The organism is Acidimicrobiales bacterium (assembly GCA_035546775.1).
Taxonomy (GTDB): Bacteria; Actinomycetota; Acidimicrobiia; order Acidimicrobiales; family JACCXE01; genus JACCXE01.
On sequence record DASZWD010000030.1, the window covers coordinates 227087 to 284757 of the forward strand.

At 68.9% G+C, this 57671-nt stretch carries 55 protein-coding genes and 1 tRNA gene (2 of these 56 running past the window's edge); 15 read left to right on the plus strand and 41 right to left on the minus strand.

The features are described from left to right. The 3 genes in view from VHC63_06970 to eno are tightly spaced (at most 51 nt apart) and all read right to left on the minus strand, a layout consistent with a single transcriptional unit that may run on beyond the window. A protein-coding gene (locus VHC63_06970) for an adenylate/guanylate cyclase domain-containing protein (GenBank protein ID HVV36330.1) crosses the window boundary here: on the minus strand, positions 1-1165 show its 5' portion. 272 nt of this gene lie to the left of the window's left edge; the window shows 1165 of its 1437 coding nt (coding positions 1-1165); its start codon is at positions 1163-1165; its stop codon lies off the left edge, out of view. 51 nt (positions 1166-1216) lie between these two features. Beyond that, positions 1217-1591 carry a septum formation initiator family protein gene (locus VHC63_06975; GenBank protein HVV36331.1) on the minus strand — a complete coding sequence of 125 codons (375 nt, stop codon included), beginning with the start codon at positions 1589-1591 and terminating at the stop codon, positions 1217-1219. Next, a complete protein-coding gene (gene eno, locus VHC63_06980; GenBank protein HVV36332.1) occupies positions 1588-2874 on the minus strand; it encodes a phosphopyruvate hydratase in 1287 nt (428 codons plus the stop codon). Before eno ends, VHC63_06975 begins: the two co-directional genes overlap by 4 nt. 58 nt (positions 2875-2932) lie before the next feature. On the opposite strand from eno, the gene VHC63_06985 reads away from it, so the two are divergent. Further along, positions 2933-3445, plus strand: a complete 513-nt coding sequence (locus VHC63_06985; GenBank protein ID HVV36333.1) for a GNAT family N-acetyltransferase — start codon at positions 2933-2935, stop codon at positions 3443-3445. 91 nt (positions 3446-3536) lie between these two features. Here VHC63_06985 and mazG read toward each other — a convergent pair whose 3' ends face one another. The 8 genes from mazG to VHC63_07025 form a co-directional block, all read right to left on the minus strand. Further along, positions 3537-4919, minus strand: a complete 1383-nt coding sequence (gene mazG / locus VHC63_06990; protein HVV36334.1) for a nucleoside triphosphate pyrophosphohydrolase — start codon at positions 4917-4919, stop codon at positions 3537-3539. Positions 4920-4923: 4 nt separating this feature from the next. Then, complete coding sequence (locus tag VHC63_06995; GenBank protein ID HVV36335.1) at positions 4924-5940, minus strand: peptidylprolyl isomerase; 1017 nt, start codon at positions 5938-5940, stop codon at positions 4924-4926. Beyond that, a complete protein-coding gene (gene mfd / locus VHC63_07000; GenBank protein HVV36336.1) occupies positions 5937-9350 on the minus strand; it encodes a transcription-repair coupling factor in 3414 nt (1137 codons plus the stop codon). The genes VHC63_06995 and mfd overlap by 4 nt, the downstream gene beginning before the upstream one ends. After that, positions 9343-9924, minus strand: a complete 582-nt coding sequence (gene pth / locus VHC63_07005; protein ID HVV36337.1) for an aminoacyl-tRNA hydrolase — start codon at positions 9922-9924, stop codon at positions 9343-9345. Before pth ends, mfd begins: the two co-directional genes overlap by 8 nt. 3 nt (positions 9925-9927) lie before the next feature. After that, positions 9928-10608, minus strand: coding sequence for a 50S ribosomal protein L25 (locus VHC63_07010; GenBank protein HVV36338.1), 681 nt, complete (start codon positions 10606-10608; stop codon positions 9928-9930). A gap of 22 nt (positions 10609-10630) precedes the next feature. After that, complete coding sequence (locus VHC63_07015; protein ID HVV36339.1) at positions 10631-11602, minus strand: ribose-phosphate diphosphokinase; 972 nt, start codon at positions 11600-11602, stop codon at positions 10631-10633. Positions 11603-11665: 63 nt separating this feature from the next. Next, a complete protein-coding gene (locus VHC63_07020) occupies positions 11666-13681 on the minus strand; it encodes a S8 family serine peptidase (GenBank protein HVV36340.1) in 2016 nt (671 codons plus the stop codon). A gap of 69 nt (positions 13682-13750) precedes the next feature. After that, on the minus strand, positions 13751-14848 hold the full coding sequence (locus VHC63_07025; protein ID HVV36341.1) for a sugar phosphate nucleotidyltransferase: 1098 nt from the start codon (positions 14846-14848) through the stop codon (positions 13751-13753). Between the two features lie 66 nt (positions 14849-14914). Here VHC63_07025 and VHC63_07030 point away from each other — a divergent pair, with 66 nt between their 5' ends. After that, entirely contained in the window at positions 14915-15466 is a 552-nt protein-coding gene (locus tag VHC63_07030; GenBank protein HVV36342.1) for a hypothetical protein, read from the plus strand. On the opposite strand, the gene VHC63_07035 is transcribed toward VHC63_07030, so the two are convergent. From VHC63_07035 to nudC, 17 genes are all read right to left on the minus strand, one after another. Further along, complete coding sequence (locus tag VHC63_07035) at positions 15467-15937, minus strand: hypothetical protein (protein ID HVV36343.1); 471 nt, start codon at positions 15935-15937, stop codon at positions 15467-15469. A 79-nt stretch (positions 15938-16016) separates the two neighbouring features. Then, positions 16017-16088, minus strand: a tRNA-Gln gene (locus VHC63_07040). Beyond that, complete coding sequence (locus VHC63_07045; GenBank protein ID HVV36344.1) at positions 16074-16925, minus strand: helix-turn-helix domain-containing protein; 852 nt, start codon at positions 16923-16925, stop codon at positions 16074-16076. Before VHC63_07045 ends, VHC63_07040 begins: the two co-directional genes overlap by 15 nt. A gap of 66 nt (positions 16926-16991) precedes the next feature. Further along, the gene (locus VHC63_07050; protein ID HVV36345.1) at positions 16992-17093 is read right to left on the minus strand and encodes an AURKAIP1/COX24 domain-containing protein; all 102 of its coding nucleotides are present in this window, start codon (positions 17091-17093) and stop codon (positions 16992-16994) included. Between the two features lie 46 nt (positions 17094-17139). Continuing rightward, positions 17140-18354: a VCBS repeat-containing protein gene (locus VHC63_07055; GenBank protein HVV36346.1), complete on the minus strand. Its 1215-nt coding sequence runs from the start codon at positions 18352-18354 to the stop codon at positions 17140-17142. Between the two features lie 28 nt (positions 18355-18382). After that, positions 18383-19069: a 4-(cytidine 5'-diphospho)-2-C-methyl-D-erythritol kinase gene (locus VHC63_07060; protein HVV36347.1), complete on the minus strand. Its 687-nt coding sequence runs from the start codon at positions 19067-19069 to the stop codon at positions 18383-18385. Beyond that, entirely contained in the window at positions 19048-19860 is an 813-nt protein-coding gene (gene rsmA, locus VHC63_07065) for a 16S rRNA (adenine(1518)-N(6)/adenine(1519)-N(6))-dimethyltransferase RsmA (GenBank protein ID HVV36348.1), read from the minus strand. Before rsmA ends, VHC63_07060 begins: the two co-directional genes overlap by 22 nt. After that, on the minus strand, positions 19857-20447 hold the full coding sequence (locus VHC63_07070) for a septal ring lytic transglycosylase RlpA family protein (protein ID HVV36349.1): 591 nt from the start codon (positions 20445-20447) through the stop codon (positions 19857-19859). Before VHC63_07070 ends, rsmA begins: the two co-directional genes overlap by 4 nt. Before the next feature lie 174 nt (positions 20448-20621). Next, entirely contained in the window at positions 20622-21389 is a 768-nt protein-coding gene (locus tag VHC63_07075; protein ID HVV36350.1) for a TatD family hydrolase, read from the minus strand. A gap of 2 nt (positions 21390-21391) precedes the next feature. Beyond that, complete coding sequence (gene metG, locus VHC63_07080; protein HVV36351.1) at positions 21392-22912, minus strand: methionine--tRNA ligase; 1521 nt, start codon at positions 22910-22912, stop codon at positions 21392-21394. A 12-nt stretch (positions 22913-22924) separates the two neighbouring features. Then, positions 22925-23755, minus strand: coding sequence for a 16S rRNA (cytidine(1402)-2'-O)-methyltransferase (rsmI, locus tag VHC63_07085; protein ID HVV36352.1), 831 nt, complete (start codon positions 23753-23755; stop codon positions 22925-22927). Beyond that, entirely contained in the window at positions 23752-24081 is a 330-nt protein-coding gene (locus tag VHC63_07090) for a DUF192 domain-containing protein (protein ID HVV36353.1), read from the minus strand. The genes rsmI and VHC63_07090 overlap by 4 nt, the downstream gene beginning before the upstream one ends. 36 nt (positions 24082-24117) lie before the next feature. Next, on the minus strand, positions 24118-25194 hold the full coding sequence (gene ychF, locus VHC63_07095) for a redox-regulated ATPase YchF (GenBank protein HVV36354.1): 1077 nt from the start codon (positions 25192-25194) through the stop codon (positions 24118-24120). Positions 25195-25237: 43 nt separating this feature from the next. After that, positions 25238-26260 (minus strand): GNAT family N-acetyltransferase, encoded by a 1023-nt coding sequence (locus tag VHC63_07100; protein ID HVV36355.1) that lies wholly within the window; start codon positions 26258-26260, stop codon positions 25238-25240. Beyond that, entirely contained in the window at positions 26257-27258 is a 1002-nt protein-coding gene (locus VHC63_07105; protein HVV36356.1) for a GNAT family N-acetyltransferase, read from the minus strand. Before VHC63_07105 ends, VHC63_07100 begins: the two co-directional genes overlap by 4 nt. A gap of 1 nt (position 27259) precedes the next feature. Continuing rightward, positions 27260-28312, minus strand: coding sequence for a GNAT family N-acetyltransferase (locus VHC63_07110; GenBank protein HVV36357.1), 1053 nt, complete (start codon positions 28310-28312; stop codon positions 27260-27262). 63 nt (positions 28313-28375) lie between these two features. Then, positions 28376-29158, minus strand: coding sequence for an NAD(+) diphosphatase (gene nudC, locus VHC63_07115; GenBank protein HVV36358.1), 783 nt, complete (start codon positions 29156-29158; stop codon positions 28376-28378). A 26-nt stretch (positions 29159-29184) separates the two neighbouring features. On the opposite strand from nudC, the gene VHC63_07120 reads away from it, so the two are divergent. After that, positions 29185-29811 (plus strand): hypothetical protein, encoded by a 627-nt coding sequence (locus tag VHC63_07120; GenBank protein ID HVV36359.1) that lies wholly within the window; start codon positions 29185-29187, stop codon positions 29809-29811. Further along, on the plus strand, positions 29804-30586 hold the full coding sequence (locus tag VHC63_07125) for an enoyl-CoA hydratase (GenBank protein ID HVV36360.1): 783 nt from the start codon (positions 29804-29806) through the stop codon (positions 30584-30586). Before VHC63_07120 ends, VHC63_07125 begins: the two co-directional genes overlap by 8 nt. Before the next feature lie 43 nt (positions 30587-30629). Here VHC63_07125 and VHC63_07130 read toward each other — a convergent pair whose 3' ends face one another. After that, positions 30630-31598: an adenosine kinase gene (locus VHC63_07130; GenBank protein HVV36361.1), complete on the minus strand. Its 969-nt coding sequence runs from the start codon at positions 31596-31598 to the stop codon at positions 30630-30632. Next, positions 31595-32371: a hypothetical protein gene (locus VHC63_07135; protein HVV36362.1), complete on the minus strand. Its 777-nt coding sequence runs from the start codon at positions 32369-32371 to the stop codon at positions 31595-31597. The genes VHC63_07130 and VHC63_07135 overlap by 4 nt, the downstream gene beginning before the upstream one ends. A gap of 35 nt (positions 32372-32406) precedes the next feature. Here VHC63_07135 and VHC63_07140 point away from each other — a divergent pair, with 35 nt between their 5' ends. From VHC63_07140 to VHC63_07150, 3 genes are read left to right on the plus strand one after another with little or no spacing between them, the layout of a single operon-like run. After that, complete coding sequence (locus VHC63_07140; GenBank protein ID HVV36363.1) at positions 32407-34908, plus strand: M1 family metallopeptidase; 2502 nt, start codon at positions 32407-32409, stop codon at positions 34906-34908. Between the two features lie 29 nt (positions 34909-34937). After that, positions 34938-36287 carry a hypothetical protein gene (locus tag VHC63_07145; GenBank protein HVV36364.1) on the plus strand — a complete coding sequence of 450 codons (1350 nt, stop codon included), beginning with the start codon at positions 34938-34940 and terminating at the stop codon, positions 36285-36287. Positions 36288-36304: 17 nt separating this feature from the next. After that, positions 36305-37210 (plus strand): metallophosphoesterase, encoded by a 906-nt coding sequence (locus tag VHC63_07150; GenBank protein HVV36365.1) that lies wholly within the window; start codon positions 36305-36307, stop codon positions 37208-37210. Here the strand turns inward: VHC63_07150 and xseB are convergent. The 3 genes from xseB to VHC63_07165 form a co-directional block, all read right to left on the minus strand. Next, positions 37194-37391: an exodeoxyribonuclease VII small subunit gene (gene xseB / locus VHC63_07155; GenBank protein HVV36366.1), complete on the minus strand. Its 198-nt coding sequence runs from the start codon at positions 37389-37391 to the stop codon at positions 37194-37196. The genes VHC63_07150 and xseB overlap by 17 nt on opposite strands. Further along, positions 37388-38599: an exodeoxyribonuclease VII large subunit gene (gene xseA / locus VHC63_07160; protein HVV36367.1), complete on the minus strand. Its 1212-nt coding sequence runs from the start codon at positions 38597-38599 to the stop codon at positions 37388-37390. Before xseA ends, xseB begins: the two co-directional genes overlap by 4 nt. A gap of 86 nt (positions 38600-38685) precedes the next feature. After that, positions 38686-39642: a fatty acid desaturase family protein gene (locus VHC63_07165; protein ID HVV36368.1), complete on the minus strand. Its 957-nt coding sequence runs from the start codon at positions 39640-39642 to the stop codon at positions 38686-38688. 29 nt (positions 39643-39671) lie between these two features. Here VHC63_07165 and VHC63_07170 point away from each other — a divergent pair, with 29 nt between their 5' ends. Continuing rightward, positions 39672-40430: a PaaX family transcriptional regulator C-terminal domain-containing protein gene (locus VHC63_07170; GenBank protein ID HVV36369.1), complete on the plus strand. Its 759-nt coding sequence runs from the start codon at positions 39672-39674 to the stop codon at positions 40428-40430. Here VHC63_07170 and VHC63_07175 read toward each other — a convergent pair. Both VHC63_07175 and VHC63_07180 read right to left on the minus strand, forming a co-directional pair. Further along, complete coding sequence (locus tag VHC63_07175; protein HVV36370.1) at positions 40427-40900, minus strand: pyridoxamine 5'-phosphate oxidase family protein; 474 nt, start codon at positions 40898-40900, stop codon at positions 40427-40429. The genes VHC63_07170 and VHC63_07175 overlap by 4 nt on opposite strands. Continuing rightward, positions 40897-42012: an NAD(P)/FAD-dependent oxidoreductase gene (locus VHC63_07180; protein HVV36371.1), complete on the minus strand. Its 1116-nt coding sequence runs from the start codon at positions 42010-42012 to the stop codon at positions 40897-40899. The genes VHC63_07175 and VHC63_07180 overlap by 4 nt, the downstream gene beginning before the upstream one ends. Before the next feature lie 133 nt (positions 42013-42145). Here VHC63_07180 and VHC63_07185 point away from each other — a divergent pair, with 133 nt between their 5' ends. Then, entirely contained in the window at positions 42146-44263 is a 2118-nt protein-coding gene (locus VHC63_07185; protein ID HVV36372.1) for an acyltransferase family protein, read from the plus strand. Here VHC63_07185 and VHC63_07190 read toward each other — a convergent pair whose 3' ends face one another. Together VHC63_07190 and VHC63_07195 are read right to left on the minus strand one after the other, a co-directional pair. Further along, on the minus strand, positions 44264-46051 hold the full coding sequence (locus VHC63_07190; protein HVV36373.1) for an ABC transporter ATP-binding protein: 1788 nt from the start codon (positions 46049-46051) through the stop codon (positions 44264-44266). Continuing rightward, positions 46048-46611 carry a hypothetical protein gene (locus VHC63_07195; protein HVV36374.1) on the minus strand — a complete coding sequence of 188 codons (564 nt, stop codon included), beginning with the start codon at positions 46609-46611 and terminating at the stop codon, positions 46048-46050. The genes VHC63_07190 and VHC63_07195 overlap by 4 nt, the downstream gene beginning before the upstream one ends. 42 nt (positions 46612-46653) lie before the next feature. On the opposite strand from VHC63_07195, the gene VHC63_07200 reads away from it, so the two are divergent. Further along, complete coding sequence (locus VHC63_07200) at positions 46654-47580, plus strand: acyl-ACP desaturase (protein ID HVV36375.1); 927 nt, start codon at positions 46654-46656, stop codon at positions 47578-47580. On the opposite strand, the gene VHC63_07205 is transcribed toward VHC63_07200, so the two are convergent. From VHC63_07205 to VHC63_07220, 4 genes are all read right to left on the minus strand, one after another. Further along, positions 47577-49076 carry an alpha-amylase family glycosyl hydrolase gene (locus tag VHC63_07205; protein HVV36376.1) on the minus strand — a complete coding sequence of 500 codons (1500 nt, stop codon included), beginning with the start codon at positions 49074-49076 and terminating at the stop codon, positions 47577-47579. The two genes, VHC63_07200 and VHC63_07205, sit on opposite strands and share 4 nt — an antisense overlap. Positions 49077-49508: 432 nt before the next feature. Beyond that, positions 49509-50183: a YceI family protein gene (locus tag VHC63_07210; GenBank protein ID HVV36377.1), complete on the minus strand. Its 675-nt coding sequence runs from the start codon at positions 50181-50183 to the stop codon at positions 49509-49511. After that, complete coding sequence (locus VHC63_07215) at positions 50180-51562, minus strand: HAMP domain-containing sensor histidine kinase (protein HVV36378.1); 1383 nt, start codon at positions 51560-51562, stop codon at positions 50180-50182. The genes VHC63_07210 and VHC63_07215 overlap by 4 nt, the downstream gene beginning before the upstream one ends. A gap of 4 nt (positions 51563-51566) precedes the next feature. After that, entirely contained in the window at positions 51567-52256 is a 690-nt protein-coding gene (locus VHC63_07220) for a response regulator transcription factor (protein ID HVV36379.1), read from the minus strand. Positions 52257-52701: 445 nt separating this feature from the next. Here VHC63_07220 and VHC63_07225 point away from each other — a divergent pair, with 445 nt between their 5' ends. The 5 genes in view from VHC63_07225 to VHC63_07245 are tightly spaced (at most 11 nt apart) and all read left to right on the plus strand, a layout consistent with a single transcriptional unit that may run on beyond the window. Then, a complete protein-coding gene (locus VHC63_07225) occupies positions 52702-53526 on the plus strand; it encodes a dienelactone hydrolase family protein (GenBank protein HVV36380.1) in 825 nt (274 codons plus the stop codon). Between the two features lie 5 nt (positions 53527-53531). Then, complete coding sequence (locus VHC63_07230; GenBank protein HVV36381.1) at positions 53532-54353, plus strand: hypothetical protein; 822 nt, start codon at positions 53532-53534, stop codon at positions 54351-54353. Beyond that, positions 54323-55318: a hypothetical protein gene (locus VHC63_07235; GenBank protein ID HVV36382.1), complete on the plus strand. Its 996-nt coding sequence runs from the start codon at positions 54323-54325 to the stop codon at positions 55316-55318. Before VHC63_07230 ends, VHC63_07235 begins: the two co-directional genes overlap by 31 nt. Positions 55319-55329: 11 nt before the next feature. Next, entirely contained in the window at positions 55330-56622 is a 1293-nt protein-coding gene (locus VHC63_07240) for an MFS transporter (protein HVV36383.1), read from the plus strand. Beyond that, a protein-coding gene (locus VHC63_07245) for a hypothetical protein (protein HVV36384.1) crosses the window boundary here: on the plus strand, positions 56619-57671 show its 5' portion. It continues 69 nt past the right edge of the window; only the first 1053 of its 1122 coding nucleotides appear in the window; the start codon lies at positions 56619-56621; its stop codon lies off the right edge, out of view. Before VHC63_07240 ends, VHC63_07245 begins: the two co-directional genes overlap by 4 nt.

Consider the following 57671-nt stretch of genomic DNA (forward strand, 5'->3'; position numbering starts at 1 on the left):
TCATCGCCTCTTGGATCGCCAACGCGCAGCGCACGCCCTTTGCGGCAGAAGTGAAGGCGAGCATGAACCCGTCGCCGCGGAACTTGACCTCGTAGCCGCCGCACTCCGCCACTTGGGCGCGCACGATGTCGTTGTGCTCCTTCACCAGTACCGAGGCGTCGCCGTCACCCAAGCGCTCGATCATCTCGGTCGAGCTTTCGATGTCGGTGAACACGATCGTGACGGTGCCTTCGGGGCGCCCGTTGCGCTTGAGGCGGCGCCGCACCGCGCCGGCGTCGTCCTCGTTCGTGACGAAGCGATCGGGTCGCGCCGGCCGGGTTGGGCGCGCCGGACGGCCCGGTGGCGTCCCCATGGACTCCATGCTGTCCTGGATCGTCGTACGGATGATGTCGTGTACTTCGCGGCGCACCTGTTGGCCGACGCTGCGCGCCTCTCGGCTGCGATCGAGACGTCGGCGCTCGCGGTCGAGTTGGCGCTCGCGTGACTCGAGACGGCGCTGATCGCGGCGTTCCTTTTCCAGTGCCCGTTTGGCGGCGCGGGCGGCGCGCAACACTGCCGCGGGCTTCTTCGACTTCACGTCGACGCCGCCCATCAGGCAGAAGGCGGTGACGCGCACGCGCGGCGCGCCCGGAATGAGGGGCACGGGCGCGAGGCGGGCGTCCTTTCCACCCATGATGGCGAGGCCGCCGAGGTCGACGTCGATGCCCTCGGGCACGATGATGCTGATACCGCCCATGATCGCCACCGCGGTGATGTGCAGCTCGGGCGAGTCGAATTCGGCTTCGCGCAGGTCGATGTCGACGCCACCCATGATGGCGATGGCGTTCAGCTGATCACCGACGCGCCAGCGGCCCTCCTTGTGCGAGCCACTCATGATCGCCGGCATCCAGCGACGGATCTTGCGCCGTGTGGCCTGGCCGACGATCTGCGGCTCCGTCGTCGGCGACGCCAGGTCCGGCAGGTCGGCGACGATGGCGTCGAGCTCCATCGACGTCGACGCCGCCCACACGTCGCCGGCGCGCTTGGCGAAGTCGTCGAGGGTCAGCGCGCCCGCGCCGCAGTGCTTGCGCAGTTCGTCGATGACCTTCTCGCGCTGATCGTCGCTGACCGCCGGGAGCGGCCGCGACGGCTTGCGCTGCGCCGGGAGATTCGGTTCGTCGCTCATCCCAGCGCTCAGTCTGCCTCAGTCAGCGCCGGCGCGGGTGATGAACATTCATCAGTCCCAGAACGACAGGCGGTCCCGCAGGCGCACCAGGAAACTGCGCTTCGTGTCGTGGGTGGCGGGTGCGAGCGCCGGCCGGGGCGCCTTCGGCGCGTCGCCCGCCGGCGGCAGCACGGCGTAGGCATCCTCACCCGGTTTCACCAGGTTGTGCTGCTCGCGGGCGAGGCGCTCGATGGCGGCGTCGCTGTCGAGTTCGTTGACACGTTTCTTGAGCGCGGCGTTGGTCTGGTCGAGCACGCGCACCTGGTGCTGGGCGTTCGCGATGTCCTTGCGCTGCCCAAGCCACAGGCGCGTCGGGAACACCGCCACCGCCAGGAAGGCGACGACGAGGGTGCTGCCGACGAACGCGATCGCGAGACGGGTTCTCACGCCGAGGCGCCACCCCGGAACGCGGCGCGGCCGAGGTACCGCGCCGCGTCGCCCAGGTCGTCTTCGATACGCAGCAACTGGTTGTACTTGGCGACGCGGTCCGATCGCGCCGGTGCGCCCGTCTTGATCTGGCCGCAGTTGGTGGCCACGGCGAGGTCGGCGATCGTGGTGTCTTCGGTCTCGCCCGAGCGGTGGCTCATGACCGATGCGTAGGCGTTGCTCGTCGCGAGGCCGACGGCGTCGAGCGTCTCGGTCAGCGTGCCGATTTGGTTGACCTTCACGAGGATGGCGTTGGCGACTCCCTCGGTAATGCCCTGCTGCAGGCGGCGCGGGTTGGTGACGAACAGGTCGTCGCCCACGAGCTGGATGCGCGAGCCCAGCGCCTTGGTGAGCGTGGCCCAGCCCGACCAGTCGTCCTCGGCCATGCCGTCCTCGATCGAGATGATCGGGTACTTGTCGCACAGGCCGACGAAGTAGTTGGCGAGGTCGTCGCTCGTGAGCGTGCGGTTCTCCGACGCGAACGTGTAGGTGCCCTCCGCGTACAGCTCGGTGGTGGCGGGGTCGAGCGTGATGGCGATGTCGTCGCCGGGCGTGCGACCCGCCTGTTCGATCGCCTCGACGAGCAGCTTGAGCGCGTCTTCGTTCGACGCCAGGTCGGGGGCGAAGCCGCCTTCGTCGCCGACAGCCGTCGACAGGCCCCGGCTGTGCAGAATCGCCTTCAGCGCGTGATACGTCTCGGCGCCCCACTGCAGCGCTTCGGCGAAGCTCGCCGCGCCGACGGGGGCGATCATGAACTCCTGGAGGTCAACGCTGTTGTCGGCGTGGGCCCCACCGTTGAGCACGTTCATCATCGGCACCGGCAGCACGTGGGCGTTGGTGCCGCCCACGTAGCGGTACAGCGGCAGTTCGAGTTCCATGGCGCTCGCCTTGGCGACGGCCAGCGACACGCCGAGCGCGGCGTTGGCGCCGATGCGGCCGAGGTTGTCGGTGCCGTCGAGGTCGAGCAGGGCGCGGTCGACGCCGCGCTGGTCGAGCGACTCCATCCCGACGATTGCGTCGCGGATCTCGGTCTTCACCGAGTCGACGGCGCCGAGCACACCCTTGCCGCCGTAGCGCGCTCCCCCGTCGCGACGTTCGACCGCCTCGTGGGCGCCGGTCGACGCGCCCGACGGCACGATGGCGCGACCGTTGGCGCCCGAGTCGAGGAAGACCTCGACTTCGACGGTGGGATTGCCGCGCGAGTCCAAGACTTCGCGCCCGTTGACGTGCTCGATCGCCGACATGGTGCGCCAAGGTTACTAACGAGGTCCAAGCATTCCGCGACAGCGCGAAACTGGGGCGGTGGAGGACGTCGAAGGTCTGCGAGGGCGCATCGCCGACGGGACGGCCACGATCACGATCGACGAGTTGCGCGTCGAGGATCTCGACGACATCGGGTGGTCCGGGAGTCCCACTCGCCTGCGAAACGTGGCCGAACAATTGGCACGGATGCCCTCCGGCGATGTCGAGTACTTCGTGCTGCGCGCCGATGGCACGAGCATCGCCAAGGCCGGCGTCGACTACACCAAAGAGCGGGGCGCGGCGACGATCTGGCAAGTCGCCACTCGATTCGAATTCGAAGGTCTCGGTCTCGCGACGCGGCTGTTCGAACACGCGGAGACGCGCGCACAGGCGCGCGGCCTGAGCCGGCTCCGTCTCGGTGTGGAAGTCGAGAACGATCGCGCTCGCAGCCTGTACGAGCATCTCGGCTTCGTCCCGATCGGCGAGTCGATCGACGAGTGGGAGGCCGAGACGCTCGACGGCGCCGCGTGCCTTTACCGCGCCATCTGCATCGAAATGGCGAAGGACTTGTGAGTTCGCCGCCACTTTTTGGCGGCCATACCGAGACGATGACAGCAAATGGCGGCCAATTGGCGACACCAAACCTGGGCGTGCTCCCCGCCGGCTAGGCGTCGCGGCGTTTGGCTTCTTGCCAGAGGTCTTCGGAGGTCGGCACGCCGCGATCGTCGGCGATGGCTTTCATAGCGGCGTAGCGGCGGAGGAATTTTGCCGACGCGGCGCGTAGTGCGGATTCAGGATCGGGTACGCCGGCGTGACGGGCGACGTGCACCGCGCAGAACAACAGGTCGCCGATCTCGTCGGTGACCTCGGGCGATCCGGGCCCACTCGCCGCCAGCGCGTCGCGGATCTCGGCGATCTCCTCGGCGAGTTTCTCGAGCGGTCCCTCGACGTCGGGCCAGTCGAAGTCGGCGGCGACGGCGCGCCGGCCGATCTGCGCCGCGTGCGTCAGCGCCGGCTGCGCGCCGTCGACGCCAGCGAACGGATCGCCGCCGGCGTCGCCGCGTTCCTCGGCCTTCACCTGAGCCCACATCACTTCGACTTCTTCGGGCGTGGTCGCGACGACGTCGCCGAACACGTGCCGGTGGCGACGGATCAACTTCTCGCGGATCCCGCGAGCCACGTCGGCGAGGGTGAAGTCGCCCGCCTCCTCAGCTATCGCCGCGTGCAGTACGACTTGGAACAGCACGTCGCCCAGTTCGCCTTCGATAGCGTCGACGTCACCGGACGCGATCGCCTCGACGGCTTCGTACGCCTCCTCGAGCATGAAGCGGGTCAGCGACTCGTGCGTCTGCTCGGCGTCCCATGGGCAGCGCTCGCGCAACACCCGCACGAGGTCGGCGAACAGCGCGAGTTCGTCGGCGGGCAGCACCGCCCACAGCGACGTGAGGTGGTCGGGCACGACGACGCGGTCGAGGTCGTCCCACGCCACCGTACGCACCGACTCGTCGGGCAAGCCGAGGCGCTGGAGCACGACGACGTCGGGCCCCTCGTCGAGCGACACCTTGATGTCGGACAGCACGTGGAGCGAGTCGCACTGCGCGATCAGCGTCGGGCCGCCGGCGCCGACGCGAAAGTCGTGCCCGTTGATCAGGCGCACCTCGTCGGCCAGCGGGTCGACACCGAGGCGCTCCCACGCCAGGTCGAGGAACGACAGCGCCGGGTGGATGACGACGTCGACGTCGGCACGCGCCCGCAACAGTTCCACCGTCCGCTCGGCGATCAGCGGCGAACCGGGCACGACGTACAGCGCTTCTCCCTCGCCGAGCGCGGCGTCGACGACGCGCGCCACGATGGCGGCGTAAACGTCGTCGATTGCCTCCGCACTCTCGTACAGGTCGTCGCAGTACACGACGTCGTCGGGCAGCACGTCGGCCGCCGGGTGACGCCGCGTGCGCACGATCGTGGGCCGTGCCGCGACGGCGTCGAGCAGACCAGACGGGATCAGCGCGGCGTCGGCGGGCCCGAGGCCCCACACGTCGACGCGCACGGGGTTAGCCGTTCGAGCTGGCGGCGTCGGGCGTCTTCGGCGGCACGACCTGGCCGGCGGTGCCCGTCTTGTCGTAGGTGCCGTAGCGCGGGTTCACTTCGACCCTCGCCGTCTTGGACGCGGTGCTGAGGAACTCGTTGAACGGGCCCTGCTGGCTGTCGGTGATGGCCGCCTTGACCTGATCCTTCACCTCGTCGAAGGGCTTGGCCGGATCCCGGCTGTCGACGCGGATGATGTGGTAGCCGAACTGGCTCTTGACCGGCTGACCGATGACGCCGATCCTCTGCGTGCGCACCGCGTTTTTGAACTCAGGCACGTAGTTCGACGGCGCGGCGCAGCCGAGGTCGCCGTTGTTGGCGGCCGAGCCGGTGTCCTTCGACTTCGACTTGGCCAGCTGCTCGAAGGTGGCGTTCTTGTCCTTGGCCGAGGCGATCTGCTTCTCGATAGCGTCGGCCTGCGCTTTGGTGTCGACGAGAATGTGGTGGGCGCACACGTTCTCGAACGTGTCGAGATGCGACGCGTAGTACGCCCGCAGGTTCTTGTCGCTCGTGTTGGCCATGTTGTTCTGGAGCACGAGCACCTCGGCGTTCGTGTGCACGAGTTCGTTCTGGTAGCTCTTGGGGAACTTGGCGAAGGTGGCGGCGTCGCCCACTGACGACACGACTTCCTGGCGCGCCAGGTCCTCGTCGTGCGACGAGACGTGGAGGTGACGGCGGTTGAATTCCTGATGGACGATCTCGAAATAGATGCGCCGGGTGAGGATGCGGGCGACGAAGGACTGGCTCACGGTGCTGTCGCCCGTCCCGCTGACCTGCAACTGGCCCTGGCTGCTCTGCTCGATCGCTTGTACGTACGTCTTGTTGCCCTGGATGGCGTTGATCTCGTTGTCCAGGCCGTCCTTGGACACGATGATCCCGTTGACCTTGGCGGCGTAGGGCTCGGCGGACTTGCAGGCAGCGGCGCCCGTCGATGCGACCAGGACGGCGCTGCACGCGGCGAACAGACGAAGAGGTTTTCTCACGGTGCCGCCGAGCCTACCGAAGCCCCCTCGGTGAGAGGAATCAACTCGTCGAGCAGGTCGAGCAGGAACTGGGTCGAGTCCGTCTTGGGCGGCACCGGCACGACGAGCTGGCGCAGGTCGGCCTTGTGCACCGCCTTGGGGTACAGCCGCTGGAGCCGCACCTGCTTGCTCGCCGGCAGGTCGACCGGGCTGATGCGGGCGACGCTCTTGGCGACGGTCAGCTCGCGGATGCCGCGCCGCGCGCACGCGCCGCGGAGGCGTCCGATGGCCAGCAGCGCTTCGGCCGGCTTGGGCGGCGGGCCGTAGCGGTCGTTCCATTCCGTCGCGATGTCGTCGACGTCGCCCGGCGTCTTGACCTCGGCGAGGCGGCGGTAGGCCTCGAGCCGCAGGTCTTCGCGGGCGACGTAGTCACGCGGCAGGTGGGCGTTGGCGTCGAGGTCGAGCTTGATCTCGGCGGGCTCGCGGATCTCCTCGCCCTTCAGTTCGGCAACTGCCTCCGTGACCATCTGCATGTAGAGGTCGTAACCGACGGCCGCGATGTGGCCTGACTGGTTCTCGCCCAGCAGGTTGCCCACGCCGCGGATCTCGAGGTCGCGCATGGCGATCTTGAAGCCCGAACCCAATTCGGTGTGCTCGCCAATGGTGCGCAGCCGTTCGTAGGCCGTCTCGCTCAGCGCGCGATCGGCGGGGAAGAACAGGTAGGCGTAGGCCCGCAGCCCGCTGCGCCCGACGCGGCCGCGGATCTGGTGCAGCTGGCCGAGGCCGAGCATGTCGGCGCGGTCGACCACCAGCGTGTTCACCTGGGGCATGTCGATGCCCGACTCGATGATCGTCGTACACACAAGCACGTCGAACTCACCGTTGACGAAGTCGATGACGACCTTTTCCAGCGAGCCTTCGTCCATCTGCCCGTGGGCGATGGCGACGCGGGCCTCGGGCACGAGCTGGCGCAGGTCGCGCGCCTTGGCTTCGATGTCGGCGACGCGGTTGTGCACGTAGAAGACCTGGCCCTCACGCAGCAACTCGCGCCGGATCGCTTCGGACACGGCCCGCTCGTCGTACTCGCCGACGTAGGTGAGGATCGGCTGCCGATCGGCGGGCGGCGTCAGCAGGATCGACAGGTCGCGGATGCCGGTGAGGCTCATCTCGAGCGTGCGCGGGATCGGCGTGGCCGACAGGGTCAGCACGTCGACGTCGTACTTGAGCTTCTTGATCGCTTCCTTGTGCTGCACGCCGAAGCGCTGCTCCTCGTCGACGATGAGCAGGCCGAGGTTCTTGAATGCGATGTCGCCGCTGAGCAGCCGGTGCGTGCCGATCACGATGTCGACGTCGCCGTCGCGCACGCCGTCGGCCACCTTCTTCGCCTGACCCGGGGTCAAGAAGCGCGACAGCGTCTCGACCCGCACCGGGTAGCCGGCGAGGCGCTGCGTGAAGGTCTGGCCGTGCTGCTGAGCCAGCAGCGTCGTGGGCACCAGCACGGCCACCTGCTTGCCGTCCTGCACCGCTTTGAAGGCGGCGCGTAACGCCACCTCGGTCTTGCCGAAGCCGACGTCGCCGCACAGCAGGCGGTCCATCGGCTTGTCCGACTCCATGTCGGCCTTGACCGCTTCGATGGCGGTCAGCTGATCCGGCGTCTCGATGTAGCCGAACCCTTCCTCGAACTCGCGCTGCCACGTCGAGTCCTCCGGGAATGCGTGGCCCGCCGAGGTAATGCGGCGCTGGTACAGCACGACGAGTTCCTGGGCGATCTCGCGCACCGCCGCTTTGACCCGCGCCTTGGTCTTGGCGAAGTCCGAGCCGCCCATACGCGACAGCGTCGGGGTCTCGCCGCCCGAGTACGGCCGCAGCGTGTCGATCTGGTCCGACGGGACGTAGAGCTTGTCGTCGCCGCGGTATTCGAGCAGCAGGTAGTCGCGCTCGACGCCGCCGATGGTGCGCGTGACCATGCCGGCGTAGCGGGCCACGCCGTGGTGGTGGTGCACGACGAAGCTGCCCGGCGCCATGTCGTCGAAGAAGCCGGTGGTGGCGCGCGTTGGGCGAGCACGGGCCGTGCGGTGGGCGCGCCGGCGGCCGGTGATGTCGGGCTCGGCCAGCAGCGCCAGCTTGGAGGCCGGCAGGATCACGCCACGGTCAAGCGAGGTGATCACCACTTCGGGGGCCACAAAGCCTTCGTCGCGCAGGTTCGCCGCGATACGCGTCGCCGAGCCCTCGCCGTCGGCGGCCACGACGATGCGGAACCCGTCCTTGGTCAACTGCTTGAGGCGCTCGACCAGCCGCGCCGGGTCGCCGACCACCGGGTCCCACACGTTGGCCTCGACGTGGGGCGTATCGGGATTGTCGGCCGCGGTCGTGATCGACCATACCGGCGCCTTGGTGTGCGCCAGGAGCCGTTCGAAGTCCACGTGCAACGCGGGGAAGGCCTCGCCTTCCGGGACGTTCCACGTGCGCGCCAGCGATTCGGCCAGGCTCGCCTCCTCGGCGAGGAGGTCGGCGGCGCGGTCGCGCATGCGTCGCGGGTCGAACAGGAGCACCAGCGCGTCAGCCGGCAGCAGGTCGGCGATCACGTGCTCGCTCGTGGTGAGCCACGGCAGCCACGACTCCATGCCGTCGAAGGTGTGGCCGTCAGCCAACCGCTCCCACTGGTCGACGGCCCACGGCGCGCTCGTCATCAACGCCGCGGCCTGCGCCCGCACGTCTTCGGTCGGCAGCACCTCGCGGCAACCGAACACCTCGACGCACTCGAGATCGCTGACCGACCGCTGGTCCGACACGGCGAAGCTCGTCAGGCGGTCGATCTCGTCGCCCCACAGGTCGACGCGCACCGGCGTGTCCATGGTCGAGGGGAACACGTCGACGATCGAGCCGCGCACCGCCAACTCGCCGCGGTGCTCCACCTGGTACTCGCGGCGGTAGCCGAGGGCGACGAGCTGCTCGACGAGTTCGTCGCGGTCGACGGTGTCGCCCTTGGTCAAGATGACGGGGTCCACGTCTTCGACGTGGGGGCCGAGGCGCTGCACCAGGGCGCGCACGGGTGCCACCACGGCGCGGGGCGCACGTTCGGGGGCGCGCAGATGCCACATGGTGCGCAGCCGCCGGCCCATCGTCTCGACGTTGGGGCTGACGCGCTCGAACGGCAGCGTCTCCCACGCGGGGAAGGTGTCGACGTTCTCGTCGCCCAGGAAGGCGCGCAGGTCATGCGCGATGTGGGCGGCGTCGTTGGCCGTGGGCGTCGCCACCAGGATTGGGTGACGTTCCGACAGCGACGCCACCGCCGCGACGAACAGCGGGCGCGCCGCTTCGGGCACGGCGACGTGCGCCGCGCCCGTCCCGAGCAACGACGCAAAGGCCGGCTCGGCGCGCAAGAGCGGTGGGAGCTGCGCCAACGGCGCAACGCCCACTGAGTTACTCACTCTTGGTGTTATAGACGTTCATCGCGGGGCCGATTCCCCGGGTGATGATCGTCTCGACGGCGTCGGCGGCTTCTTCGATGGTGACGCCGAGCAGTTCGGCTTCCTTCTTCGTCGGCCGGTTGAGGACGTGATTGGCGCCGTGGGCCTTGCCCGGCGGCTTGCCGATACCGATGCGGACCCGCAGGAAGGCGTCGGTCTTGAGGTGCGCCTTGATCGAGCGCAGCCCGTTGTTGCCCGCCAGACCCCCGCCTTCCTTCAGCTTGATGCGACCGACTTCGATGTCGAGCTCGTCGTGCACGATCACGACGTGGTCGACGGCGACGTCGTGGTACGCGGCGAGCGACTGCACCGCGATGCCGCTGTCGTTCATGTAGGTCTGCGGGAACGCCAGCACGACGCGGTCCTCGCCCATGCGGATCGACGCGGTGAGCGAGCGGTGCTTGTTGTCGCGCTTGAGCTTCTCGTGGTGGCGCTGCGCCAGCAGCGCGACGGCGTCCGCGCCGGCGTTGTGGCGCGTCCGTTCGTAGTCCTTGCCGGGATTGCCGAGACCGACGACCAACCAGGTGGCCGCCACGGATTACTCCCCTTCGGAAGCTTCGGCGGGCGCTTCGGCCTCGCCGCTCTCGCCCTCGCCCTCGGCCGCAGCCTCGCCGCCTTCGGCCGCGCCGGCTTCAGCCTCGGCGCCTTCCTCGCCCGCCTCGACCTGCGCGGCCAGCGCGGCGACGATCACCGTGTCGGGATCGAGATCGCAGGTGACGCCCGCCGGCAGCTTGAGGTCGCTCAAGCGGATGGCGTTGCCGATGGTGAGGTCGGTGATGTCGACTTCGATCAGCGCCGGGATGCTCCGCGGGATGGCCGAGATCGTGAGAGCCATGATCTCGAGCTGGACGCTGCCGCCCTGGACCGCGACCTCGTGCGCTTCGCCCGTCATCTCCACCGGCACGTCGGCCGTGATCGGCTGGTCGAGGCGCACGATCTGAAAGTCGACGTGCTGAAGGGTGCCGCGCACCGGGTGGCGCTGGAGCTCACGGGCCAGCGCGGCGTGATGCTCGCCGGCGACGTCGAGGTCGAGCACGGCGTTCAGGCCGTGGTCGCCCGACAGGGCGTTGCGCAACTCACGGGCGTCGACGTCGACGGCGACCGGATCGTGACCCGTGCCGTACAGCACGCCGGGGATGCGACCTTCCTTGCGGATTCGGCCGGCACGCGCCGACCCAAGATCAGTGCGAACAGCAAGTGCGAGACGGGTGTCAGCCATAGGGCGGAAGATTTTAGCGGAGCTAGCTTTGATTCTCCCCACCGAAGATCTCCGAGACGGATTGATCTTCGAAAACCGCCGAAATCACCTCGGCGATCAGGGGCGCCACCGACAGCTGTTCGATGATCGGCAGCTGGCGTTCGGGCGGCAGCGGGATGGTGTTGGTGCCCACCACCCGGGCGATCGACGAGTTCTTGAGCCGCTCGGTCGCCGGGTCGGACAGGATCAGATGGGTGGCGGCCACCCATACTTCGGTGGCGCCGCGCTTGGAGAGCAGTTCGGCCGCCGCGGTGATGGTGCCGGCGGTGTCGATCATGTCGTCGATGAGCACGCAGCAGCGACCGTCGACCTCGCCGACCATGTCGATGGCTTCGACGGCGCCGTCGCCCTTGGTGTCGCGCCGCTTCTGCACGAACACCAGATCGGCGCCGAGGTGGCGGGCGTAGCGGTCGGCCAGCTTCACGCCGCCGGCGTCGGGGGCGCAGACGACGACGTCGCCCGGCGCGTTGTTGCGGATGTAGTCGAGCAGCACCGGCATGGCGACCAGGTGGTCGAAGGGCCCGTCGAAGAAGCCCTGGATCTGGCCCGAGTGCAGGTCGATCGTCATGATGCGGTCGGCACCGGCGACGGTGAGCATGTCGGCAACGAGCTTGGCCGTAATCGGTTCGCGGCCCGCCGCCTTGCGGTCCTGGCGGGCGTAGCCGTAGTACGGCAACACCGCGGTGATGCGCTTGGCGGAGGCCCGCTTGGCGGCGTCGAGCAGGATCATGTTCTCCATGATCGAGGCGTTGATCTCACCGCAGTGGCTCTGGATGATGAAGACGTCGGACCCGCGAATGTTCTCGGTGAACTGACACTTGATCTCGCCGTTGGGGAACGTCTTGAGGTTGGCGCTGCCCAGCGGCACCCCGAGGCAGTCGGCGATTTCTTCGGCCAGCGCGGTATGCGAGCGTCCGGAGAAGATCTTCAGTTTCTTGACCGGATTCAGTTCCATGGCGTGCCGCCATCTTCGCGCGTGGCGCGCGACGCGCGCGCGGACATTCCGCGACGCGACGCGTTACTGGACGGCGCTGAGGGTGAGCGCACGGGTCAGCGTCGGGTTCCCGCGCGTGGCGACGACGACCTCCGTGGCCCCGCCGGCGACGTTGAGGCCGGTCGTCACGCTGGTCGAGAACGCCATCACGCCGCCGCCGACGGGCGAACCGTCGGCCCGGAACGCCCGGAGATGGGGGCCGCCACCGGTGCGGGGCACCGTGAGGATCTCGGAGAGACCGCCGTCGAGCTGCACCGCCCCCACCCGCACGCCGCCCCCGAACGCCGGGTCGTAGGCCATGAAGCCGCCGCCGAGGGGCGAACCGTTGGCGCGGAAGAGCCGGACGTGCGGACCGCCGCCGGGACCGGCGGCCACCGCGATCTCAAGCCCGGGGTTGCCCCCGTCGAAGTCGCCCACGGCCACGCTCACGCCACCGGTGAACGCCGGGTCGAAGGCCATGAACCCACCGTTGTCGAGCGGCGTGCCGTCGGCGCTGAACACCCGGACGTGCGGGCCGCCATGCGACAACGCGCCGGTGACGATCTCGTCGCCGGGGACGTCGGGACGCACGTCGCCCACCGCGACGCTGACGCCGCCGGTGAAGTACGGGCCGTAGGCATAGAAGCCCGAGCCGGCCTGACCGGGTGCGGGCGTCCCGTTCGCGAGGAACGTGCGGACGTGGGGGCCCCCACCGGGGCCGGCGCCGGTCACGATCTCGTTGCCGTCGCTGTTGGGCAACGCGTCGCCGACGGCGACGTCGACGCCGCCGTGGAACTCGGCGCCGTACGCGTAAAAGCCGACGGGCAGCGGGGTCATCGCCGCGGACCACACCCGCACGTGCGGGCCACCGCCGGGCCCCGCGGCCGTCACGATCTCCTGGCCGGCGCTGCTCGGGTCGAGTTCGCCGACGGCAACGGTGTTGCCCCCGCCGAAGCCCGTCCCGTAGGGCGCGACCGTCTGGGTGCCGATGCCGATCTGCAGGCGACGGATCGTGCCGCCCGACGGATTGGCGATGGGTACGCCGCTGCGCACGAGTTGCGCGGTGACGGCGTCGGGCGTTGCCTCGGGCCCGAGTTTCTGCGCGAAGACCAGCGCCGCCGCAGCCGACACGAGTGGCGCGGCGAGCGAGGTGCCGCTGGCGAGTCCGTATCCTCCGCCGACCTGCGTCGTGAGCAAGTTGTTGCCGGGCGCCGCGATGTCGACGGTGGGACCACGGCGCGAGAACGTGGCGACGGTGTCCTGCTGGGTACTCGCGGCGACCGACAGCACGTGATCCATGGCGGCCGGGTACTTGGGCGACGTCGGTGTGCCGCCCTGGTCGTCGTTGTTGCCGGCGGCGGCGACTACCAGCACGCCGTGCTGGTAGGCGCGGGTGATGGCGTCCTGGAGCGGCTGTTCGTAGGTCGTGCCGGCGAGCGACAGGTTGATCACCTTGGCGCCGCGGGCGACGGCGTCGTCGATGCCGTTGATGACCCAGCTGGTGAAGCCTTCGCCGTTGACGTCGAGGACCTTCTCGGACAACAACTTCACGTTCCAGCCCACCGACGCGATACCAGCGCCGTTGTTCGTCGCCGCGCCGGCGACACCTGCGACTTCGGTGCCGTGGTCGCCGTTGCCGTCGTGAACGTCGGTGAAGTCAAAGCTGCCCGAGACCTTCGGCGCCAGGTCGGGATGCGATGTGTCGATGCCCGAGTCGAGGATGGCGATGGTCACGCCGCTGCCGGTGGAGCGGTCCCACGCGCTCGAGGCGCCGACCGGACCGAGGTACCACTCGCTCTGGCCGCCGTTGCACGCGTCGATGCAGGGATCGTTGGGGACGGCCTGCGCCCGCACGGGCGCGTCGGGCATGACCGACGCGATGCCGGCGAGGCCGTGCAGCGCCGCCGGGTCGGCGTTGACCGCCAGGCCGTTCGGGCCGACGCGGCGGCCGCCGAAGCGCGCCAGCAGTGCGGGAACTTGCGCGCCGTCGTGCAGGGTGACGATCAACCGTTGCGCGGCGTTGGTTTGTGCGCTCGCGGCGCCGGAGAGATTCGTCGCCACGAGCGCGGCAACAGCTGCGAGGGCGAGTACTGCGACGCGAGGACCCAGTCGTCGAACGATGCGACTGTTCTAGTCGACGGCGGTGCCGCTGAAGAACGCACCCGTCGCCGCGTGAGGCGCCACGCGCGCCCCGGGCTCGAGCGACGCGAACGGACCGACGACGGCGTGCTCGCCGATCTCGGCCTGGCGCGCCACGGTGTTCTGCACCACCGCGCCCTCACCCACCGTGCAGTCGACGAGGCGCGTGTTCGGACCGATCTCGGCGTGCTCTCCGATGACGCAGTGACCCTGCAGGATCGTGCCCGGGAACAGGGTGACGTCGGTGCCGAGTTCGACCGACGCGTCGACGTAGGTGTGCTCGGGGTCGAGCATCGTCACGCCGCGGCGCATCCACTTCTCGTTGGTGCGATCGCGCAACTCGGCTTCCGCGACCGCGAGTTGCGCACGGTCGTTGACCCCCGCCGCCTCCATCGAGTCAGCGGCCTCGAGCGTGGTGATCGTGTAGCCGGCGTCGAACAGCACGCCGACGACGTCGGTCAGGTAGTACTCACCCTTGGCGTTGTCGGGCATGACGCGGCGCAGTCCGGGTGCGAGCACGCCGTGACGGAACACGTAGATCGACGTGTTGATCTCGTCGATGTCGCGCTCCTCGGGCGAGGCGTCGACTTCTTCGGTGATGCGCGCCACGCGGCCGTCCTCGCGGCGCACGACGCGGCCGTAACCGTACGGATCGCTAACCCGCGCCGTGAGCAGCGTCGCCGCGGCGTCGGCGGCGCGGTGCTGGCGCACGAGCGCCGCGATGGTGGCGGGGCGCAGCAGCGGCGTGTCGCCCGGCAAGACGATGACGTCGCCGTCTTCGTCGTCGGCATCGGGCAGCGCCGTGATACCGACGGAGACGGCGTCGCCCGTCCCGCGCTGCACGGGCTGTTCGACGAAGTCGATCTGGACGCCTTCAGGCGCCTCCTCGGTTACGGCCTTCACCACGCGGTCGGCGCCGTGGCCGACGACGATCACGATGCGTTCGACGTGCAGTTCGGCCAGCGCGTCGATCACGTGCAGGACCATGGCCCGGCCGCACAAACGGTGCAGCGGCTTGGGACGGGCCGACATCATGCGGGTGCCTTCCCCAGCGGCGAGCACCACGGCGGAAAGCGGACGAGGTGTCACGCCTAAGTGTTTACCGCGTCCGCCCGCGAGTCCTGTCTCAACCGTCCGAAAACTACGGTCACGGCGATGCGGCGCGCGGTGGTGATCCTGGGGCTCCTGCTGGGCGCGCTCGCACCGGCGTCACCGGCGTCGGCCCATATCTGCTCGCTACCAGCGCATTTCGCCGTGCACGAACAGGTGAACCTGAACATCACGGTGGCCGCCGAGGACCAACCGGTGCGCGCCGTCGACATTTCCGTGCCCGACGGATTCAGCCTCACCCACGCCGAGGGCTACCTCGGCTTCACCGCATCACGACGCGGCCAGTGGGTCCACTTCGAGGGCGGCGAGATCGCGATCTACGACTGCCAGTCGTTTCTGTTCCAGGGCCGCACGACCCGGTCGGGCCGGCTCGTGGCCCACATCGTCACGACGGCCGCCGACGGCACCAAGACCCACTACGACGACGTCCGCTCCGGCTCGCACTACCCCGCCCAAGTCATCTACGTGGGCGCCGGTTCCGCGCCGGCGCAGCACACGCCGTCGAAGACGCCGATCCAACTGGCCATCGTCATCGTCGCCGGTGCCGCGCTCTTCGCACTGGCACGCAAGACCCAACGCCGCCGCGCCGACGGGTAGCTAACGCTTCAGCCGGCTCCAACCCGGCATCCGCTCGGCCAGGCGAGCCTGCCAACCGAACCGGATCGGCAGATCCGGGCGTCGCGCGGCAATCTCGGCGGTGAACTCCTGAAGGCCCTTCGTCGCGAGAACGACGACACTCGGTGCGCCCCTGATCTTGAAGACTTCGACGTTCGTCGCGAACCGCTGCGGCCGTATCTCGACGAGGTCACGCAGTGGGATGTGCCCGCTCCTCAGTGGCGTGGACCACCACAGATAGTCGCCGTCGAGGCGGAGTTCCGACACGATCCGAAACAGCCACCAGTACGCGTTCCAGGCCAGCACGCCCAGCCACAAGACGACGAATCCGGCCGGAGGAGCGTCGGGGCCGCCCTGCACCGTCGTGCCGACCAGCACGATCGCGGCCACGGCGAACACCCCGAACGTCACAAAGACGAACCACTTCCCCATCGGCATCGGCGCGTATCGCACGCTCGACAGGTTGCCACTCGAAGCCCGTAATCGACATCGATCGCCTTGGCATCGGTTGTGGATGTTGAATGGTCGATAGCTCGGGGACGAGGACTCGAACCTCGACAAGAACATCCAAAGTGTCCGGTGCTGCCAATTACACCATCCCCGAAGGAGCCTCCACGGTAGCGACCGCCGCCACGAAACCCTGCCACCAACCGGCGATCTGGCGGTTGAGGTCGGTGCTCTTTGGCACGTCGACGCGCAGACAGCCGACATAGTCCGCAAGCGGAAGGCGCCGACCCGAGAGCGTTTCGTGCGTCTTTCGGGTCGTCGGCCGCAGCTCGGACTCCTCGATGCCGACGACGCCTGCCCAGAAACGCTCTGCCGCCGCAACATCGCCCGTCTTGTGGATCGCGACGCGAAAGATGAGTTCATCCTCTGCGACGCCAATCAGCGCGAGCCAAGCGAGGAACACCCGGATGATGTCGGGATCAGAGTTGATGAAAGACACGCGCTGACTCGGATTCCACGGCTTCGCCTTCCCGCCTTCCGCCCAGTACAACGCGAGCCCGGCCATGAACAGCTCAGAGCCGACGAGGGCGGCAGGCATCGCTGCACTGGCCCGCGACTTGATCTCGACTTCGCGCGCCTCTCGCATCGCCCGCCGAGCGGCCGCCCCCTTTCGCTGCCCCGCATCGCGCGCTCGTTGGAGACGCTCGGCGCCCTCGTCGGCGACGAGCACGTCATGCAGCCAGGCCGACAAAGTGCCCTTGGAAACGCCGAGCGCGGCGACGATTTCGCCGTACGTCCACCCACGGAGCCGCAGGTCGACCGCTGCGGCACGAAGGTCATCCTTCGCGGTCGGCCGTTTGGTCCACGTCGGCGGCGGCACACCCTTGAGCCAACGGCTCAGCACTCCACCGGTTGATCGATGACCGAGGATCTCGGCAATCTGCGACAGCGACTTGCCCTCGGCACGGAGCTCAACAGCGCGTTCTTTGGACATGTCCGGGAGGGTACGGACGAGGTGTAACACCCTCCGAAATACAAGAGCCCACCCGGGGAGGGTGGGCTACTTGCCGGCGGCGCGCCGTTGGAAGCGGGTCGCCTTGAGCATCTTGCGATGCTTCTTCTTGCGCATGCGCTTACGGCGCTTCTTGATCAGTGAACCCATGACGGCGGGCGACGATAGCGGGTCGTAGCCGGTTGAAGCGAACCGGCTACGGCGCCGCCGTCGTCGTGGTGGTCTCGGGAACGGTCGTCGAGGTCGTGGTTGTCGACGTGGAGGTCGTCGACGTCGAAGTGGTGGTCGTCGAGGTGGACGTGGTCGTCGTCGGCGGCGGGTTCACGGGCACGATGCCGAAGCCGGCGGCGACGCGCACGCCGCCGTTCCAACCGGTGCCGTAGGGCAGCGCTTGGAGGGTGAAGGTGCCGTCGACGTCGTAGCCGCGGATGTAGTCGCCACGGTTGGCGCAGTTCGGCGGCGTGTTGTCGACCGAGCACGGGCCGAGACCGGCGCCGTAGGGCGCCACGATCAGCGGGCCGTTGATGTCGTCGAGGAAGGCCACCTGCACGCCGGTGGCGACGCGGTCGTCGAACGCCGGGAAGCTGACGTCGCCTGGCGCCGCGGTGTTCACGTCGAAGGAGCGGATGTGGCCGCGGCCACCGAGAGCGCCGGTGAAGATCTCGTCGACGTTGTCGCCGTCCTCGTCGAAGGCGGTCACCGACACACCACCGTTGTAGGGCGCGTTGTATGCCATGAACTGATTCGTCGTGGTGGCCAGATCGGGCGACCACACCTTGACGTGGGGACCGCCGCCCGGACCCGCCGCCGTCACGATGCTCTCGTTGTCGGAGTCGGCATTGGTGTACGCACCGGCGACGAACACGCCGCCGTGGAAGCCCGTGTCATAGGCCATGCGTTCGCTCTTGACCACGGGATGGTCACTGACGATGTCCCACACGCGCACGTGGGGGCCGCCGCCGGCACCGGCGCCGGTGATGATCTCCATGTCGCCGTTGCCGTCGACGTCGGCCACGCCGAGGTGCACGCCGCCGGTGAACGCCGGGTCGTAGGCCATGAAGCTCCACTTGTCGATGGGCGCGCCGCCGAGCGTCCAGACGCGCACGTGCGGGCCGCCACCGGGGCCCGCCGCCGTGATGATCTCGTCCTGACCGTCGCCGTTGAGGTCGCCCATCGCCACTTCGACGCCGCCGTGGAAGCCGGGGTCGTAGGCGTAGAAGCTCGTGGAGGTCTCCTGCGCGCCCGTGGTGCGGAACAGGCGGACGTGCGGCCCGCCGCCGGGACCGGGGGCCGTCACGAAGAGGGACTCACCCGCCGCCGCCGCCGCGCCGTTGTGGGTGACCAGGTACGTACCGGCGCCGAGCACCGCCACCAGAGACGCGACGACCACCCGCCGCGAAGGAAGACGCATGGGCACTGTTTACCCGATTCGCGTCGTATTACCCGGAGATTGTCGCAACGACGCGACCGGCGTCGGGGAACGCCCCTTCGACGAACCACGTCGACCCGCTTCCGGCGAGGACGGGGACCGCTCCGGTCGCGGCACCGAGTTGGTCGCGATAGGCGCCGAGTTCGGGACACACCGCCAGCGCCGCGGGCTCGAGGTCGTTCGGGCCGGCCGCCCGCGGCCCGCCGAGTTCGTCCCACTTCTTGTACACAGCCGGCGTCGACACGTGCAGCGGCGGCGTCAGCAGCGTGAACGTGCGCGCCTCGAAGGGCAACGGCTCCAGCACGTCGCCGATGCCGGTGACGCGGGCGCGCCCACCGCGCACGCAGAACGGCACGTCGCCGCCGAGCGACGCAGCCAGCGCGACGTCGTCGGTGACGCCCGCCCAGCGCAATACCGCCGCCGCGTCCGACGATCCGCCACCGAGTCCCGCACCCGCTGGGATCTCCTTGTGCAGGGTGACGTGCGCCGTGCGCCCGACGGCGCGCAGCGCGCGGGTCACGAGGTTGTCGCCGCCTTCGGGAATCGCCAGACCGGTGACGGTGAGGCCGTCGCCCTCGGCGAACTCGAGCGTGTCGCACAGGTCGACGCTGACCATCTCGGCGTCGATGAGGTGATAGCCGTCGGCCCGCACACCGGTGACGCGCAACGACAGCGTCAGCTTGGCGGGAGCGCGCACGCCGCCAGTCTTCTCCACGCGTCGAGGTCGAGCCGCTCGGCGCGTTCCATCGGGTCGATGCCGGCGCGGGCGAAGCACTCGTCGTCGACGCGGCCGGCGAGCGTGTTGCGCAGCATCTTGCGCCGCGTGGCGAAGCCCGCCTCGACCAACTCGAATACGCGGGCGCGCTCGTCGTCCGAACCCACGTCGGCGTGGCGCTCGAACAACACGAGCGCGGAGTCGACGTTGGGCTTGGGCACGAACACCGTCGCCGGCACCTTGCCCACCACGGTCGCGGTGGCGCTCCACGCCACCTTTACCGTCACCGCGCCGTAGGCCTTCGACCCGGGCCGCGCCGCGAACCGCTCGCCCACCTCGCGCTGCACCATCACGAGCATGCGCTGCACCATCGGCGCCTCGGCGAGCACGCGCAACACCAGCGGCGTCGCCACGTTGTAGGGCAGGTTGGCCACCAGCACCCACGGCTCGTCGCCGAGCAGTTCGGACCAGTCGACTTCGAGCGCGTCGGCGTGCACGACGCGCGCCGTCGGCAGCATCTGTTCCAGGATCGGGATGAGGTAGCGGTCGAGCTCGACGACGGTGAGCGACGCGCCGGTCTCGAGCAGCGCCAGCGACAGCGACCCGAGGCCGGGACCGATCTCGACGACGCGATCACCGGCGCCGACCTCGGCGAGCCGGGCGATGCGGCGCACGGTGTTGGCGTCGCCGACGAAGTTCTGGCCGAGGGCGCGGCTCGGGGTCAGGCCGTGAAGTTGGAGAAGGGCGCGAATTTCCGGGTGACTGTGCGTCACCAAGAAAGGTGAACCGAGATGACGCCCGACGACGGGTTCGCCAACTGGCTGAATGCGTACTTCGACAGGTCGAGGATGCGATCCTGACCGGCGTAGGGGCCGCGGTCGCCGACCTCGCACGTGATCGACTTGCCCGTCGCCACGTTGGTGACCGTGACTACCGTGCCCATCGGCAGCGTCCGGTGGGCGCAGATCCACGGGTTCTGCGCGTGGTAGCTGGCCTCGTAGTAGCTGGCCTTGCCGTCCTGATGGCTGGTGTTCGGACCGGCCGCCGGCATCGGCCGCACGGGGCCCGACGACGATGTGCTCGCCGTAGCCGAAGACGACGACGACGACGCCGGCTTCGGCTTCGCCGCCGGTGCGGGCTTGGGCTTGGCCGTGGTCGGCGTGGTCTTGCGCACGATCACGCGGGGCTTGACGGTGGTGGGGGGCGGAGGCGGCTCCGTCGTCGACGTGGTCGTCGCCGGCGCCAGGTAGACGCGTTTTTCGCCGCGCGACGCCCGGGCCGCGGCGAGCCGCGTCGAGAAGTCGACACGCGCCGAACTCGTGAGCTCGACCGGTCCCTCTGGTGTCTTGCTGTTACGCAAGGCCGCCAGGCTGACCACAACCAGAGCGGCGCAGACCACTCCGGCGATGACCTTCCCAGCCGCCCGTCGGTGCTCGTGCAGGTCTCCGTCCTTCCCTGTAGAGAGCGCCCCGTAGCGGTACGGGCGGAGACCCTAAGCGCGCGCTTTCGCGAACGGCAAATAGTTGCCGCATGGTTATGCAGACGTGTGCAAGATCCGCGGGAGTTTGAATGCCACCGATGTGTTTTCCCACGTGACCGCCGCAATTTCTTCGGCGTCCAGTCCCCGCAGCACTCCGACGGCGGCACCGACGAGGGGCACGAAGGCGGGTTCGTTCTGTTTGCCCCTATGCGGCACCGGCGCAAGAAATGGGGCATCGGTCTCCACCAAAATCCGGTCAAGGGGGACGACCTGCACCGCCGCACGGACGTCGTCAGCTTTCTTGAACGTCACGATTCCCGAGATCGAGATGAATGCGCCGCGCTCGATGCATGCCTTGGCTTCTTCGGGCCCGCCGGTGAAGCAGTGGATGATCGTGCGCTCCGGCAGACCCTCGGCGTCGAGAATGTCGAGGGTCTCGGGCCACGCACCGCGTGTGTGAATCACGAGGGCGAGGTCGAGCTCTTTGGCCCACGCGATCTGGCGGGCGAAGACCGCCTTCTGCACCTCCGCCGGCGAGTGGTTGTAATAGAAGTCGAGCCCGCACTCGCCAATCGCCACGACCCGCGGGTGGTCCTTCGGGTCGGGCAGGCCCTCGAGCCCCTCGGACGCGTCGTGCGGATGCAGGCCCACCGTGGCCCACACATCGAGGTTGGCTTCGGCCGCCGCGATCGCGGTGCGGGAGGTGTCGGCGCCCGTACCGATGGTGATGAAGCGCGCCACACCCGCAGCGCGGGCCGCGTCGAACGCCGACGTGTCGCTCCCCTCCCACGGCACGTGGCAGTGGCTGTCGGCCCAGGGCATCGCTACTTGGTCTGGAGACGGGGGAACAACGGATTGCCCTTCACGACGGGGAGGCCACCGGGGTAGCCGCCCCAGGCCAAGCCGTCGGGCACGCGGACGTCTGCGGGCGCGCCCGGGAGCCCGATGCGCCGCCACAGTTCCGCGGCGGCGTTCGGGATCGCGGGGCTCGCCAGCACGCACACGATGCGCAGCACCTCGAGCGCGTTGCCCATGACGCGGTCGACCTGCTCGCCGGGCTCGAGCTTCCACGGCTCGTGCTCTTCGAGATACGCATTCGTGTCGCGGATGAGTTCCCACGTTGCCTCGAGCGCTTCGTGCGGCGCGAACGCGTCCCACGCCTCGCACGCCGCTTCGACGAGGGCGCGCGCCTTGAACGTCAGCTCGCCAGCGTCCTCGGCGGGCGCGGGCCCGACGCCGCCGCACTTGCTGTTGACGACGGCGGCAACGCGGGCGCCGAGGTTGCCGAAGTTGTTGGCGAGGTCGGTGTTGTAGCGCTCGACCATGCCCTCGTACGAGAAGTCGCCGTCGTTGCCGAAGTTGACGTCGCGCAGGAATTGGTAGCGGTAGCCGTCGACGCCGAAGTCGGGCAGCAGGTCGGCGGGCGCGATCTGGTTGAGCTTGGTCTTGCTCATCTTCTCGCCGCCGACGAGCAGCCAGCCGTGCACCTGAATGTGCTGCGGCGGGTCGATGCCCGCGGCCATGAGCATCGCCGGCCACCACACGCAGTGGAAGCGCAGGATCTCCTTGCCGATGACGTGGTTCACGACGGGCCAGTACTTGTCGAACTGCGCCTGGTCGGTGCCGTAGCCGATGGCGGTGCAGTAGTTGATCAGCGCGTCGTACCAGACGTAGAAGACGTGCTTGTCGTCCCACGGCACGGGCACGCCCCAGTCGATCGACGTGCGCGTGATCGAGATGTCTTGCAGGCCCTGCTTGATGAAGCCGAGTGCCTCGTTGCGCTTGTTCTGCGGCGTGACGAAGCCTGGGTGCTGCTCGTAGTACTCGAGCAACTTGTCCTCGAAGCGCGACAGCCGGAAGAAGTAGTTCTCCTCCGACAGCACGGTGAGGACGGTGTCGTGCACCGGGCACTTGCCGTCGGGCGCCTGCGCGTCGGTGTAGTAGTCCTCGCAGGCGACGCAGTACAGGCCCTCGTAGCGGTCGAGTTCGATGTGGCCGTTGTCGCGGATCTTCGACAGCAGCGCCTGCACGGCCGTGTAATGGCGGGGCTCACTGGTACGGATGAAGTCGTCGTAACGGATGTCGAGCTGCGTCCAGGCGTCCTTGTACCGCTCGGCGTTCAGCGTGGCGAGCTCAAGCGGCGTCTTGCCCTGCTTCTCGGCCGCCTGCTGGACCTTCTGGCCGTGCTCGTCGGTACCGGTGAGGAAGAAGGTGTCGTCGCCGAGGAGCCGGTGCCAACGCGCGATGGCGTCGCAGTTGACCGTGGTGTAGGCGTGACCGATGTGGGGCGCGTCGTTGACGTAGTAGATCGGCGTCGTGATGTAAAAGCGCCCGGGTTCAGTCATGGTGCGACGAGGCTACCGGCGCACTGCGAGCTTGTAGACACGGTTTCGCGGCGCGCCCAGCAGTTGTGAGACTTCGTCGGCCGCGCCGCGGGCGGTGGCACCTGCGGCGAGCGCCTCGTCGAGGGCGGCCACGATTTCGTCGTCCGTAATCTCGGTCGTGGCCGCGACCGCGCCTTCGAGCACGAGCACGAATTCGCCGCGCGGCTTCTCCGCGAAGCGCAGGGCGGCGGCGGCGAGCGTGCCGCGGAAGTACTCCTCGTGCAGCTTGGTCAGCTCGCGGCCCACGACGACGGCACGCTCCATGCCGCACACCTCGGTGAGGTCGTTGAGCGTCTTGGCGACCCGCGTCGGCGCTTCGTACAACACGACCGTGCGTGTCTCGCGGGCGATGGCGTCGAGGCGGGCCCGGCGATCCGTTCCGGTGCGGGGCAGGAAGCCTTCGAACACGAAGCGGTCGCCGGTGAAGCCGCTCGCCGCGAGTGCGGTGGTGACCGCGGAGGGGCCCGGGATCGACTCGACGGTAACGCCGGCGGCCGCCGCGGCCTCGACGACGTGACGGCCCGGGTCCGATACCGCCGGCGTGCCGGCGTCGGTCACGACAGCGACCGTCTTGCCGTCGGCGAGCAGTTCGAGGATCTCGCGCGAACGGGCGACTTCGTTGTCCTTGTGCACCGCAATGAGCGTCGGCGTGCGCAGCCCCATGGCAGTGAACAACTTGCGCGAGTGGCGCGTGTCCTCGCAGGCGACGACGTCGGCGGCGGCGAGCGTGGCCGCGGCGCGCGGCGACAGATCGCCGAGATTGCCGATGGGCGTCGCCACGACGACGAGGCGTCCCGGCGTCATTCCTTCACCTCAAGTTGGTCACCGGGTCGCAGGCCCCAGCGCTCGAAGGCGCCGGCTTCGGCCTCGATGACGCAGCGCGCCTTCGGCCGCGGCAGGCCGACGCGATTCGGCTTCATGGTGATGGCGTCCACGACGGTGAGTTGCTTGTCGCAGAACGCGACGTCGATCGGAAAGCGCATACCGATGGTGTGGACCGACGATGCCGGCTTGATGAGGTACGCCCCTTCGATCCCGTCGCGGCCGAGCAGCCCTTTCAATCGCGTGGCGAACGAGTCGGCGACGTCGAGCGACGCCAGCACTTCCTCACCGCGGATCAACCACGCCACGGCACCATTCTTCCCGCAGTCCGCATACCGATTCGCTCAGACGTTGAAGCGGATTTCGAGCACGTCGCCGTCTTGGACTTCGTACTCCTTGCCTTCGACGCGCAGCTTGCCCGCCTCTTTGGCCTTGGCCCAGGAGCCGAGCTCGAGCAGCTCGTCCCACCGGATGCACTCGGCGCGGATGAAGCCGCGCTGGAGGTCTGAGTGGATGACGCCGGCGCACTCGGGCGCCTTGGCGCCGGCGCGGAACGTCCAGGCGCGGCTTTCCTGCTCGCCCGTCGTGAGGAACGTGCGCCGGCCGAGCAGGTGGTAGGCGGCACGCGTGACGCGGGGCAGCGCCCCCTCGCCCAAGCCGAAGCCCTCCATCAGTTCGGCCTTGCCGGCGGGGTCGAGTTGGGCCGCTTCGGCTTCGAGCTGCACGCACACCGCGAGAACCTCTCCGCCGCCGCCGAAGGCCGCGACCACGGGCTGGATGATCTCGTCGGCGCGGTCGAGTTGGTCGTCGCCGATGTTGACCACCGCGAACACGCGCTTGGCCGTGAGCAGCCCGAAGGTCGTGAGCGCCGCGAGGTGATCCGCCGACACGTTCGAGCGCCAGAGCGGCGTGCCCTCTTGCAGGATCTTGTCGACGACCTCGAGCGCCTCGACCTCCGCCAGGATCGACTTGTCGCCCTTTGCCGCCCGGCGCCGCTTGTCGAGGTTGTTCGACACCGTCGTGGCGTCGGCGAGCACGAGTTCGAGTTCGAGCGTTTCGAGGTCGGCGACGGGGTCGGTGTCGCCCACCACGTTCTCGTCCTCGAAGGCGCGCAGCACCAGACAGATGGCGTCGACCTCGCGGATCCCGGCGAGGAAGCGGTTGCCGAGGCCTTCACCGGCCGACGCGCCGGCGACGAGGCCGGCCTGGTCGGCGAACTCGATGGTGGCGGCGACGACCTTGCGGCTGTGGCTCATCTCGGCGAGCTTGAGCAGCCGTTCGTCGTAGACCTGGGCGATACCGACCGACGTCTCGGTGGTCGAGAACGGGTGCGACGCCACCGCGGCGTTACCGCCGGTGAGCGCGTTGAACAGCGACGACTTGCCGCTATTAGGGAGTCCGACGATGCCGATGCGTTCCACGGGGTCCGTAGGCTAGGGGCGTGGCCGAGGCGGCCATCAATCGCTACGCGATCGCCTTCCTAATCGACTCCGTCGACCCCTGGTAGGCGTGGTACCAGATGTAAGGCGTGAACCCCATCTCGTCGTTGATCGCCAGCATCCACTGGTTGGAGCCGGCGTTCCACGTGTCGACGAACTCCGCCTTGGGATTGAGCTCGCGCAAGTTCCGGTAGTTCACCGCCTTGATCCAGCGGCCGATCGCGTGACCGCGGTGCTCACGCGTCACCGCGGTCCCCCACTGCCACGCCATCTGCGGCAACAGCGGATGCCACGAAATCGTCGTGAACCCTGCCAACTCTCCTGTCGGGTCGTGCCGGGCGACGAGCTGGATCCGCCGGCTTCCGCGCGCGAACAACCGCGCCTCACGGTCGCGGAAGTGTTCGCGTGTGTCGTGCTCGTCTTCGAGGTCCAGCCCCTCGCGGGGCGCGTCGTTCATCGCCTCGTGCACCTTCATCACTGCATCGAGGTACTCGTCGGGTACGGGGCCGTCGAAGAACACGAGCGAGTAGTCCGCAGCCTTCGACTTCGCGTCGGCGATCCAGCCGTCTAGGCGCGCCTCGTCGACGGCGGCGACACGCAGCCGGCTGCGGCGATCGAGAAACGCATGCGTCGTGCCCACTGCGGCGAGAAACTTCTCGCCGACGCTTCCCTGCGGCGCTCCTGCGGTCAAGGTGGTGCGCCCGTCGTTCGCCGCAGCGTCGAGGACGGGCGCGAGGAGCGCCCGGCCTAGGCCCCGCCGCCGCTGCGACGCGGCGACTTCGATGTCGAAGTTCGCGCGGTGCGCGTTGTTGCCGCTGCGGTCGAGCGAGAGGAATGCGCCGCCGACGATGACGCCTCCGGTGTCACGCGCGAGCCAGCGCTTCTCCTCGGCGAAGGATGACGTCTGGAGTACCTCGCGGCGCCACAACTCGAAGGGCTCGGGTGGCGTCTCGGGATCGAGTTCCAGGGCGAGCGGCTCGCCGAAGGCGTGGACTTCGCGCAGTTCGTCGTCGGACGCCGTTTGCGGATCCCACCTTTCGATGTTCACGTGAGCTCCTTCACGTCGAGGGTCCAGCGGACGCCGGCGATGTAGGGGACGAAGCCCATAGCGCGGTTGACCGCCAACATCGGCCCATTGGAGTCGGCGTTGAACGTGCGGATGTACTCGGCGTCGGGCAACTCGGCGCGGACGCGCAGGAACATCGCGCCCTTGAGTTGCCTACCGAGCGCGTGACCTCGGTGCTTGGCGTCGACGGCGGTAGCGCCTTGGAAGACGTGCACCGGATCGCGCGCACTCATGAAGACCTCCGTATACCCAACCGCTTCGCCGGAGGCCACGTGGCGCGCGATCACGGTCCAGCGGTCGTTGCCGTACGCGACGCCGCGTTCGTTGTCGGCGCGCAATTCGTCGAACGAGATCGTGCGCGGCTCGGATGGCAGGTCACCCATCGGGGCATCGTTGACGAGCACGCCGCGCAGATGCGCCATGTCCGCCAACCAGTCCTCGGGATAAGGGCCGTCGGGCACCCACTCGAGCCCGTAGTCCGGATGTGACGCGGCGACCCAGCGCTGCATCTCGGCGACATCGACGTCGGCGATGGTGAGGCGGTTGACGTGGCCGGTGAACGCCAGCTTGGCGCCCAGCGACGCCGCGAACGCCTCGGCCGCCGGGTTGAGGTGATCGCAGCCGAGGATGAGCGTCGTGCGGTCGTTGCGCTGCGCCAAGTCGACGACGGCGCGCAGGAGGGCGCGGCCGACGCCGCGTCGGCGGGCGTCGGCCCGCACGCCGATAAGGCTGAACACGACGTTGGTGTCGTGCGCTCGCGGGACGTCGCACCACGCCGAACCGATGACGGCGCCGGTCGCGTCGCGGGCCACGAACACGTGCCATGGGTCCGCGCGCAGGTCGCGGTGGGCCCGCGTGACGCCGGCCGGTCGCGCCGGGATTTCCGGATCGAGGTCCGCGCTGAGTGCGTTCTCGAAGGCGTTGAGATCGGCGACCTGTTCGTCACTCCACTCCACCGGCAACAACTCGACGACGGACACCTCAAGCAAGGAGGGCCGCCAACTTCTCGAGCGCCACATGGGCGCGCACCTGGTGCTCGCCGAACTCGCTCACGGTCTTGAAGCCCATGGCGTAGTTGATGCCGAGCATGGCGTCGTTGGAGCCGGCGTTCCACGTCGAGATGTTGTCGAGCTCCGGACGCTCGTCCATGAGGTTGAGCAACATCTGCGCCTTGAGCCAGCGCCCGAGGCCCTTCTCGCGGTGCGCCGGGTTCACGCCGGTGTCGTTCTGGTACGCCTTGGTCGGCCAGCGTGTCGGCAGCCACACGTCGGTATGGGCGACGAACTCGCCGGTCGGCACGTAGCGGGCGACGAGCGTGCGCTGCTCGATCTTGCGGTGGGCCTGCATCTTCTCGCGGTCGCGTTGACGCTCGACGGTGAAGACTTCGTCTTCGAGCTCGAGGTTCTCCGTCGGTGCCGTGTTCATGACGTTCTGTTCCTCCACGAACGCCTGCACGAACTCGTCCGGGCACGGTCCGTCCCAGCGCACCAACTCGTAGTCAGCGGCTCGTTCTTTGGCGCGTGCGACCCAACCTTCGAGCAGCGCGCGATCGACGTCGGCGAACTTGAGCATGCTGAAGCGACCGGTGAGCTTGTGCTCGGCGCCGATCGCTTTCAGGAACTCCCAACTCGCCGGGACGTGGCTGCACGCGTCGAGTCCGACGAGGGGTCGGCCGTTGTCCTGCGCGAACTCGATCGCCACCTGCGCCAGCGACGCGCCGAGCTTCTGGCGGCGGTACTCGGGAATCACGTCGAGCTCGACCCACGACATCTCGGCGTTGTCGCCGTAGTCCTCCCAGTGCACGGAGGTGACACCCGCCAGCTCGGTCCGGTTGTCGTCCCACACGCCCCAGTAGTGCTTGGGGGAACCGGCGGTGATGTTCTGCACCTCGTGCCACAACTCGTCGTCGGGGACGGGGCCGTCGGCGGGGATCTGCTCGTTGTGCGAGTGCTGGGCGACGCGCAGGTAGGCCGCTTTGGTTACGTCGTCGGCGTTGTCGAGGTCGAGCGGCTCGACCTTCCAGTGCGGTGCCATCCCGACAGCTTGCAACCGCCGGTCGTGCCCGTCATTCGATTATCCGGTCGATTATCCGGTCGCCTACCCGTTCGCCACCCAGTCGTCGATCAGGCGGCGGGCGATGGACATGCCAGGCGGGATCATCGGCAGGTCGTCGCGGGCGTACCACTGGGCGTCGGCGATCTCGCCGTCTTCGAGCACGACGTCGCCGCTGGCGTACGTCGCCCGGAACCCGAGCATGAGCGAGTGCGGGAACGGCCAGGGCTGGCTGCCCCAGTAGCGCACGTCTTTCACCTCGATGCCGACTTCCTCGCGCACCTCGCGGTGCACCGCCTGCTCCATGGTCTCGCCCGGCTCGACGAAGCCGGCGAGGCACGAGTACATGGCGACGGGGAAGTTGGCGTTGCGGCCGAGCAGCGCCTTGCCGTCCTCCTCGCGGGTGACGAGCACGATGATGGCGGGGGCTAGGCGCGGGAACGCCAGCAACCCGCACTTGGGGCACACCATGGCGCGGTGGTTCGGCGGCGGCGCCGCTTCAGTCGGCGTGCCGCAGCGGCCGCAGAACCTGTGCGTGCGCCGCCACTCGATCAACTGCACGGCGCGGCCGGCGATCGTCCACCGTTCGTCGTCGACCTTGCCGTACAGCGCCATCAACGGCATACCGGCGTCGGGTTCCTTGTCGTGGCCGTAGACGTGCTGGGTGTCGTAGTGACCGAGGTACAAGCCGCCGTCGTCGGGGACGTCGAAGGGATCGTCGCCCTTGGACAGGTCGACGATCTGCACGCTCTGGCGGCCGACGAGAATGTGCATGCCTTGGGCGTAATCGCCTTCGGGATGCGGTTCGTGGTGCGGCAGGAACCCCATGGCCTCGACAACCTAGGGTCTCGTCAATGAGCGTGCTGAAGGAGCTAGTGGTCGGCGACGAGCCGGCGGTGTGGGCCGAGATCGGGTTCAACGTCGAGAGCGACCGGTGCCGGGTCGGCCACGTCGACATCGTCTTCGACCCGTCCGTCGGCAAGGGCATCCGGCGCTGGACCCTCGTCGGTGACGGTACGGGCGACGTGGACGGCGTACCGACGACGTGGAGCGACGAAGGCCTCGACGCGGCGGGCGTGCACCCCAACGGCATCTTCGAGATCGACCACGTCGTGCTGACGACGCCGAACATGCAGCGCACGACGGCGACCCTTGAAAGCTTCGGCATCGCGGCGCGGCGCACGCGTGAAACCGGCACGTACGGGTCGCCGATGCTCCAGACGTTCTTCCGCTTGGGCCAGCCGATTCTCGAACTAATCGGACCCAAGGAGCCGATGGGCGATCAGTCGGCTCGGTTCTTCGGCCTCGCCTTCACGTCCGAAGACCTCGAACTGACCGGCAAGACGATCGGCGACGCGCTCCATGCCGCCAAGGACGCGGTCCAGGCCGGCCGGCGCATCGCCACGCTCGACAAGTCCGCCGGCTCGACGATCGCCATCGCCATCATGAGCCCCCATACGAAAGACGAAGACGTTGTCTGACACATTGCTCGTGGAGGTGCGCGACTGCACCGCGCTCCTCACCCTCAACCGTCCGGCGGCGCGCAACGCGCTGTCGTCGGAACTGCTGCGGGCGCTGCCTGAAGCCATCGTGGCGGCCGACGCCAACGACGACGTCGACGTCATCGTCCTCACCGGCGCCGACCCGGCCTTCTGTGCCGGTCTCGACCTTCGTGAACTCGGCTCGTCCGGCAGCAACCTCGCCGGCGGCGCCACCTCCGACAAGGAGTGGACGACGCCGTGGCCGGCGGTGTCCAAGCCCGTCATCGGCGCCATCAACGGTCCGGCGGTCACCGGCGGCTTCGAGATCGCCCTCAACTGCGACTTTCTCATCGCGTCCGAGCGCGCCAAGTTCGGCGACACCCACGCCCGCGTGGGGCTGCTGCCAGGCTGGGGCCTCAGCGTGCTGCTGCCCCAGGCCGTCGGTATCCGCCGGGCGCGGGAGATGTCGCTGACGGGCAACTTCATGGACGCCCACGAGGCGTTGCAGTTCGGTCTCGTCAACCGCGTCGTCGCCCACGACGACCTCTTGCCCGTCACCCTCTCGATCGCCGCCGACATCGCCGGCAACGATCAGCGGTCGGTGCGGGCACTGCTCGCCGAGTACGCCGAGATCACCGGGTCGATCTACGACGACGGCCTGCGCATCGAAGCCAAGAACGCGGCGGAGTGGAACTCGCGCCGCGGCGGCTTCGACCCCGCCGAAGTGGAAAAGCGCCGCGCCGCCATCATCGAGCGCGGCCGCAAGATGGCCTAACGCGTTCTGTGAAGGAATTCCCGCCCATAGGGCGGAAATTCCTTCACAGAAGCGTGGTGAGGTCCGCGGCGGGGCGGGCGCCGATGTGGCGGATCGTCTCGGACGCGCACGCGGAGCCGAGGGCGGCGCACTGCTCCGGTTCGTACCCGTGGGTGAGGCCGTAGAGGAACCCGCCGGCGTAGGCATCGCCGGCGCCGGTGGTGTCGACGACTTGGTCGACGGGCACGCCGGGCACCGCGACCCGCTCGCCCTTCACGTACAGGACCGAGCCCTTCTCGCTGCGGGTGGTGGCGACCAGCGGGCACAGCTCACCGAGACGGCGGCCGGCGTCTTCGAGGTCGTCGGTCTCGAACACGGCGCGTACTTCGGTCTCGTTGCCGAACACGAGGTCGACGGGCCCGGCGAGCAACTCGAGGAACTCGGCGCGGTGACGGTCGACGCAGTACTGATCGTTGAGGGCGAGGGCGACGCGCGTGCCGCTGGCCTTGGCCGCGTCGATGGCCGCAAGCGCCGCGTCACGACACGACGGCGCGTCCCACAGGAAGCCTTCGCAATAGAGCAGTTCGGCGGCCGCGACGGTGGCGGTGTCGACGTCGTGGGGGCTCATCTCGCTGCACGCTCCGAGATAGGTGTTCATCGTTCGCTCACCGTCGGGCGAGACGAGGATCGTGCAGTGCGCCGTCGACGGCAGCGCCGGGGCGGGCCGCGGGTCGAAGGTCACGCCGACGCGGCGGATGTCGTGGGTGAAGGCCGCGCCGAGGGCGTCGTCGGCGACGCGGCCGATGAAGGTCACCCCGCCGCCGAGCTTGGCGATGATCGCGGCGGTGTTGGCCGCGCCGCCACCGGACTGCTCGACCGCGTCGGTCAGCGCCGCGTAGAGCCGCTTCGCCTCATCGGCTTCGACGAGGCGCATCGCACCCTTGTCGAGCCCGGCGGTAGTGATGAAGTCGTCGTCGACGCGCACCAGCACGTCGACGATGGCACTGCCCAGACAAACGACTTCGTCGCTCACTGATCTCCCTTGCGTATCGGGCGCTCGCGGGCTTTCCGCGGCGCCGGTGGTGGCGTGATCGCCGGTGGTGCGTCTTGCGCCCGCAGCGGGCGGTCGCGCTTAGGGCGAGCCGGAGCTTTGGCCGCCGCCTTGGTGGTCTTAGCCGCCTTCTTAACGGGCTTCGTCGACACGGCCTTCGTCGACACGGCCTTCGCCGGCACAGGTTCGGGCTCGGGTTGCGGCTCGGGTTCTGGTTCCGGTTCAGGTTCCGGCGCGACGGCCACCTTGCGGATGACCGGCGTGGGCTGGGGCGCGCGTTCCGGTTCGACGATGAACTCGGCTTCGGTCTGTTCCTGCGGCGCGGCCTCGGCTTGCTTGGGCGGGGGAACCGCACGCGGCACGCCCCCGCGGGCCACGGGTGCGTCCTGGGGCGCGGCCACCAGCGTTGCCGCCGCGCCCGCCACGACGACGGCGACGACCGCGAGCGCGAACACGACGAGTCCCGCTTGGTGCGACAGGCTGGCGCCGCCCACGATCCCGATTAGCAGTACCACCGCGACGAACGCGCCGAGCCCGCTGCGGCGAGCCCCGAAGCGATCGAGCGAACCCTTGGCCGCCGACGCTCCCCCCACAAAGAAGCCAAGCGTGCCGCAGAACACCATGGGCACACTCGTCTGCACCGTCTCGTCGCCGAAGAGCGCGATGACGCGGCCCACGACCGCGCCGAGCAATGCACCGAGCAGCGCTCCGGCGGCCGTCGTGACGACGGTGGCAACGAGAGGACGACGAACCATCCGACGCATACTCGCACAGGCGCAATACTGCGACGGTGCCCGAACAACCCCCGTACCGTCTGCCCCGCACCGTCTTGCCCAAGCGCTACGACGTCACCCTCCGCCCCGACCTCAAGGCGTTCACGTTCACCGGCCGTTCAGCGGTCACGGTGACCGCGCACGCCCCGATTCGGTCGATCACGCTCAACGCCATCGAACTCGACATCAGTCGGGCACGACTGGAAGAAGCGGACGGCTCGTCCCACGACGCCACCGTTTCCTATGACGAGGCGGAGCAACAGGCGACGTTCGCGTTCGACCGCGAGATCGCCGCGGGCGACTACACGCTGGTTACCGAGTTCACCGGCACGCTCAACGACAAACTGCACGGCTTCTACCGCTCGACGTTCACCGACGCCGACGGCAACGACCAGGTCATCGCCACGACGCAGTTCGAGGCAACCGATGCGCGGCGCGCCTTTCCGTGCTGGGACGAGCCCGACATCAAGGCGACCTTTGGCATCACGCTCGAAGTGCCACCGGGCCAGACCGCGCTGAGCAACGGCCACGTCGTCGCCGACGACCCGATCGAGGGCGGATGGCACCGCCTGCGGTTTGCCGACACGATGACGATGTCGACGTACCTCGTCGCCTTCATCGTCGGCCCCTTGACCTTCACCGAGGAGGTCGACGTCGACGGCGTGCCGCTGCGCGTCGCGTGCGTCCCGGGCAAGGAACACCTCGGCGAGTTCGCCCTCGACATCGGCGCCCACTCGCTGCGCTTCTTCGCCGACTTCTTCGGCATCCCGTACCCGTCGTTCAAGCTCGACCTCGTCGCCCTGCCGGACTTCGCCTTCGGAGCCATGGAGAACCTGGGCTGCGTCACGTTCCGCGAGACGGCGCTGCTCGTCGACCCCGAGACGGCATCGACCCAGGAGATGATGCGCGTCGCCGACGTCGTCGCCCACGAGATCGCCCACATGTGGTTCGGCGACCTCGTGACCATGAAATGGTGGAACGGGATCTGGCTCAACGAGGCGTTCGCCACCTTCATGGAGATGATGTGCGCTGACGCGTTCCGGCCGCAGTGGAAGCGCTGGGGTGAGTTCGCCACCGAGCGCGCCGCGTCGATGAAGGTCGACGGACTCGGCTCGACGCGTCCCGTCGAGATCGAGGTGCGCCGCCCCGAAGAAGCCGACGCCATGTTCGACGTCCTCACCTACCAAAAAGGCTCGGCCGTCGTCCGCATGCTCGAGCAGTACCTCGGCGCCGACACGTTCCGCGAGGGCCTGCGGCTCTACATGCGCAAGCACGCGTACAAGAACACCGAGACCACCGACCTGTGGGACGCGCTCGAGGAAGCCAGCGGCCAGCCGGCGCGCTCGATCATGGACACCTGGATCTATCAAGGCGGCTACCCGCTCGTCAGCGCGTCGATCACCGGCAGCTCGCTCGAACTTTCCCAGCGCCGGTTCCGCTACGACGGTGCGGCCGACGACACCGTCTGGGAGATTCCCGTCGTCGTACGCAGCGGCGCAGGCGAACAACGCGTGGTGCTCGGCAAGGACCCGCTCACGCTCACCGTTGCCGGTGACGGTCCCACGGTCGTCAACGCCGGTGGGTGGGGGTTCTTCCGCGTCGCCTACGACGCGTCGCTCACGGCATCGAACGCCCGTGAGCTCGGCGCGTTCAACGAGCTCGAGCGCTACAACCTCGTATCGGACGCATGGGCGGCCACGCTGGCGGGCCAGGCGGACGTCGAGAGCATGCTCGACTTGCTGCCCCACTACCGCGACGAGACCGAGCCAGCGACGTGGACGTTGCTGGCGGAGATCTGCAACGTCTTGCGCCGCGTGCACGACAGCGATGGCCTGCGGACCTACGTGCTCGAGCTGGCGAGCCCCGCCGCCGACCGTCTCGGGTGGACGCGCACGTCGACCGAGCCGGACACCGACGGTCTCGTGCGTGGCACGGTCCTCGAACTGCTCGGCACGGTCGCCCGCGATCCAGGCGTGGTCGCCGAGGCGCGCCGGCGCGTCGACGCCGGCGAACTCACCGGAGACACCCGGCGCGCCGCGCTGCAGACCTACGCGCGCTCGGCCGACGAAGCCAACTTCCAGACGCTGCTCGACGGCATGCGCTCGGCGCAGACTCCACAGGACGAACAGCAGTACCGCTCCGCCCTCGCGGCGGTTGGCCACGAAGCGCTGGCGCGGCGCACGTGTGACCTGTGCACAAGCGAGATCCGCTCACAGGACGTCGCCCTCGTACTGGCATACCTCATGCAAGGTCCGCAGCAAGCGGTGGTGTGGGACTGGATCGAGGCGCACTGGGGCGACGTGCAGCAGCGGCTGCCCTCAAACCTGCACGCTCGCGCCCTGTCCGGCATCACGGCGGTCACCGACGCCGCGCTGGCGGCGCGCATCCGCCCGTTCCTCGAGGCGAATATGCCGGCGGTCGGCGCCAAGACCGTCACGCAGTACCTCGACCTGATGGACGTCACCGTTGCCTTCGCCGGCCGCGCCCGTCACTCCCTCGTTGCGAGGTTCGGCGCCTGAGTCGTGACCGGCTGATCGTCGCCGCGCTGGTGGCGGCGGAGATCGTCATCGGCGCGGCGTACGCGCTGGGCGGCGCCGGCTATGTGCTCGACGACTGGTTCACGCTCGGCAACGCCAAGGTCGACGGCGTCTGGGGCACGCCCGGCCACCTGATCTTCGTCAACCGGCCGGGCGCCGGCCTGCTCTACTGCCTCGTGTTCGGCGTCTTCGGCGGGCACCCGCTCGTGGGACTGGCGCTGCTGACGGCGCTCGGCGCGGCCACCGCGGCGGTGCTGTACGTGCTGTGCCGCCGCTTCGTGTCGGTTCCCGTGGCGGCGGCGGTCGCCACGGTGTGGGTGGTGTTGCCGAACCACACGTCGCTCGAATTCTGGCAGTCGTGCACGTCGTTGGCGGCGGCGACGCTGCTCACTGTGGTCGCCGCGCTGTTCGTGGCCCGCCGCGCTCCCAGCACGCGCCAGACCCTGATCGCCGCCGCCCTCGTCACTGCCGGATCACTGACGTACGAAGCGGTATTCCCTGTCGGCGCGCTCGTCGTTGTGTTCCTGCCGTTGCTCGCCGGGCGAGCGTGGCGCGGGCGCGATCTGATCGGTCGCGCCTCGCTCTTGCTACCGGCAGCGGTCTACCTCGTGCTGTACCGCAGCACGCAGAAGACCATCTCGAAAGTGGGGCCGCTCGGTCAGGTGCTCGCGGGTCACTTCGGTTGGGGCATCGTGCCCGGCGGGACCGGCGCGACCGTGGTGCTGCTCGTGGCGATGCTGGCGCTCGCCGTGGCCGGCGTGCGCCTTGCCCTGCCCGGCTTCCGCACCGGCACCGGGCTGGGCGAGCGCCTCGTCGTCATCGGCCTCGTCGTCATCGCCGCCGGCACGATCCCGTTCACCTTCTACCTGTACGCGCCGCTCGGCGCCGGCGACCGGTTCGACCTCGTGTCGAGCATCGGCGGCGCGCTGGCGTGGACCGGCATCGGCCTGATGCTGTGGCGGTGGCGCACCGTCGTCGCCGCCGGCGCCGCCGTGTTGCTCGTCATGGCATTCACCGCCCGCGTGCAGCGGATGGAACGCTGGACGACGGCGGCGGCCGACAGCAATCGGGTGGCGCGGGCCATTACGGCGCGCTTCCCGCAACCGCCGCCGCAGCGCGTCGTGCTCGGCCCGTCGCCCGTGCAGGATCACGACGTCGCCGCCTTGCTCGACCAGTCCAACGTGGCCGGCCTGCTGCGCTTCCTCTACGGGCGCACGGTGCCCGGCGGCATCGCCTATCGCCGCGCCGATTACGACCGCACCCCGGCCGCCTACCGGTTCGACGTATGGCGGCTGTCGCACCTGCGCGCCGACGTCGACCTGAGCTCCGATCGGCAGGGTGTGCCGGTCACGGCCCAGTAGCCGCATACGTTCTTGGCGTGGACTTCACCGTCGAACCATCGCCGCCCCCCGGCCGCGAGCTGTACCGCTTCGCCACGGTGAACGACGTCCACATCGGCGAGGAGTCCTTCGGCAAGCCGCGCCGCTACCGCGAACCCGACGACCTCGAGCCGTATCCGGCCCGCTGCTTGCGCGCCGCGCTCACCGAGGCCAAGGCGTGGGGCGCGCAGCGGATCCTTGGCAAAGGCGACCTCACCGACGCCGGCAGCGAGGAAGAGTTCGAGTGGTTCGCGGCGGTCGTGCGCGACGCCGGCGTCGAGATGACGGCCATCCTCGGCAATCACGACATCCGCACCGAGGAGGTGGACGGCGCCGCGATCCTCGGCCGCCGGGGCATCGACATGGCGACCGAAGCACGCGCCCTCGACGTGCCGGGACTGCGCATCGTGATGCTGCCGTCGGTCCTCGACTACCACGTCGGTCAGTGGAACGACACCGATCGTGAACGGGTCATCGCGCTGGCGACCGACGCAGAGCATCCCGTCTTCGTGGCGACACACCACTACCCCCAGCGCTTCAGCCGGGCCAACGAGTTCCCACCGGGCATCTCGGCGCGCAACGCCAACCCGCTGCTCGACGCCCTCGATCGCGCCGCGCCGCGGTCGATCGTGGCGTGCGGCCACACCCACCGTCACCACCGCCGCCATTACAAGTCGCTGCTCATCACCGAGATCGGCTCGACCAAGGACTTTCCCGGTGTGTGGGCGGGCTACCGCGTCTACGAAGGCGGCATCACCCAGACGGTGCACCAGATTCAGGAACCTTCGGCGCGTGCCTGGCTCGACCGCACCGGAGGCGTGCTGTTCGGCGCTTGGCGCCACTGGTCGCCGGGCGTGCGGTCGCACCGCAACTGGACGTGGGAGTGGGCTACGCCTCGTCGCTAGGGGCCAGCGCTTCGAGGCGCTGGCGCACCTGCTCGAGCCGGGCGCTCGCCGCGGCGTGCAGTTGCTTGGCCTGCTCGAAGAGGTCGGCCGCGGCCTCGATCCCGGCCGTGCCGCTGGCGAGTTCGGCGGTGACGGCTTCGAGCCGCTCGACGATCTGTTCGTAGGTGAGGTCTTCGGTCATTCGTTGATGGCTTCCGTGACGTCGGCGGCAAAGGACCCGTGGGCGAGACTGACACGCACCGCGTCGCCGCGCGCAATCTGCGACGCGTCGCGCACGACCGCGCCGGCGGCGTCGCGCACGACGGCGTACCCGCGCTCGAGGACGCGCACCGGGTCGAGGGCCTCGAGCGTGGCGGTGAAGCCGAGCAGCTGGGCGTCGGCGGCCTTGACCCGCGACCGCGGGTGGGCGGCGTCGAGACGGTTGGCAGCGCGTTCGAGACGCAGCGCGGCGCCGTCGAGCCCGGCGCGCAGCGCCCGCGCCGGCGCCTCGCCGTCGAGGCGGGCCTCGGCCCGTGCCAGCAGGGCGAAGGCCGTTTCCGTCACCCGCAGCACCCAGGAGTCGAGTTCGTTGCGCAGCTCCGCCTCGGACGGGATCACCAGCGCCGCCGCGATCGACGGGGTGCCACAGCGATGGTCGGCGACGTCGTCGAGCAGCGGGCGGTCGCCGTCGTGGCCGATGGCCGACACCGTCGGCGTGGCGCAGGACGCGACGGTGCGGCACAGTTCCTCGTCGCTGAAGGGCAACAGTTCGGTGGCGTCGCCGCCGCCGCGGGCGATGACGATCACGTCGACCTCCGCGCGCCCGTCGAGGTCGAGCACGGCGTCGATGAGCGCGGCGGGCGCCGCGCCACCGGACACGAGCGACTGGCGGAACACGACGGGATAGCCGGCGAAGCGCGCCGACACGACCGACTCGATGTCCTTGCGCACCGCCGCCTCTTGCCCACAGATGACGCCGACGACGCGCGGCAACAACGGCAAGGGCCGGCGGACCCGCTGGAGCACCCCCTCTTTTTCGAGGCGCTCGCGCGCCTCGGCGATGACCGCCGCCACCGCTCCCTCGCCGCGGGGGTCGACCGACTGCGCGTCGAGGCGCAACTCGCCGCGGGTCGTGTCCCAGTTGAGGGTGCCGACGACGCGCACCGCTTCGCCGTCCTGGATTTTGCAGTGCCGCACGTTGCGGGCGGCGACCGTCACGCTGATGCGGGCGTTGCGGTCGCGCAGGGTGAAGTAGCGGCGGGAGTTGTACGCCTTGGCGGAGTGCACCTCGCCGTCGACGGCGATACGCCCGATGGGCGACAGGCCCCGGCTGATCTCGCCCGCCAGCCGCACGAGCGACACGCGGCGCGGCTCGTTGCCGCTGCCAGCCGAGGTGTCGAAAAGGGTCACTTTGTCAGCGCCCTTCGGGCGCGACCCGTGACCGGGTCACAGTTTTCCTATGGATTCGCTCGCAAGCTCGCTCATCAACGACGAGGCTACTGAGGGGCTGTGACGCGTTCGCGCGACGAGAGCGCCTTCCACAGCGCGAAGTAGCTCGGATACTCGAGCCCTTCCGGGACCCAACCCGACGCCACCAGCTCGCGATGAAACGCCGGCAGGTGACGGAACGGCACGCCGATGTCGACGTGGTGGGCGAGGTGCCAGCCCGTCTTGTACGGCGCGATCCAGAAGCGGGCCCAGAACCCCTGCTTGACGTGGTGCGTCGTCTGCCGGCGGTCATCGGACCGGGTCATGCCGCCGTGCTCGGCGATGGCGCGCAGACGATTGAGCACCCGCCACACCGTTATCCACGGCGCCACCCAGAGGAACAGGAACAGCCACGGGTGTCCGGCCAGCGCGAACAGCCCGAAGATGACGAGTTGCTCGAGCAGGATCGTGCGGGCGACGGTCGGCTTGCGCGCCGCCTTGAGCAGACCCTTGAGCGACTTCCACCCCGAGTTGCCGAAGGCGTCGCGGGTGAGCTTGCGCCGCAGCGAGTCGCGGGAGATGGGATAGCCCGAGTAGAGGTTCATGTCGGGCTCTTCGGGCCCGAACTCGTCGCGATGGTGCGCCATGTGCGCGCGGCGGTACAGGTCGATGGGCGTGAACGCGGGATAGGCGAGGAACCAGCGGCCGACGAAGTCGTTGACCGCCTTCTTGGAGAACAGCAGGCGGTGGGCCGCCTCGTGGCCGAGGATGTTGAGCAGGGCGAACCCGCGGCCGCACAGCAGGAACGCCGCGGCCCACATCAGCGGGTTGTTCAGCCGGATGGCGAGGTAGATCGGCCCGACGATCTGCACCCAGCAGAACACGACGGTGAACGCGTTCGCCAGATTCGGGATCTTGCGCAGTGGCTCGCGCACGGCGGGGACGGCTTTGCCCGACGCGGTGAGCCGATCCGTCGGCAGCACGTCGGGCAGCAAGTCGGCGGGCGGCAGCATCGTCGTAGCCATGGGACCACCATGTTACGTTTCTTGCACAGATGTCGCAAGCACGTAACACGCTGGTGCGGCCGCTTACGGCCCGATCGGTCATCGCGTCGACCCTGCTCGGCATCAACCCGCCGCGGCTGTCGGCCGCCGCCCTCGTCGCCTCCGGCGAGCAGTACGGCGTCGCCGCGGGCACGACGCGCGTCGCGTTGTCGCGCATGGTCGACGCCGGCGAGTTGGTCGCCGTCGACTCCGGCTACGCGCTCGCCGGGCCGTTGCTGGAACGCCACGCCCGCCAGGAACAGGGGCGCCACCCGCGCACGACGGCGTGGAAGGGCGCGTGGCGTATCGGGGTCGTGCGGGCGGTGACCCGCGACGCGCGCGCCCGCGCCGCGTTACGCCGCGCGATGACGCAGCAGCGGCTGGCGGAACTGCGGGCCGGCGTGTGGATACGACCGGACAATCTCCCGGCATCCGCGGCGCACGCTGAGTGTGTGTGGTTCACGGGCGAGCCCGACGACGCGATCGACGTCGACGCGTTGTTCGGCGTGCCGGAGTGGGCCGAGGTCGCCGGCGAACTCCTCGAAGAGCTGGCGGCGACCGCCCCACGGTTGCGTGACCGCGATCCCGACGCGCTCGCGGAGACGTTCGTCATCGCCGCGGCCACGACGCGTCACCTCACCCTCGACCCGCTCCTCCCCCGCCAACTACTGCCCGACGACTGGCCGGGCGACGAATTGCGCCGCACGTACGACGCGTACCAGTCCGACTTCGCCGCTACCTGGCGGCAGTGGTTCCGCAGCCTCGGCTAGTACGTGCCGCCGAGCTTGCGGTGATCCCACGACGCGACGTGCTCGCGACGCATCCGCAGCGCAACCCGCTTGGTGGCCTGGTCCTCGAGGAAGCGCTCGACGCCGCCGCCGGTGTCGGCCGGCCGCGTGATGCCGAGGTAGCGCTCCTGGAGCGACCAGCCGAGCTCCTTGACGTACTCCGGATCGTCGACGATCTCGACGGTGCCGGCGAGTTCGACGCCGCGCAGCTCGGCGTAGTCGTCGCCGTCTTCGACCATCCACGTGGCGCGCGGGTCGCGCTGGACGTTGAGCACCTTCTGCGCTTTGCGAAACGACCACATCGCCAGGTCGCCGCCCACGAAGCCGTACCACATGGCAACGAGGTGGATTCGCCCGGTCGGAGCGATTGACGCGCACGACATCGTGTGGCGCTCGTGTAGGAACGCGTCGACCTCGGCGTCGCTCATGCGCACGACGTCGCGGCGCTTCACAGCGTCGGGCCGCCCGCCGCCACCATCTCGTACTCGTCGCGAATCATCATCTGGGCGGGCAACACGGCGGCGAACAGTTCGTCACCTGACTTGTCGAAGTCGATCGCGGCGTCGCGGCTCGCTTCGTAGATCGGGCTGAGCTGGCGCCACAGCGCGTCGTCGTACTTGTCGAGCGCGTCGCCGTGGATCGCTTGGGCCAGCAACTCGGCGCCGACGAACGAGTCGGTGATGCCGTGGCCGAGCAGTGGGTCCTTGGTGCACGCCGCGTCCCCCACGAGCGCCCACCCGGGTCCCGCGGCGCGGCGGAAGAACCCGGTCATGAGCTCCCCGAAACGCCAGCGGCCGTCGCGGGTCGCCTTCTCGACGCGCGCCAGCAGGTCGGGGTCGTGCGCCATGCGCTCGAGGAAGACCTTTTCCGGATCGGCGTGGATCTCGGCGTTGCGGGAGTTCGTGATCTCGGTGCCGACGCACGCGCTCTTCGGACCCGTCGGGAAGGCGAACAGGAAACCGCCGTCCATGAACCCCGCCGCTTCCGACGTGTACTCGAAATCGTCGAAGTAGGCGAAGAGGCCGTCGCCGTAGATGCGGTGCTCGTCGCGCACCGCCGGCTCGACGCTGCGGGCGACCACGCTGGTGCGCCCGTCGGCCCCGACGACGATGTTGGCTGCTTCCTCGGTGGCGTTGCCCGCGGCGTCGCGCAGCCGCACCCCGGTGACTCGACCGTCATCGCCGCGCATGACCTCGGTGACGGTGGTCTGCATGCGGACCTCCGCGCCGGCCTCGACGGCCATGTCGCGCAGCACGGTGTCGAGATCGGTGCGCCGCGGGGAGCACACCGGCAGCGGGCCGAACACCTCGCTGGTGTTCATGACGTTGCCGGCGATGTTGAGCAGGATGTGGTCGAAGAAGGGCACGCCGCGCTCCTCGAGGCGCGGGGTGACCCCCCATCGCTCGAGCAGCGCGGTGCCCGGGGCCGTGACGAAGTGCGTCGAGAAGGTGTCGGAAGGGAACTCGGCGCGGTCCACGACGAGCACGGAATGGCCCTGGCGCGCCAGCAGCATGGCGGTCGCCGAACCGGCGCAGCGGGCGCCGACGATGATGGCGTCGTACATGTCGGGGACGATACGACGCGCGCGCACGCCCTGCCCTCGCCACCGCCGGCAGGACTAGTCACATCGGGTGGTGAACCAATCGCCCACACGAGCTATCGCTCACAAATCGGATAATCCGTAGCATCGGCGCACAGTGAATCGTTCCACCCTGCGCGCCGACATTCAGGGGCTCCGCGCGCTGGCGGCGTCGCTGGTCGTCGCGGCCCATGTGTTCGGTGTGCCCGCCGGCGGATTCGTCGGCGTCGACGTGTTCTTCGTCATCTCCGGCTTCCTCATCACCGGCCTGCTGCTGCGCGAGAAGGACATCACCGGGCGCGTGTCTCTGCGCAACTTCTATCTCCGACGTGCCCGGCGCATCCTGCCCGTCGCCCTCATCGTCCTCGTTGCGACCAACGTCGCGGCACGGGCGATCTTCATCGGCGCCCGCGTGCACCAGACCTTCGTCGACTCACTATGGGCGTTCGTCTTCGCCGGCAACCTCCACTTCGCCCAGCTCGGCACGAGCTACTTCGACGCGCAACGGCCGCACTCCGCGTTGTTGCACTTCTGGTCACTGGCGGTCGAGGAGCAGTTCTACGTGGTGTGGCCGTGCCTGCTGCTGTTGGCGCTCGTCGTGACGCGACGACGCGCTCCGGTCGTGGTCGGCGTCGTGGCGTCCGTCGTGATCGTGTGCTCGTTCGCGTTCGCCCTGCAGAAGACGGCGTCCAACGCCGCCGCGAGTTACTTCCTCCCGACGACACGCGCGTGGGAACTCGCCCTCGGCGCGCTCACCGCGACGGTGGTCGCCTCGCGCCGCCGCGTCGCAGCATCCGTCGCCGCACCGATGGCGTGGATCGGCCTCGGCGTCATCGTCGTGTCGGCCTTCGTCATCGACGCCTCGACGCCGTTCCCCGGCCTCGCCACCGTCGCGCCCGTGGTGGCGACCGCGGTCGTCCTCGGCGTCGGCGACGTCGCCAACGGGCTCGGCGCGCGCTGGGCCTTCGGCGCGCGGCCCTGGCAGTTCCTCGGCGGTGCCTCGTATTCGTTGTACCTGTGGCACTGGCCGGCGCTGATCTTCGCCGAGGCGTACTACGGCAAGGGCACGGCGACGGCGCGGGCGGTCGCGCTCAGCGCTGGACTCGGCCTGACCGCGTTCACGTACCTGCTCGTCGAGCGGCCGGTGCACGTCGCCCGCCACATACGGCCCCTCGTGCTGGCACCCACTGCTCTCGCCCTGTCGGCCACGACCGTGCTGATGGCGGGCACCGCCGTCCCCCTGACGCCCGCGGTCGCCCACATCGCGGCGTCGACGGCCCTAGGCCCTCCGCCGACCACGACGACGAGCACCACCACGGAGCGGGCGCCAGCCACCGCGCCGGCGACGACGCAGACAACCCGGCGCGTCGCCCGCACCACGACGACGGCACCGCCCGACGACGCCGCTGTGCTGCGCGACCTCGTCCGTGTATCGACACAGGCAACCACATGGGGTCCGCTCGATCCGTCGCTCGACTCGTTGCCGAACGCTGGGGCGCCGGAGTGGATCGTCGACAAGTGCCTCAACGTCGACGCCGCGAACAAGTCGAAATGCGTCTACGGCAACCCGCAGGCGCGGCACCTCGCGATGCTCCTCGGTGACAGCATCGCTGTCAGCTACCTCCCGGGATTGCGCAACGCGCTGCCGCCGGACTGGGAGATCCAGGTGCTCACGATGAGCTTGTGCCCGATGGTCGACGCGCCGACCCGGCAATACATGAACTCGCAGTCGGCTGACACGCGCTGCGCCGAGCATCAGCAGTGGGTGCACGAGCAGGTCGAAGCGGCGCGGCCTGACCTCATCATCATGGCGAACGCGATCTCCTCCGCGAACCGGCTCGTCGATCACGGCGAGAAGGACAGCGCCGACAACGCCTCGCGCTGGCACGACGCGTTCGACCGCGAGTTGGCGCGGCTTTCGCCCCTCACCTACCGCATCGTGGTCATGGGCAGTCCGACGGGCACGGGAAACCTCCAGGAGTGCGCCACCAGCAACAGCACGCCGCGGGATTGCGCCATCGACCTCTACCCGTTCTGGGGAATGATCCGCGACGCCGAGCGCTCCGCCGCCGCTGACCACGGTGCGACCTACATCGACCCGCTCGGGTGGATTTGCTACGACGGCGTGTGTCCCGCCGTGATCGGCACGACGCCGGTCAACTGGGACGGCAACCACTTCACCGCCGCGTTCTCGCGGCGGCTGGCGCCGGTGCTGGCGCCGTACTTCAAGGGTTAGTCACGACGCGTCGTAGGCGGCGTCACCTGTTTGCACGCGCCAGAGCGCGGCATAGAGACCGCCGAGGTCGAGCAGTTCCTCGTGGGTGCCGGCTTCGATGACGCGGCCCGCTTCGAGGACGTGGATGCGGTGGGCGTGACGGACCGTCGACAATCGGTGCGCGATGACGATCGTGGTGCGCTCCTGGGCGACGCGCGCCAGTGAACGCTGGATGGCGGCCTCGGTCTCGTTGTCGACCGCGGAGGTCGCCTCGTCGAGCACGAGAATCGCCGGGTTGCGCAGGATGGCGCGGGCGATGGTGAGGCGCTGGCGCTGTCCGCCCGACAGCTTCTGGCCGCGCTCGCCGACGATGGTGTCGTAGCCGTTGGGCAGCGACTCGATGAACGTGTGGGCTTCGGCGAGGGTGGCGGCGCGCACGACTTCCTCGTCGCTGGCGTCGGGCCGGCCGTAGGTGAGGTTCTCGCGCACGGTGCCCTGAAAGAGGAAGACATCCTGGCTGACGAAGCCCATGGCGCCGCGCAGCGACGGGAAGCTCAACTCGTCGATGGGCACGCCATCGACGAGGAGGTGCCCGCTCGTCGGTTCGTACAGGCGCAGCAACAGCTTGACCACCGTCGACTTGCCCGCGCCGGTGGCCCCGACGATGGCGTGCGTTTCGCCGGCGGGGATGTCGATGGTGAGGTCGTGGATGACGTCGGCGCCCGTGGCGTAGGCGAAGCACACCTTGTCGAAGCGCACCGCACCTTTCACCGGCTGCGGCAGTTCGCGGGCGCCCGACAGGATCGTCGGCTGCACCTCGAGCAATCCGAAGATGCGCCGGCACGACGCCATGGCGCGTTGGTACAGGTCGAGCGTCTCGCCGAGCCGGGTCAGCGGCCACAGCAACCGCTGGGTCATGTACACGAGCACGGAGAAGGCGCCGATGGCCAGCGTGTGATGGATGGCGGCGCGCCCGCCGATCACGAGCGTCATGGTGAAGCCGGCGAGGATCGCCATACGGATCAGCGGCACGAAGGCGCTCGAGTAGCGAATGGCGTCGGCGTTCGCCGCGCTGTAGGCGAGCGAGTCGGCCGTTACGCGCTCGACCTCGCGCTCCTCGGCGCTGAACGCCTTGATGGTGGCGATGCCGCCGAGGTTGTTGGTGAGCGTGTCGGCGATGTCGCCGGCGGCGGCGCGGACCTTGTCGTAGCGCTTCTCCAGCGACTTCTGATAGCGCAGCGAGCCGATGACGATGACCGGGATCGGCAGGAACGCCAGCAGCATCAGTTCGCGGGAGATGACGAGGAACACGATGCCGACGAAGATCACGTTGAACGTCGTGATGACGATCTCGTGCGCGCCCATGTCCAAGAAGCGCTCGAGCTGGTTCACGTCGTCGTTGAGCGTGGCGATGATGCCGCCCGACGCCCGGTCCTCGAAGTAGGCGAGTTCGAGTTCTTGGACGTGGCGGTACGCCTGCATGCGCAGGTCGTGCTCCACTGACTGCGCCAGGTTCCGCCACAAGATGTGCGCGATGTAGTCGGTGATCGACTCGCCAACCCAGACGACGACGTTGATGACCGCCAGCCACGTCAGCTGCGTGAGGCGGCTGTCGATGTGGAACATACGCCCGAGGAATGAGCGACCGCTGGTGTGCACCACCACGTCGACGGCGACGCCGATGAGCAACTCCGGCGCGATGTCGAACATCTTGTTGAGGATCGAAAACATCGTGGCGAGACGGACGCGGCCGCGATGCGGTGCGGCGTGATCCCACAGTTGGCGCAGCGGCGAGCGGTGTTCGTTCATGACTGCCACAACGATTCCACGGCGTCGCCGATATTGATGATGCGAGCGGCGCGCGCGGCGGGCGACTCGACGCGCTCGCCGATGAACGCGACGACCTCGCGGCGGATCTTGCCGTCGACGTCGCCGAGGCGACCCAGCACGCGCCCGACCACCCCCGAGGCACGCACGGCGACGTCGAGGTCGGTCGCGTCGGGCACGGTGATGTCGATCACGAGGCTGAGCGGTCGCGCCGCGGTGCGCACCGCCAGGCGCAGGTGGACGTGCACGGACGACTCGAAGCGGTGCAGCGTGCCTGCCACCTTGACCGAGAGGCGCAACTCGACCGGGATCGTGACGATGAAGCCGCGCGACCCGTCCGCCTCGGGCGGCGCCGGCTTCGCCCGCGGCGCACCAATCGTCCCTTTCGCCACCACGGAGGCGGCGTCGCCGGGACCCACGGGCAGCGGGCCGACCTCGACGCGGTCGCCGGCGACATCGGCCACGGCGCGCTCGATGCGACCCGGCGTCACCGCCTCGTCGATCAGTGCGGCGCCAAAGTCCTGGTAGGAGACGATTTCCACGCGGTTTTCCGTTCCCTACCGACCGGTCGGTAGACTGGCGAAATGCCCGTACATCCGGACGATCTTGCCCTCTTGGACGCACTGGTGCCCGAGGCCGAGCGCCTCATGGAACGGCATTTGGCGAAGACCCAAGAGTGGTTCCCGCACGAGTACGTGCCCTGGAGCCAGGGCCGCGACTTCGAACCCGGCGAGGAGTGGGTCGCCGACGACGAGAAGATCCCGCCGGCGGTGCGCAGCGCCCTGGTCGTGAACCTGCTGACCGAAGACAACCTCCCCTATTACTTCCGCGACATCGAGCGCATGTTCGGCCGCGACGACGTATGGGGCGCGTGGAGCAAGCGCTGGACCGCCGAAGAAGGCCGCCACTCGATCGTGATCCGCGACTACCTGACGGTGACCCGCGCCGTCGACCCCGTCGCCCTCGAGCGCGACCGCATGGTGCAGGTGTCCAAGGGCATGGTGCCCGAACCGCCGACGGCGGCCGAAGGCATGGCGTACGTGGCGCTGCAGGAACTGGCAACGCGCATCGCCCACTTCAACACCGGCAAGCTGCTCGACGACGGCTGGGGCTACAAGATCATGAAGCGCGTCGCGGCGGACGAGAACTTCCACTTCCTCTTTTACCGCGACATCGTCAGCGCCGCGATCAAGATCGACCCCTCCGCCCTCGTCATCGCCATCGAGAAGCAGGTGCGCGACTTCGAGATGCCCGGCACTGGTATCCCCGGATTCAACGAGCACGCCAAGGCGATCGCCAAGGCTGGCATCTACGACATGCAGATCCACCACGACCAGATCCTCGTGCCCGTCGTGTTGCGCGACTGGGGCGTCGAATCGCTCACGGGCCTCACGCCTGAAGCCGAGCAGGCGCGCGAGGCGCTGCTCGATCGGATCGCCCGCATCGGTCGCGTGGCCGCCAAGATCGGCGAGCGCGCCGCCCGCAACGACCTCGTCGCCGTCGCCTCCTAAGCCGGGCGCAGGACGACCGCTTGGTCGGGAGCGAGCTGGCCGCCGAAGTCGCCAGCGGTTGACACTTCGACTCGCCAGTCGCCTTCGGGCAACAGGACGGGTTTGGTTTCGCCGGTGAAGTTGATCGCCACGATGCGGCGGTCGTCGCCCCGCGTGCGTTCGTAGACGAGCGTGCCGGGCGCGCTGTCGATCCAGGCGAACGCGCCGCTGTGTAGCGCCGGTGACGCTCGGCGCGCCGCTAGCAGCGACTGGTAGAGCGGCAACATCGCGTTGCCCGCCACCACCTCCCACGGGATCGGAGCGCGGCAGCCGTCGCGCCCGCCCGGATCCTCCTCGTGCTCGACGACGGCGTCCTCGAGCCCAAGCTCTTCACCGGCGTAGAGGAACGGCGTGCCGCGCATGGTCAGCAGAAGGACCGCCGCGGCGCGGGCGCGCCCTTCGCTGCCGCCGTAGCGGGTGCGGTGCCTCGGGTTGTCGTGGTTCGACAGCACCCAGGTCGGCCACGACGTGCCGGTGATCTCCTCTTCGACGCGGTCGATGCGCTTGCGGAACGCGTCGGCGTCCCAGCGGGCGAACAGCGGCGGGAAGTTGAACGCCAGGTGCAACTCGTCGTTGTCGCCGTAGTACTTCGCCACCAACTTGGTCGACAAGAGGAACACCTCGCCGACGGCCATACGTTCGCCGGGATACGAGTCGAGCAGCGCTCGGATGTCGTGCAGGATCGGATGCGTGTCGTCGAAGTCGAAGAAGGTCGTCAGCTGCGCGCCGACGTCGTCGGGCTTGGGCGGCAGGTTTTCGGGCTTGCCCAGCAGGTGGATGACGTCGATGCGGAAGCCGTCGACGCCGCGGTCGAGCCAGAAGCGCAACGTGTCGTACATGGCGGCGCGCACCTCGGGGTTGCGCCAGTTCAAGTCGGGCTGCTCGGGCAAGAAGTTGTGCAGGTACCACTGCTGACGTTCAGGCACCCACGTCCACGCCGGCCCGCCGACGAAGGCCGCTTCCCAGTTGTTGGGCGGCGTGGACGGGTCGCCGTCGCGCCACCAGTACCAGTCGGCCTTGGGGTTGTCGCGCGACGCGCGTGACTCGACGAACCACGGGTGCTGATCCGACGTGTGGTTCGGCACCCAGTCGAGCAGCACGCGCAGGCCGCGCCCGTGGGCGGCGGCGATCAGCGCGTCCGCCGCGGCGAGGTCGCCGAAGAGCGGGTCGACGTCGCAGTAGTCGGCGACGTCGTAGCCCATGTCCTTCTGCGGCGAGGGGAAGATCGGCGACAGCCAGATGGCGTCGACCCCGAGTTCGGCGATGTAGTCGAGCTTCGAGCAGATTCCGTCGAGATCGCCCATCCCGTCGCCGTTCGAGTCGGCCAAAGGTCCAGTCGGATACTTCTTGCCCACGGCTTCAAAGCGACGACGACGGTCGTCCTCAGTCCCACCCATGCAAAAGCTGCGCGGATAGATCTGATAGATCACGCCGGTTTTCCACCACGGCTCAGCCATCCGCCGAGCCTACGGGGAGTTACCGCTCTTTATGTTCGGCAAGATGGACGTGTGGCCACCACAGACGGACCGCCTCGTCGGCGATGGTTTCTCGTGTTCGCGGGGCTTTTCTCCGTGTGGTTCGTGACGGGGTTTCTTAGAGGTCTTGTGTTCTTGGAGTGGGGCGTCCCAGCATCGCTCGGCTGGGGATTGATCATCGGGCTGGCGATGGGAGCGTTCCTGACGGCTGTGGCCTACGTGGCCGAAAAAGCAGCGGGTAACCGCGTTCGTTGACGACTTATGGCTGCCAAATCCTGTCTTTGACAAGTTTTGGCAGCCACAACTTGGCAACAGATCAGAAGTATCGAAGTGCGTTCGAGTCGGCGAACGAGCGCGGGTAGATCTGGTACACGACTCCGGTTTTCCACCACGGCTCGGCCATGGCGCAGGACGTTACCGAGTGAAGACGAGGGTGAATTCGAGGGTGCCGTCGTCGCCGACCCGGGCGGGGCCACCGGACGGGTTGCCGATGCCGTAGTCGGCGAAGTGGATCGGGATCTCGCCGTTGACCTTGATCTGACCGGTGACGCGCTTGGCGACGACGTCGAAGGTGACCGACTGGGTGACGCCGTGCAGCGTGAGGTCACCGGTCGCCGTGGCCTTGATCTCCTCGTTCATCGCCACCGACGACAGCGCGATCGGCCGCGTGAGCTTGAAGGTGGCCGTCGGGAACTGCGCCGTGTTCATGATGCGGCCGCGGAACTGGCCGTCGCGTTGCGTGCGGTCCGACGACACCGAGTTCATGTCGATGCTGAACGAACCGGAGTTCACCGTCGTGCCGCTTATGGTGATCGAGCCGGTGACCTTCGAGGTGCGACCGGTCGCCGTCGCCGACGAACCGAACAACGTCTCCTGCACGCGGTAGCCGACGATGCTGTCCGACGACGCCTTCCACGTTCCGTCGCTCGTGCCGTCGTCGGCGGCCGCGTCGATGGTGGTCGACGAGTGCGACGCCGTGCTGTCGATCGTCAGCTTCTTGTCGGGATGCTCGAGCACCTTCAAGTAGAAGGCGGAGCCGCCGACGAGCACGACCACGACCGCGAGGACGACTGCGATGAGCCGTCTCATGTCGACACCGGGAGCTTGACTTCGAACCGGGTGCCTTTGCCCGGCGCCGACGTGACGGTGGCCTCGCCGCCGTGCGCCCGCGCGATCGACTCGACGATCGACAACCCCAGCCCGCTGCCGCCGGCGGCGCGGGTGCGCGCCGCATCCGCGCGGTAGAAGCGTTCGAACGCGTGGGCGGCGACGTCTTCGGGCATGCCGGGACCTTCGTCGCTCACGGCGATCGTGACGAACTTGCCGTTGCGGCTGACCGTCACCGTCGCCGGAGTCTGCGGTGGTGTGTGGGCGCGCACGTTGCCCAGCAGATTCGACATCACCTGGCGCAGCGCCGGGTCGTTGCCGCGCACGACGATGGGCTCGCCGCCGGCCACGGCGACCGTGATCGGCCGGTCGGGCTCGACGGCGCGGGCGTCGTTGACGGCGTCGTTGGCGATCTCGCCGAGGTTCACGTTGCTGAACTCCATCGGCTGTTCCTGGTCGAGGCGGGCCAGTTGCAACAGCTCCTCGACGAGCGAGCCCATGCGTTCCGCCTCGGCTTCGATGCGGCCCATGGCGTCTTTGAGGTCGGCGCTCTTCGACAGCGCGCCGGCGCGATACAACTCGGCGTACCCGCGGATCGACGTCAGCGGCGTGCGGAGTTCGTGCGACGCGTCGGCGGCGAAGCGGCGGACCTTGGCTTCGCTCTCCGCCCGGGCGCGAAACGCCTCCTGGATGCGGTCGAGCATCCGGTTGAACGACGCCCCGAGGCGACCGACCTCGGTTGCGGGATCGGGATGGTCGACGCGCAAGGACAAGTCGCCCTCGCTGATTTGCTCGGCGGTGTGGGCCATCGCGGCGACGGGCAGCACGCCGAGGCGCATCACCCAGAACGACACGAACCCCAGAGCGGCCAGCACGGCGAGACTGCCGAGGATCTGAATCTCGCGCATGTGGACGAGCGTTGCCTGGAGGCCGTCGAGGCTCAGACCGAGCAGCGTGACGTCACCGTCGCGCGGGTCGACTTGGGCGATCATGCGCCACTTCCCACTGCCCGACACCGCGGTCGTCGTCCACGGCTTCGGGGCGTCGCCCGGGTTGACGATGTGGTCGTTCAGCGTCTTCGCCGTCAGCTTCGGCGACGGGCGCTGCGCTTCGAAGGGCGACTCGTAGTGCGTGACCTGTCCGGTGGCGGTGTCGAGCGAGGCGACGTAGTACTCGGTGAGCGTCGAACCGCCGTTGAGATCGGGGCGGCCGCGACCGAGCGAGTCCCCGCTCGTGACCAATTGCTGGTCGACGCGGTGCAGCAGGAACGAATGGAACGTCGACGCCAGAGCGACGTTGCTGGCGATCAGAACGAGGGCGACAGCGACGAAGCCGACGATGATTCGCCGGCGGAGCGACACGGCCTTACGCGGCGAGCCGCAGTGAGTAGCCCACGCCGCGAACCGTCTGGATCAGCGGTGGCCCGAGCTTGTCGAGCTTCTTGCGCAGGTAGCTGATGTAGGTCTCCACGACGGTGGCGTGGCCGCCGAAGTCGTACTGCCACACGTGGTCCAGGATCTGGCTGCGGCTGAGCACACGCCCGGCGTTGACCATGAGGAAGCGCAGCAGGTTGTACTCCGTCGGCGACAGTTCGATGATCTCGCCGGCGCGGCGCACGACGTGGGCCTCGTCGTCCATCTCGAGGTCGGCAAAGTTCAGCTTGTTCGAGCCCGCGCCCGCACCCTGGCGGCGCAGAATCACCTGGATGCGGGCGATCACCTCTTCGAGGCTGAACGGCTTGGTGACGTAGTCGTCGCCGCCGAGGGTGAGGCCGCGCACCTTGTCTTCGGTCGTGTCCTTCGCCGACAGGAACAGCACCGGCACCTTCGAGCCGTCGAGGCGCAGGCGGCGCACGATCTCGAACCCGTCGAGGTCGGGCAGCATCACGTCGAGGAGGACGACGTCGGGATTGAACCGCTCGACCTGGGCGATGGCGTCGCGGCCGTTGTTGGCCACCCGCACGTCGTAGCCGAAGTGGCGCAGCGCCGAGTCGAGCAGGAAGGTGATGTTCTCCTCGTCGTCGACCACGAGGACGCGTGGGAGGCGGTCGTTCATGGGTCCTCAGTCTGCACCCGGAGTCTGAGACTTTCCTGTGAGGTCGCCGAGAGTTGCCGGGCGAGCCGCGGCCGCGTCGGCCGGGGCGGCGGCCACGTCCCCCGTTTTCCTGCAGTGTCATAGCGACAACCAGGCGGCCTGCCATCGCGTTACACCTGCCGGGCACAAGCTGGGTGCATCCCATGGGCCGCAGCATGTACCGGCCGGGCCAGATCCCCGAATCGACGCTCCGCTACATGCGCTCCACGCTCGACACCGCCCGACGCAACGGCGCCGACCCCGCGTGGGTCAACACGCAACGCCGCAGGGGCCTCCTCCCACCGCCATCCGAGGAGTTGTCGCTATTACACTGCAGTGAAGCGCGGGAGGTCCTGGGCGCGGCGGTGGGTGGCGCAGCCGCGGGCAGGCGCGGGCATGCGCGCTCGGCGTCGCGTACGTTGCAGCGATGGAGCTGATCGCAGGCTGGGAATCGATCGAGGGGGCCGACGGCGACCTCGCCGTGTACGTGGCGCGGCCGGAGGCGGCCACGACTCCGCTTCCGGGCGTGCTCGTGCTGCAAGAGGTGTGGGGCGTCGACGCCCACATCGAGGACGTGACGAACCGCATGGCGGCGGCCGGCTACGTCGCGGTGTCACCCGACGTGTACTCACTCGGGGGCGCGCAGCGACCCGAGGCGATCACACCCGCACGCGTGCGCACCCTGATGGACTTCTTCGACACCATCCCGACGGGCTCGTGGCAGGACACCGACGCCCGCAACGCCGAGCTGGCCAAACTCCCGCAAGCCGAAGCCGACGCACTCAACGACACGATGACGACGCTGTTCGGCCAGTTCGCCAACTTCGAGAAGTTCATCGCCGAGTTGCGCGTCACGACGCAGTGGCTGGCGGCGCAGGAATACTGCGACGGCAACGTCGGTGCCATCGGGTTCTGCATGGGCGGCGGCATGGCGGCGCGTCTGGCGTGTGACGAGCCGCTGCTGAAGGGCGCGGTTGGCTTCTACGGCGCGGCGCCGACGCCCGAGCAGATCGCCAACCTGCACTGTCCCGTCCTGTGCCTGCACGGCGAGTTGGACTCGCGGCTCGTCGGCACGATCCCGGGTTTCCAGAAGGCGGCCGACGAAGCGGGCAAGTCCTACGAAGCCGTGGTGTACCCCGACGCCCCGCACGCGTTCTTCAACGACACGCGTGCGTCGTACCGCCCCGACGCGGCGCGCCAGGCCTTCGCCCGCACCCTGGCGTTCCTCGACGAGCACGTGGCGCGGGGCTGACGGCGATGGAACCGATCGTCGCCCGCAAGACGCACCGCACGTTGGAGATGATCCACGGCTACATCTACTTCGCCCCCGAGGCCACCGACGCCTACGCCGCGCTCGGCGTGACGGGCCGCTCCGGTTACTTCGCGTCGCGCTCGGCCGCGATGGGCCCCGCGTCGGCGGAACTCGTCATCGCCACCTTCTTCAACTTCAACAGGGGCCTCGTGCGCCACGCCATGGACGGCGTCTGGGACGTCACGACGCCGGCCGCGCTCCTCGCGGCGCGGCTCGAGGCCGCCGGCGCGATGTTGCGCCGCACCATCGGCGACCTCGCCGTCGGCGCCGATCTCGAAGAAGCCGCCAGCTTGGCGCGACGCGCCGCCGAGGAGGCGTGCGGGCATCTGAGTGGCAAGCCGCTCTTCGCCGGTCACGCCACGTTGCCGTGGCCCGACGATCCCCTCCTCGTGTTGTGGCACGCCCAGTCGCTGCTGCGCGAGTTCCGCGGCGACATCCACGTCGCGGCCATGACCGCCGAGGGCATCGACGGCTGCGAGGCGCTGGTGTGCCACGCCGCGTCGGGCGAGATCGGTCGTGACGTGCTCCAGTCGACGCGGGCGTGGTCCGACGACGAGTGGCAGGCCGCAGTCGAGTCGCTGCAGCGCAAGGGTCACCTGAACGCCAATGGGGCGTTCACCGAGACGGGCGCGGCGTCGCGCCAGTGGGTCGAAGACCAGACCGACGCCAGTGCGCTGCTCGCCTACGAACCGCTCGGTGACGACGGGTGCGAGCGCCTGCGCTTCCTGTGCCGCCCGTGGTCGAAGGCGATCGCGGCGGCGCGATGAACCTCGACGACCTGCTGGCGCGCGCCACCGACCGGGTCGTCGTCAATCCGTCCGATGGCAAGTCGGGCGCGCGTTTCGAAAAGCTCACGGTCGACGGGCAGCGCTACTTCCTGAAGGTGCTGTCCTACGACGCCGACTGGATCATGCGGTGCTCCGGCAACACGGACTTCTGGGAGTACAAGGTGTGGCACGCCGGCCTGTACGACCGCGTGCCGCCCGAGATCGACCACACCATCGTCGCAATGTCGCTCGAGGCCGGTCGGCTGTCGCTGCTGGCGCGCGACGTCAGCGAGCATCTGATTCCGGAGGGCGACGACCTCGTCACCGCCGAGCAGGCCGACGCGTTCATGGACCACATGGCGGCGTTCCACGCCGCCTACTGGGGCTGGCGCGACGACGTCGGTCTGTCCTCGATCGAGCAGCGCATCGGCTTCTTCTCCGATGCGAACGTGGCCCGTGAAATGCAAGCCGCCGACCCGCCGAGCCCGATCGTCGTCGCCCAGCAGGGATGGTCGATGCTGCGCGACCGCTCGCCGGCGCTCGCGGATCTGGTCGAGCCAATCCGGGCCGACCCGACCCGGCTCGCCGACGCGTTGCGCGCCCTGCCCGTCACCTTTGTCGCGGGCGACTGGAAGATGGGCAACCTCGGCTACAACGCCACCACGAAGCAGACGATCCTGCTCGACTGGGCGTATCCCGGTTCGTGCCCGGGGCTATGGGAACTGATGTGGTATCTCGGCGTCAACCGCGCCCGGCTGCCGCGCTCGAAGGAAGACACGATCGCCTGCTACCGCGATGCGCTCGAACGTCGTGGCGTCGCGACCGCCGGCTGGTGGGACGACGCCGTGGGTCTGTGCGCCCTGGCGCAGATGTGCATGATGGGCTGGGAAAAAGCCGTCGGCGACGACGACGAACTCCGCTGGTGGGAAGACTTCGTTTCCAGGACAGGCGGTCGCCCCGCGTAGCTTGAGCGGCCATGTCGGAGGAAGTGTTCGATCTCGAGGAAGGCGAAGAGTCCGTCCTCGAGGGCGACGCCCCCTTCCGACGGGGCAGCGCTCGCGCCGCCCTCGCCCACCGCGACTTCGCCCTCGTGTGGTGGGGTTCGCTGGCGTCGAACGTGGGGACGTGGATGCAGAACGCGGCGCTCGGCGCGCTGGCGTTCAAACTGACGCACTCCTCGGGCTTCGTCGCGCTGCTGGGCTTCGCCCAGCTCGGCCCTCTGCTCGCGCTGTCGCTGATCGGCGGCATGCTCGCCGATTCGATCGATCGCCGGTGGCTGCTGGTGGCGACGCAGGTCGAGCAGGGCGCGCTGTCGTTCCTGTTGGCGTTCTTCGCCGCCCAGCACCACCCGTCCCATGCCGCACTGTTCTTCTGCGTGCTCGGCATCGGCATCGGCAACGCACTGTTCGCGCCGACCATGTCGGCGGTGCAGCCGCAACTCGTCGGCAAGAAGGACCTGCCGGGCGCGGTGTCGCTGCAATCCGTACAGCTCAACCTCTCGCGGGTGATCGGGCCGGTCATCGGCGGCCTCATCATTCCCTTCGTGCACGCGTGGGGCGTCTTCTTTATCAACGCGCTGACCTACCTGTTCGCCATCGTGACGCTGCTGATGGTGACAATCCCACGGCCATATCCCGATCACAGCGAACAGGGCATCAAGCGCGCCCTCGGGGGTTTCCGCATCGCCCGCCACGACGGACTCGTCGGCCGATGTCTCATCATGATCACGACGTTCTCCTTCTTCTGCCTGTGCTTTATCGGCCTGTTGCCCGTCATCGCCGGCGACAACCTCGGCATGAACGTGACCGGTACCGCCTACGGCATCCTCTTTGCCAGCTTCGGGTCGGGCGCGGCGCTGGGCGCCATCGCCGTCGGGACCGTCTGGGTCGACACCTCGAAGGCGAAGATCGTGCGCGTCGGCATGCCGATCTTCGGCGTCTTCCTTGGCGTGCTCGCGGCGCTGCGGACACCGGCGCTCGCGTTCCCCGTCGTCTTCTTTGTCGGCTTCTTCTACTTCGCCACGATCACCTCGCTGTCCACGGTGTTGCAGAACCATTTGAGCGAGCAGGTGCGCGGCCGCGTGATGGCGCTGTGGATCATGGGCTTTGGCGGCACCGTGCCCTTCGGCCTGCTGGCCGGCGGGTGGCTCGCCGACCACACGTCGGTCAGTACCGTGCTTGTCGTGGGCGTGGTGTTCGCGTTCTTGTTGACGGCCGCGATCGACTTGCGCGGCCGCGAGTCGCCAATCGGAATGGAAACCGCGCCGTGACGACTCGGGTCGGCTTCGGGCGCGCCGTCATCACGCCGCCGCTGCCGGTCATGCTCGCCGGCTTCGGTGACCGCGCCGGACCCGCCACCGAAGTGCGCGACGACCTCGAGGTGCGCGCCTTCTACGCGTCGAGCGACGGTGTCGGGCTCTGCTTGCTGGTGTGCGACCTGCTCGGCATGTCACCCGGGTTCGCCAACCCGGTACGCGCCGCGGTTCGCGACCTGCTTGATCTGCCGGCGCCGGCCGTGCTCACCGCCTGCATCCACACCCACGCCGGCCCGTCGACGATGGCCGGCTCGGAACGGCTCGGCTGGCCGACGCCTGACGGCTACCTCGACATCCTCGTGCGCGGCTGCCTCGACGCGGCGCGCGAAGCGCGCGCCAACGCCGAATCCGCAACCTTTCACTACCGCCGCGAAGCACTGCCCGACGGGTTGTCGGTCAACCGGCGCGGCCACCCGTACGCTCCGCATTTCGCCGCCCTCGACGTGCGCGCCGCCAGTGGCGCCCGCATCGGTGCCATCGCCAACGTGTCGATCCATCCCGTCGCCCTCGGCCCGGCGTGCCTGGCGGTGTCGAGCGACTGGGTCGGCTCGTTCCGCAACGAACTCGAACGCACCCACGACGGGCGGGCGGTGCTGCTTTCCGGCGCGCTGGGCGACGTCAACCCGCCGCTGCACGCCCACGCCACCGGCTTCTACGACAACGACAACTTCGAGGACGCCGACGAACTCGGCGTGCGGGTCGCCGGCGTCGTCGGCCCGGCGCTCGACGCTGCCCGACCCGTCGGCCACGGCGCAGTCGGCGTGCGTCGTCACCGCTGGGTCGAAGTCGAGGCGACGGGCGCGCTGGCTGCGGTGGCCGGCGTGGCGGGACACGTCCCCGTCGAACTCGTGGAGTGGTGGCTGGGCGACGTCGAACTCGTCACCGTGCCCGGCGAGGCCTTCCACGCGCTGGGCAACAAGATCGAAGCCGCGGTTGGCGGGCCGATGCTGCTCGCCGGCCTGTCCCCGGTGTGGCAGGGCTACCTCCCCGACCCCTGGGGCGAC

Bases quoted from the DNA above. Each gene is read 5' to 3' on its own strand.
- metG (HVV36351.1), bottom strand. From the start codon at position 22,912: ATGACTGAACCCGGGCGCTTTTACATCACGACGCCGATCTACTACGTC.
- rsmI (HVV36352.1), bottom strand. From the start codon at position 23,755: ATGACGCCGGGACGCCTCGTCGTCGTGGCGACGCCCATCGGCAATCTC.
- VHC63_07010 (HVV36338.1), bottom strand. From the start codon at position 10,608: ATGGCTGACACCCGTCTCGCACTTGCTGTTCGCACTGATCTTGGGTCG.
- VHC63_07230 (HVV36381.1), top strand. From the start codon at position 53,532: ATGGAACCGATCGTCGCCCGCAAGACGCACCGCACGTTGGAGATGATC.
- VHC63_07180 (HVV36371.1), bottom strand. From the start codon at position 42,012: ATGTACGACGCCATCATCGTCGGCGCCCGCTGCGCCGGTTCGGCGACC.
- VHC63_07135 (HVV36362.1), bottom strand. From the start codon at position 32,371: ATGGTTCGTCGTCCTCTCGTTGCCACCGTCGTCACGACGGCCGCCGGA.
- VHC63_07030 (HVV36342.1), top strand. From the start codon at position 14,915: ATGCGGCGCGCGGTGGTGATCCTGGGGCTCCTGCTGGGCGCGCTCGCA.
- eno (HVV36332.1), bottom strand. From the start codon at position 2,874: ATGTCGGCGATCGAGCACGTCAACGGGCGCGAAGTCTTGGACTCGCGC.
- VHC63_07220 (HVV36379.1), bottom strand. From the start codon at position 52,256: ATGAACGACCGCCTCCCACGCGTCCTCGTGGTCGACGACGAGGAGAAC.
- VHC63_07225 (HVV36380.1), top strand. From the start codon at position 52,702: ATGGAGCTGATCGCAGGCTGGGAATCGATCGAGGGGGCCGACGGCGAC.
- VHC63_07205 (HVV36376.1), bottom strand. From the start codon at position 49,076: ATGGCTGAGCCGTGGTGGAAAACCGGCGTGATCTATCAGATCTATCCG.
- xseB (HVV36366.1), bottom strand. From the start codon at position 37,391: ATGACCGAAGACCTCACCTACGAACAGATCGTCGAGCGGCTCGAAGCC.
- VHC63_07240 (HVV36383.1), top strand. From the start codon at position 55,330: ATGTCGGAGGAAGTGTTCGATCTCGAGGAAGGCGAAGAGTCCGTCCTC.
- VHC63_07055 (HVV36346.1), bottom strand. From the start codon at position 18,354: ATGCGTCTTCCTTCGCGGCGGGTGGTCGTCGCGTCTCTGGTGGCGGTG.
- VHC63_07075 (HVV36350.1), bottom strand. From the start codon at position 21,389: ATGCCCTGGGCCGACAGCCACTGCCACGTGCCGTGGGAGGGGAGCGAC.
- VHC63_07190 (HVV36373.1), bottom strand. From the start codon at position 46,051: ATGAACGAACACCGCTCGCCGCTGCGCCAACTGTGGGATCACGCCGCA.
- VHC63_07110 (HVV36357.1), bottom strand. From the start codon at position 28,312: ATGGCACCGCACTGGAAGGTCGAGCCGCTCGACCTCGACAACGCCGAC.
- VHC63_07015 (HVV36339.1), bottom strand. From the start codon at position 11,602: ATGGAACTGAATCCGGTCAAGAAACTGAAGATCTTCTCCGGACGCTCG.
- VHC63_07170 (HVV36369.1), top strand. From the start codon at position 39,672: ATGTCGCAAGCACGTAACACGCTGGTGCGGCCGCTTACGGCCCGATCG.
- VHC63_07120 (HVV36359.1), top strand. From the start codon at position 29,185: ATGAGCGTGCTGAAGGAGCTAGTGGTCGGCGACGAGCCGGCGGTGTGG.
- VHC63_07210 (HVV36377.1), bottom strand. From the start codon at position 50,183: ATGAGACGGCTCATCGCAGTCGTCCTCGCGGTCGTGGTCGTGCTCGTC.
- VHC63_07050 (HVV36345.1), bottom strand. From the start codon at position 17,093: ATGGGTTCACTGATCAAGAAGCGCCGTAAGCGCATGCGCAAGAAGAAG.
- VHC63_07200 (HVV36375.1), top strand. From the start codon at position 46,654: ATGCCCGTACATCCGGACGATCTTGCCCTCTTGGACGCACTGGTGCCC.
- nudC (HVV36358.1), bottom strand. From the start codon at position 29,158: ATGGGGTTCCTGCCGCACCACGAACCGCATCCCGAAGGCGATTACGCC.
- VHC63_07165 (HVV36368.1), bottom strand. From the start codon at position 39,642: ATGGCTACGACGATGCTGCCGCCCGCCGACTTGCTGCCCGACGTGCTG.
- VHC63_07045 (HVV36344.1), bottom strand. From the start codon at position 16,925: ATGTCCAAAGAACGCGCTGTTGAGCTCCGTGCCGAGGGCAAGTCGCTG.